This window comes from Oribacterium sp. P6A1 (assembly GCF_000702885.1).
GTDB lineage: Bacteria > Bacillota > Clostridia > Lachnospirales > Lachnospiraceae > Oribacterium.
In genome coordinates this window covers 57,672-107,205 of sequence record NZ_JNKO01000010.1, presented here as the reverse complement: position 1 = coordinate 107,205, position 49,534 = coordinate 57,672, and the positions used below count along the sequence as shown (strand labels likewise).

The window sequence follows — 49,534 nt, the reverse complement described above, 5'->3', positions numbered from 1 at the left end:
AGAAGCAATCATAGACAGGACAAAAGATCAGTGTGACCTTGTATGGCTTGAGAATCTGAATCTTCGCGGAGGTTTTAAGGCAGATATCATGAAATACATTTCCGATAAACATCCGGATCTGGTGCCGTTGTATGACGAAATCTATAACAAAAAGAACCGCAGCTATTTTGAAGCGCTGGAAAAGAAAGCAGAAGAGCTGGCTAAAAAGTATGATTGCAGGTTTGTTGATAATGAAACTCCGTATGAGAGAGTAGAGAAAGGACATCCAACAATCGTAGATTACTTTTACCACGAAGAAGTAAGAGGAACTGCCAATAGTGGAAAGAGAAATGTAATACATAATCCTTGATGGAAGAATAAACCGGAAGTTAATCGCACAACTTTAGATTTATGAGGGAGCAATCAGACTGGTTGCTTCTTTTTTTTGATTACATATTTATTAAAGATATAAGTCAATATCAGTTTGTGATTGTACCAAGGATTGTAGTATGATTATTTGCATATGTAATCGATAAATCGGCAGTTTGTAGGTGAGGATTAGGAGCATTTGTGGTCATCAAAGATAAAAAAGAAAAAGATAAGATTAAAAATAAGTTGTCAGAAACAGATAGGAAATAAGATTTAGAGAGATATTACAGTGAAGATCTCTTTTGAAAAGATATATACAAGCTATTAGGCAAGAGCAGTAAAGACTGCTCAAATAGTAGATGAGCATTTTCATTCAGGGTATGAAGTAGTACAAACTGCTTGAGAATGGAGGAATAAAAATAAGCGGAGAGGCTACTTTGGTGGCTATCTCAGAAATTGTCGTTGATTTTTAACTTTTCAGGATAAATAGGTAAGGGGTTAACAGATGGCATCGAGTAAAGATTATCTGGATTACATATTGGAGCAACTGTCGGAGCTTAATGATATAACTCATCGTACGATGATGGGTGAATATGTCCTTTATTATCGAGGCAAGGTATTTGGCGGTATCTATGATGACCGCTTTCTGGTGAAGCCTACAAAAACTGCTATAGCTATGATGCCTGATGCGGAGCTGGAACTTCCGTATGAAGGAGCAAAAGAAATGATCCTTGTTGATGATGTTGATAACAGGGAGTTTTTGAGGGAACTCGTAGAGGCGATGTATGAGGACTTACCGGCGCCGAAGAAAAAATGACCTCCAGTTTTATAGATGATGACAAATCGTGTTTTGTGAGGAAAAACAATGGTTGAAATTAAAGGTATAAACAAGACGCATATTAAAGAATATGGCGAAATATATGCGAAGGCTTTTTCTGGAGAGCCATGGAACGATCCGTGGAAGGTAGAAGATGCTGTAATTCATGTTGAAGAACTTCTCGAATCAAGACAGTCTTATGGGCTTGAATGCTTGATGGATAATAAAGTAGTCGGGTTTATTCTTGGTACTTCTATGCTTTTTCATTACGGACGGACATTTGAAATTAACGATCTTGCAGTAGATCCGGCTTATCAACGACGAGGTATCGCAAAGCAGTTATTGGAGCGATGCCTTGCTGATATTAAAGATCAAGGTATGGTGTAAGTCCTTTTAGGTATTTGTTTTTGTGGTGAATTCATTATACCTCATTTGAAAGAGACTTATGCCTATTTTTTTGTCTTAAGTATAGAGTTTTCAAGGTACATCACACCTTTTTGGTGTGGGATGTTTGAGTAACTAACTTTAAAGGTGGTCTTTATATTATTTGAAAGGTGGCATATATGAGGAAAGTAGGAGTATCAAAAGAAGAGCTAACACTATCGTACTTTAAGTATTATGAGAAAGAATTAGCAGAGATTCCACAAAAGAAAATAGATATTTTAAATGCCGGAGCTTCTGAGCGATCAATTGTTCCATTAGGGGAGCGAAATTCTTATTTGAGCGGTAAGGACAGTGATTATTGTCAGATTGGTTATGGAACAAACCCGGATGGAATGGGTTTCGTTTGTAATGAGACCTATATGTCCGGAGTTGCTCCTGAAATGCTTGACTGGTGGTTTCCTTGGCATAGTGTAGGTTCTGATTTAAGATATAAAATTTGGGATCCTGAAGATCATTATTTTGCAAGAGCTGATAGAGCTGATTATGTGGTTGACCCTTCAGTTCCGATTAATCAAAAAACATGGAATGTAAGTCATTACATCTTGGAAGATACAGGTTTTGGTCCGGATTTCATTAAACTCAACTTTAAAAGACCAAGAGACTTTGGATATGATGAATCTTTGATCGGAACCGAAAAATGTGCATCTATGGTATGTGCCATTGGAGAAGGGAATTGTGCAGCTGCTATGACTCACAAATGGTATCCACACAAGGATGGTGTAATGCTATGTTCAAGATTTTGGATTGGAGTAAAAATGTCCGAAAGTGGCAAGCTTATAAAAGGTTTGCCTGACGGTATTAGCGTTCCTGAACAGGTTTCAAAGAATCTTTATGCCCATAATATAAAAGAATTTACTAACTTAGCTTCTTTCCTTCCACAATTGTATTACGATAATAAAGATAATTTCTAACCCCCAAAATTGTCAGTAGGGGGTTAAAGAGTTCTCTACTGACACAATGTAAAAAGCAAGTAGAAACATACATGGACAGCATTAAAAAAAGGAATGATTGATGTTCTGGAGGTGTAAAGAAGTTTTTAGAAAGCTTAATGCACTTGCGCATGAACTCTATAACACATATTTTTACTGTAAAAACAAACAAAATTATTATAATATTGTATAGGTGTATATTACTGTTTTGTAGATTTTATTTAAAATGAACAAAACCTTACAGAGCCAGTAATAGCAGGGGGTATGGGTCAAAAAAATTATGTTTAAAATTTTTTGGTTTTATTTTTAAAATTCTTTAGAGCTGCCTGTAATAATTGCAGGCGGCTTTTTTTGAAGATGGAGATCGTTATGACCAATGGTAAAGTAGGTGTGATCACAGGCGGTGCTCACGGGATTGGAAAAGCTGGAATGTGATTGTGAGTGGTACTATCGTGGAACAATGACAAGGGATGGAAATCCACGTCATCCGTCATACATTAAGAGCGGAGATGAGTATAAGTGGTTTCCTGTGTGTGATTATGCGGCTAATTGGAGATATGCGGATGTCTATTTCTGATAATGTTAGGATACGTAAAGCAAATAAATCTGACCTTGATGCAGTGGTGAATATTTATGATGAAATCCATAAGACAGAGGAAGAAGGGATAATATCTGTTGGATGGATCAGGGGAATATATCCTGTAAAAGAAACGGCGGAAGAGGCTTTGAAAAGAGAGGACCTTTTTATTATTGAAAAGGACGGTATTGTGCTTGGCTCAGGTATAATAAATAAAATCCAGGTGGACGTATATAAGAAAACTAAATGGGAGCATGAGGCGGAAGACGATAAAGTATGTGTATTCCACACGCTCGCCATATCTCCCATGGCTGGAAAGCAAGGACTGGGGAAAGAGTTTATAAAGTTCTATGAAAACTATGCATTGGAAAACGGCTGCTCAGAACTTCGGATAGATACTAACGAACGAAATATGGCAGCACGAAAAATGTACAGTAAACTTGGTTATAAAGAGGTTGCCATTGTGCCTACAGTTTTTAATGGTATACCTGATGTTAATCTTGTTCTGCTGGAGAAATACTTAGGGCAAAACGCGTAAGGAAAAAGGATAGTATGAACATTAGAAAAGCTGTAAAAGAAGATCTTAACAGGATAATGGGAATATATGCTTATGCCAGAAAATTTATGTCAGAGCGAGGAAAAGTATTTGGCGGAATCTATGATGACCGTTTCCTGGTGAAGAATACAAAATCAGCAAAATCAATGATGCCGGATGCTGATATGGTACTTCCATACAAAGGTGCAAAGGAAATGATTCTTGTAGATGAGGTTGAAAACAAGGAGTTTCTTCATATATTGGTTGATGCCATGTATCAGGTTATGAGCGAAAAACCTGTACACTGGCTACGGGTATGGACGGTTTTGTCAGATGTACTCCGATTGAATATTACTTACAGAGAGAATCATACATCAGAATCCTGAGGATGAAATTATGAATAATATATACTTGATAGTTATCAATGCAGCAGCATTTCTGATGTATGGCTTTGACTTGTTTAATCATTATAAGCCTTAACGGCCAAGCTGTAGTATTTTTTCAAACGTTCCCTTAATGACTTTGGCTCAAGAACTATGGCATCACGTCCGAAGCGTTTAAAGTATTCCTCAAGCTGCAATTCGGACCAGTCGAAGTAATACAGATCTCCTTCTTTCTTAAGCAGGTCCGGACGGTTTTTTGTAACGACCTTGAACTTTCGGATTCCAAATGAATTCATTTTCACTATGGCCTGTACGGTTTTAGATACAGACTGAGGACTCCTGAGGGCCCTGTCCTGTAATTCTTTGTATAGAGCATCATCAAAAATAAAATCAGCGGATGTGACAAAAATGCTGGTAAGCCTGGATATTCTGAAGGTTCTTGGGATGTGGGCTCTGACGTCGTTGCATATCAGATAATTACATTGTTCTTCCTTCGAAGGAGCAATAAAATATGGCTCAACCGTAAAAGTGGTATTCTTTTCGGATGTTGTGGTTGAAAAGGTAATGATCCTTTTTTCAGAAATAGCGGTTGTAATAGCCTTTTGTATATCTTTAAAAATGATAATCTCTCTATTGCTTCGAGGTATAGACAGATATGAAACAAACATATCTTTTAAGTATCCGGAGAGGGAAGAGTCCTTTAGTAAATTATTCTCGATGATTCCTATAATGTCATAGGATTCTCCGCTTACAGTCAATGTAATGGCTGTGCTCTTTTCTGCTTTTTCAAAATCCCCTTTTAGATAGGTATTAACTATTCTGTCAGCAAGTTTCTCAGAGTCTTTGTCAGATATAGATATTATGTTGGAAATATCCTGACGTATGCTGTTTAGGAGTTTTTCTTTTTCATTCCTGTATTGGTCAAAGTAATTTACTATCAGTATCTTCAGGAAGGCATTCAGATTAACAGAGCCATCTTTCTTATAGAATTCAAAAAGTTCTGCATCATTAGTGAGTCTGGTTTTTATATCTTCGGATAGATATATTTTATATTTTTCAGTCATGGTCCACCTCTTATATGGGGTCGTGATATACCACAATAATAATGTAAATAAGACGTAATAACAAGATTATCAGGGGTTGCAAATAAAGAAAAATCCGAAGGTATCAATCTCCATTATTATGCATTACTATATATACATAAAGACACACACAGCAATTACAGAGCTTAATGGTCAGCACCGGATCACCTGGTCCGGACTGGGTTCAAATCCCGAATATCCGTAAAGGATAGGTGTCTTGATGTGGTGAACTATAAAGGTGCATACAGCAACTATTTATTTAAAGATTATATTTAGAAAAATACAAACCATAAAACCGGAACGGTTCCAAAGCACCTTGTCTTTAAATCAGGAGGTAGAGGATATGTTGAACTTTTTGAAAAAAGAAAACAAGACTTACACAGAGAATGGCGCAATAACATATAGAACAACAAAATCCGACTGCCTGGATCTTTTTGCGACCATAGGTGCACTCAGAACTGCATCGGATGAAGCTATAATAGATAGCTTTATAAAGGCATATGCTGAAGATGCTGATCTTGCCATGAAGACACTGTTCTTTGCAAGAGACATCAGGGGCGGACTTGGGGAGAGAAGAGTTTTCAAGGTAATACTTGCATATCTTGCATCTGCCGAGACTGAATCTGTAAAAAAGAATATTGTAAATGTGGCAGAATATGGCCGCTATGATGATCTTCTTGCACTTATAGATACTCCGATAGAGAACGAAGTGATGTCATATATAGAAAAGACATTACATGAAGATATTGATGCTTTGTCTGAGTATGGATCAGATGCCAATGTTTCTCTTCTTGCAAAGTGGCTTCCATCAGTCAATACCAGCAATAAGGAGACAGTGAGAAAGGCTAAGAAGATAGCAAAATACCTGAGAATGTCTGAGGCCGAGTACAGAAAGGTATTATCTTCGTTAAGAACTCAGATAAAGATCATTGAGAATAACCTGAGGGAAAAAGATTACACCTTTGACTATGAGAAGCAGTCGTCAAAAGCATTGTACAAATATAGAAGAGCATTTCTGAGAAATGACGGGGAAAGATATAAAGCATTTATAACAAAGGCTGAAACTGATCCGGAAGTGTTACATACTTCAGCGCTGACACCGTATGATGTGATAGCTCCGGTTATTTCAAGAAAGACATTAACAGAGGATGAAAGAAGGGCTATGAATGTCACATGGAATGCTCTTGAAAACTATGCAGGGGCTGAAAATTCTCTTGTGGTGGTTGATGGTTCTGCATCGATGTACTGGGGATCTAATCCATTACCGGCAGCCGTAGCACAGTCCCTGGGTGTCTACTTTGCTGAGAAGAATACCGGGGATTTCCATAATCATTTTATAACATTCTCCCGTAATCCAAGACTCATTGAGATCAAGGGCAGGGATATAGTGGAAAAGATCCGTTACTGCATGAGCTTTAATGAGTGCAGCAATACAGACATTGAAAAAACATTTATGTTGATTTTGAGAACAGCTGTAAGCAATAAACTTACACAGGCTGACATGCCGGAGAAACTGTACATCATATCTGATATGGAATTTGACTTCTGTGAGGGAAATACTCATAAAACGAACTTTGAGAATGCAAAGGCAGAATTCAAAAAATACGGGTACAGACTGCCCCAGGTGGTTTTCTGGAATGTAAACAGCCGTAACCGTCAGCAGCCGGTAACGATGAATGATCAGGGGACAGTACTTGTATCAGGATGTAATCCACAGATTTTTTCAATGTTAAAAGACGGTAATCTGGAACCATATAAGTTTATGATGAGTGTCCTTTCATCAGCACGATACGAAAGGATCGTTGCGTAATGAGAACAGGTCCGGAGGACGAAAAAACTTCCGGATCTGAGAGGAAAAAGCATGAATACAATAGAGATAAAAGGAAAAGTAAATACAGCTGTCTGCTATGCAAAGGTAGTGGAGGAAGAGGCGATAGAGCAAATACGAAGAATGTGTGATTTTCCAATGACAGAGGGCTCCAAAATAAGAATCATGCCTGACGTTCATTCCGGAAAAGGCTGTACCATAGGAACCACAATGACTATCGCTGATAAGGTGGTTCCGAATGTTGTGGGCGTAGACATTGGATGCGGAATGTTTACAGTGGATCTTGGCAAACAGGATATAGATCTCGCTAAGTTTGACGAAGCAGCACATTACATTCCTTCCGGCAGGGATGTCTGGGAGGGAAGAACAGAGCGTTTTGACCTTACAGGACTTAAGTGTCATAGAGATCTTAAAGAGACAAAAAGACTTGAGAAATCCCTTGGGACATTAGGCGGTGGTAATCATTTTATAGAGATAGACAGAGCTTCAAACGGAAACAATTACATGGTCATACATTCAGGCTCCAGAAATCTCGGAAAGCAGATCGCAGAGTTATATCAGACTCTGGCAGTTGATCTTGCCAAGGGAATAGGAGATTATCTTTCAGCAAGGGAGGAACTTATAAGAACATACAAAGAGCAGGGAAAAAGATCTGAGATACAGACAGCGCTGAAGGAACTCTATGACAAGAAATATATCGAGCATTCATCATCCATGCCGGAGGATCTTTGCTACTTGTCAGGAAAATATCTGGAGGATTATCTTCATGATATTGAAATCTGCCAGAAGTTTGCAAAAAGAAACCGTGAAAAGATGGCAGAGATAATACTTGACAGGACAGGTCTTTCAGGGGGTGAGTCTTTTCATACCATCCATAATTATATAGATACGGATGAGATGATACTGAGAAAAGGTTCCATCGCTGCACATAAGGGTGAGAAGGTACTTATTCCAATAAACATGCGTGATGGTTCAATACTTGCTGTAGGAAAAGGAAACCCGGAGTGGAACTTTTCTGCGCCCCACGGTGCGGGAAGAATAATGTCCAGGACAGTGGCGAAAAACAATCTTTCCATAGCGGAATATAAAGAAGCCATGAAAGATGTCTACACTACTTCAGTAAATGAGTCCACTATTGATGAGGCACCGATGGCATATAAGTCTTTAACGGACATAATTGATGTCATTGCAGAATCTGTAGATGTTATTGAGGTCATGAAGCCGGTTTATAATTTTAAGGCTTCAACATGAAAACAATTTTGGAATTATTTGCAACCAGACTATGCCCATAATAATACATATAATGCTTATAAAAAACCACCAGACACGGTGTATATAAGCATTATGATCATTAGTGTGTTTTTTTAAAGGGATATTCATTAAATGATAGCCATATCAGTCAATTTCGTTACTATTAACAGTTAAATAATGTTATGAAATAAGGCTCACTTTTGTGGGCTTTATTTTTGTGTGTGGAACAATTAGAATAATTCTATGAAACAAATCAGCAGTTATGACGATATGGGAGAGTATCTTATGAAGAGAACTATACTGACAATTACATTATGCATTGCTTTTACAGCTTTAACTATAGCTTGCGGAAATAATGTACCTAGACAGACGGAGCCGGTTACTACTGAAAAACAGATTGAGAGCTCTTCTGAAGAGCCTTCAACAGATATTTCAGAAACATTACGTAAAATTGAGACAGGTGATCAGGTATTATCAGCTATCAAAAATTACTGTTTTGCCAATAATCCGGAACTTGAGGATATGGTAAAATCCGGTGATTACACTATCTATTGGGAGATAGAATCATCTACAGATAACCAGGTTGTTGTGTTATTCAGGTCGTATACAGGTGCTGAGCTTCGTTACTATATTGATTCTGTTTCTGGAGATACATATGTCACAGAGTTTGTAAAGGGCATAACAGATGGAGAACAGCGCACGGAAGAGACTTTTAATGCGTGGGATTATGTAGATGAAAAGTGATGCGATATGAAGATCAGGAAAGCCGGAAAAGAAGATTTTAACAGGATAATGGTGATATATGCTCATGCAAGAAAATTTATGGCAGAGCACGGGAATCCAAATCAGTGGGGCCTCACTAACTGGCCGCCTGAAGAGCTTATTAAGAATGATATTGAGAATGAACTCAGTTATGTTTGCGTAAACAAATCAGAAACAGTAGTTGGTGTATTCTATTTTGATAAGGGAATCGATATTGAACCAGATTATATAGACATAGAGGACGGTGAGTGGATAGGAGACAATGAATACGGCGTGGTTCACAGGATTGCAGCAGATGGTTCGGAAAAAGGCATTGGCGCATTTTGTATAAACTGGGCTTTTGAGAAATGTGGGCATCTCAGGATAGATACCCATGGAGATAACATTGTGATGCAAAATCTGTTAAAAAAGCTTGGCTTCACCAGGTGTGGAACGATATATGTAAAGGAAGATGATTATCCGAGGATTGCTTTTGAAAAACTTTAAGGGAAAGCTGATGATCTATAGTAAAAAGATAATTCTGAAAAATGGAAAAGAGGCATTGCTTAGGAATGGTGATGAACCGGACGGCAGGGAAGTATATGATATTTACAATAAGACTCATGCCGAAACTGATTTCATGCTTGTTTATCCTGATGAAAACTGTTTTGACCCTGAAAGGGAGGCTAAGTTCCTTTCAGATAAGACAAATAGTCCTAATGAAATAGAGATTGTTGCCATTGTAGATGACAAGATCGTGGGGACTGGGGGTATTGAAGCAATAGGAGGAGCATATAATGCAAGAACCTCAGAATGAGCGGAAATCAGTGATTATGAATTTTTTATCGATGCTGATTTTCGGAACAATTGGGATTTTCAGAAGGCATATTCCGGTTTCATCAGCTTTTTTGTCATTTTCACGAGGACTCCTTGGGGGAATATTTATTCTGATCTTTATGATGCTTTTTCACAGGACTTCCAAAGACATAATAAAGGTTCATACTATAATTGGGCTTGTTGTTACGGGTGCCTTAATGGGAATGAAGTGGATGAAATCAGGAGGATTTCGGGCAAGGATTTTTGTTTTAGAGCATTCCCAGTTAAAAACTGGAATCAGGAGTTATCACCTTGGAAAGCTCCTGCAGTTTTTGGAAAAGAGGACTTTGGAGATGGTGCAAAGGAAACACTTGATGAAATACTAAAGGTGTTTACTGATAGGTAGAGGACTTTTCGATGTTTTGGGATAAGATTTCACCTATATATGATTTATTTGAGAACATTTATAATGGCAAAGTTTACTCAGGAACCGGAAAGAAGGTTTCGGAACTTATCGAGAATTCTGATGAAGTTTTGGAGTGTGCATGCGGGACCGGAGCAATAAGTATTTACATTGCCGGGAAGTGCAGGAAACTGACAGCAACAGATTTTGCTGAAGGAATGCTTCGCCAATACAGACATCGATTATTATGTTATAGACGGACGGATGCCCTGTGCCATAGCTGTGATTACGAAGAGGAACTGGCAGAGGCAAAGCAGGTAAATGCCACCTTATTGAACTTGGACAGACTTCGGAAGTAGCAATTGAAGAGTATCCTGTTATAACAGATGTGAAGGAAATGCTTGAATATGATTTCAAAGATGAAAAGGCAATATAAAATAGGGCACCTGTATTTCCATACTTAGTGAGAGGAGGATTATGGAATTCAAAAAAGGATGCGGCTGGAAAGCCTGCTATGATGAGGAAAGAAATCTCTATACTGCTGAACGTGGTGGTATAGGAGCTTATCATTTATATGAAATTACAAAAGAGATTTATGATCAGCTGGAAAATGGCGCAAATGATGACGATGTTTATAAGTTGATTACTGAAGGAAGGCATCTGTATATGGATGTGGATGATCGATGCGGACCACCTTATACAGTTGTATTTGATCACGATTACGAAAACTTATGTCCATGGGCCAAGGTAATCTCAAGCGGCAGAGTCTGGCCGGATGAATTGACTGATGCTGCGGTAGAGTTATTTGAATCTGAAAAAAATAATCGGGAGCAGCGGCGAAAGAGGAGAGAGAATCACTCATCAGAATCCTGAGGAATGTATTATTGCTGAGCGATAAATTCAAATATATATATAAGCTTTCAGTAGGGGACTTTTTAATGTTTTGGAATGTACTTACAGAGAGAATTACCAGGATTGACATACAAGTTTAGGTATCAGTTGAAGTCAAACAGCTAATAAAAATGGTATTCATACCGTAACATTAAACAAAGACCGATTGAAAACATCAATGAGGATATTTTCATTGTGGCTGCTCATAGTTGAGGATGAATGGCAGATTTTATGCTGAAAATGTCTGATGACGGATAGTATGTGAAAACTATTTTGTGAGGTTGGTTAATATGAAAAAAGTATTGAATGTTGTAGTAACAGTTCTGTCTATTGTGGCGCTGTGTCTGTCTGCTTTCTGTTTTACAAAGGTGATCCGAATGCCTGACCCGGTAAAGAAGGATCTACAGTATGTTCTTTATCTTGGCACTAATGATAAGGATACGGATGAGCCTGTGCTTCCGCCTGATGAGGCAAAGGAGCAACTGAAGAAGATCCTGATTCAACGGTTTGGTGGCTATACCATCACAGATGCCAATGGCGGCTGGATCGGTAATGATGGAACAGAATATCAGGAGTACACCCTTGTTATTTATTTGAGCGACACATCATTAGAAGAAGTCCATTCTCTTTGTGATGAGCTGATCGATGTTTATGATCAGAATACAGTACTGATACAGGCAAATGAAACAACGACGGAATTCTATTCAAAGTAACATAATGGATTGGTTAAAATAGAAAGAACGCTAAAATTTTAAGTTTGTATGACGAATTACTTTTTTAAAAATGAGAATCATTTTATCACCTGCTAAAAAAATGAATATTGATACAGATAAACTGGACTACAAAGATCTTCCGGTTTTTCTGGAACAGACTGAGGAAATCCTTTCTTGGCTCCGTGAGCATTCTCTGTTAGAACTCCAAAAAATCTGGGGCTGTAATGAGAAGTTAGCTGAGCTGAATTATGACCGTATCAGAGATATGGATTTACGCAGTGGCTTAACTCCGGCAATAATTTCATATGATGGTCTGGCATATCAGTACATGGCACCTGCAGTATTTGAAAAGAGCAGTATTGATTATGTACAGGAACATCTCAGGATTCTTTCAGGATTCTATGGTGTTCTTAAACCTTTCGACGGTGTAACACCATACAGGCTTGAGATGCAGGCAAAGATAGGTATTGGTGGACACAAGGATCTGTATGAACTATGGGGACATAGATTGTATGATGATGTATGTGACGGAACCGGTATTATCATTAATCTTGCCTCAAAGGAATATTCAAAGTGTATTGAGAAGTACCTGAAACCGGATGACACATTCATAACTGTAACTTTTGGCGAGACTGTAAATGGAAAGCTTGTGACAAAAGGTACATATGCAAAGATGGCAAGAGGTGAGATGGTAAGGTTCATGGCAGAGAACAGTATAGAAGAACCAAATGATATCAAGAACTTTGATCGTCTTGGATATGTATTTAGGGAGGATCTTTCCGCCAATAAGGAAATGGTATTTGAAAAAATGAAGTAAAAGAAAGATGATTATGAAATTAGTGTAAATACCATATAGAAATAAATTCCATATTGTTTATAATTAAAAAAGAAAAATTAATGTCTTATTTACGAAAGGGATATGAGTATGGAAAATGAAGACGTAAAGGTTGTAGAGCAGCCAAAAGTTGAAGAACCCAAAAATGAAGAGAAACCTGCATCAAAAACAACAGCTAAAAAAAGAGGACCTAAGCCTAAGACAGATGCTACTCCTAAGAAGAGAACTACAAGAGCAAAGAAGGATGCAGTTGTAGAGGCAAAGAAAGAAACTGCCACTGAAAAGAAAGCTACTGCAAAGCGTGGCCCTAAGAAGACTGCAGACAAGAATCCAAAGGCAGCTGTAACAGCAAAGAAGACTGCAACAGTTCCGGACTATAACTTCACAAGAACTGTATTTGAGTTCGATAAGAAGCAGTTCACAGAGGAGACAATTAACAAGAAAGTTCTGGAATACCTTGTTAAGCATCCGTACATTCATGCTGAAAAAATAGAGACATTTGTGAACCTGGAAGAGAAGAGAATTTACTTCACTGTTGACGGATTCGGTAATGCCGATTTCTCAGTGGATCTGTAAAACACATGCATACGAAGCGCTAATCACAGGTTAACGCTTCGTATTTTATTACTTCGAGGATAGACACCAAGATTGGTTTTCGGTAGATATATACTTCTGACTGCAGCTTCATTTATGCATTGATTTTTGATAATGAGCGGTTTATTATATATAAAGTTGTACACAATATAATGTGACTAAATATATTATCAGGAGGTAGTTATGTTAAAAGTATATGGAAGTGGAATGTGTCCTGACTGCATAGAGTTTAAGTACAATCTGGACAGAAACAAGATCGAATATGAAAACATTGATATTACACAGAGTCTCAAAGGTCTTAAAGAGTTTTTAAGATTACGTGATAAGGATGAAGCTTTTAATGCAGCTAAGGAAAAAGGATATATAGGTATTCCTTTGCTCATCACGGATGACGGCAAACTGTCTCTTGATTGGGAAAGTTATTTTACGGAACGAGGTATGTATGTTATTCATCCGGGAGAAACAGGAATGGCATGTACAGTTGATGGGAAAGGATGCTGAGAGAGGTATATATGAAGACATTAGTTACATATTTTAGCGCAGAGGGCACAACAGCAAAAGTGGCAAAGGAATTGGCAGAAAAGATCGAAGCAGATATTTTTGAGATAGTTCCTTCAGAAGCTTATTCAAAAGCAGATATAAGATGGGTGAATCCATTGGCCAGATGCAATCGTGAACAATTAGGTAACAAAGAAGTTCCTGTCAGCGGAAAGATCGATGGATTTGACAAGTATGATACCGTGTACATCGGATTTCCTATCTGGTACGGACAGGCACCAAGAGTAGTTCACACTTTCTGTAAGGGATATGACTGGTCCGGTAAGAACATTCATATATTTGCAACATCCGGTGGAAGTGGTATAGGAAAGACTGCGGAGAAACTTGCTCCATCTGTATCCGGAGGCAATATAGTCGATGCAAAAAGAGTTAACTCTGTTTCAGAAATATGACTCCGGTATTGAGGATGATATGATCATGAAAAATATGAAAATCCTGTATTTGTATGGTGATTCCAATACATACGGTTATAATCCATTGGCCTCTTGCTATGAAGATGGACGGCTGCCGGAAGAGAGTCGCTGGCCAACGATATTGCAGAAGAGTTTAAAAGAATCCATACAAATCCTAGAGGATGGCCAAAATGGCAGATGCCTGCCCGGATATGAGGCAGAGTTTAAACGTTTCCAAAAGGTTTTAGGAAGATTTGATAGGCTTGATTATTTTGCGGTAATGCTTGGCACAAATGATCTGTTGAATCAGTCATCACATGACTCTTTAGAAATCTCAAACCATATGGAATTGCTTCTCCAGGCTGTTAAAGCCATTCATGAAGAGTGCCTATGTATAGTCATTTCTCCTCCTAAGATGGGATTTCCCGCAGGACATCCCATGAACTCTTATCAGGAAGAAAACGTAAAGTTAGGTGCCCTTTACAGCGACGTTGCCGAGAAATATAAAGCAAGGTTTGTTGATGCCGGGAAATGGGATATCGATCTGTTCTCTGACGGAATTCATCTGACGGAAAAGGGAAACAGACAATTTGCCGGGCATATGGTGAGTGCATTAAAGAAAATGAAGATATGATAAAATCTTTTTCAGGTGAGTAATTAAACTTTACTATATGAATAAACGGATAAAAAGTATGGAAGTAGAGTGAGGGATTTTTCCGGAATATAGTAGTTATGGGAATTCTTCTATGGGTTCATATCCGTTATCGGAAAAATCATTCATGATATCCATTTCGGTTTTAAACAGTTCTCCGCTAAATCCTCTCAGGGCATCAAATGGGTTGAAGATCTTTGCCCGTTTTCCAAGATCCATGGAAGGGTGTTTAATGGAAAAACTGTCAGTAGGGTTATGTATAGGTTTTCCCTTATCATAGACACTCTGATATCTGAAAAAGGATCGAGATAAAGAGACATCAATATCGTTATTCATGGTGGTTCCTCCGGTTTCTTAACAGACCGGAGGAACTATGCTTTATGACCTCCGATCTGGTTATTTCGTTCTATTGTGGTAGCTCCGTCTAAAAGGTTCATGCCTTTCAGCATGGCGTTAGATCCGTATTTTGTTCTGACATCGAGAAGTGCTGCATGAATCTGCCGCTCTTTGTTCAAGACTTCATAATCCGTGAAAAGATCCATCTGGTACATCCCTCCATCATTTTTTACATCACATGCGCATACACCCAGCCTTCGGAACAGTATCCTGTGGTCACTCTTTTTTCTGACATCCTGCATAATGAGTTCCGTGACAAGTTTTGAGACATTGGTAGCGGTTCTAAAGTTTACAGTGCCGTTGGAGTGAGCCGGATGAAGTCTTCCGTACCAGTCAACAGAGAGCCTTCCGTCATAATAGGGGAAATATTCCAGACTCTTGTAGTCGTAGCTGATCCACCAGGTGAATTTCGAAGAGACAAGGTTCTTTTTGTACATGTCGCAGCACAGTATATCTATCATTTCCATAAGGACAACACAGGCCTCGTCGTATTTATACGGACGTGGAAGAACCTGCCCGTTGGACAGAGAATGACTGTCGCTTTTATAGTGCTTTATGTCATACATGGTGACAGGCTCTATCCCCCAGGCATGATCGATGAGGATCTCGGCATCGATGCCGAAGTTTTTGTAGAACCATTCTTCATCCCACTGGGAGCGTTCTGCTATATCTCCCATGGTGTACATATGATTTCTTTCAAGTCTTCCGGCTTTGCCCTGACCTATCTGCCAGAAATCTGTCAGAGGTCTGTGATCCCACAGAAGAAATTTATAAGAGTCTTCAGTGAGTTCAGCTATACGAACTCCGTTTTTGTCGGCAGGAGCTTTCTTTGCAACTATATCCATGGCTACCTTTGCAAGATACAGGTTTGTTCCGACCCCGACAGTGGCAGTGATACCGGTGTTCTTAAAGACATCCCTTATTATGGTCATGGCCATGGTATGAGCAGGAGATTTACCTGAGTCTGTCGCATCTTTTTTATAGAAATGCAGGTACGGGGTACAGTCAATAAAGCATTCATCAATGCTGTAAACATGTATGTCTTCAGCTGCGGCATACTTTAGGTAGATACCGTAAATTTTTGCTGAGATCTTTTCGTATTCTGCCATACGTGGTACGGCAGTAGTATAAAGGACACGGGTATGATGAAGCATCTCATATTTCCTGATGGCCTGCTTTGCTTCAAAGAGGCGAGGCCTGCTCGGAACACCTATAGCTTTAAGTGCCGGTGAGACAGCGAGACATATGGTCTGATCTGATCTGCTTTCATCTGCCACCAGTAGATTGGCTTTAAGCGGATCATATCCCCGAGCAACGCATTCCACTGATGCGTAGAAGCTCTTCATATCGATGGCGATATAGATATGTTTCGTTTCCATGACATCAGCTTAATGCATCAGGTAACAGAGCTTAATATATTTTATCAGCGGTATGTTTGCTTCGCCGGGCTTAGTCCGGTTGCTGTAGCAGAGGGTGCCGTCAAAGTCTACGGCAATGATTGAATAGTTCATGTATTTATCTCCGTCAGTACATATGTTCTATATAAAGAAATATAGCATGACCCGACAGAAACATCAACTAAAAATAGAATTAAAATCAATTAAGAAGATTTATATTAATGCTAAATAGAATCTGCATAAATTTAATTAGAATAAATCATTCATTCGCTGCATTTCTCAATTATCATGTCAGATAATGATTTTTGAATTATCTCACCGGGATTTGAACCCGGTGAGATCCATTCGTCTATCATGTTTTCAGGCAGAATGAGAGGCATCCGGTCATGAATCCCGGCAAGTTCAGGGGTCGGTTCTTTTGTGAGTATCACAAATACCGGATATCCGTTTTCTATACGATATAATCCACATAGCCATGTAACGGTAAGCCCTTTAGGCTGGATGGCGAATTTATCACCGGTTTTTACTTTGCCATCGGGACTTTTGAAGTGCTCCCACTCATAGTAGTATGAGGCCGGGATTATACATCTGTGGGATAGCCAGGCTTCTCGAAATGTTGGCTTTTGTCCTGCTGTTTCAACGCGCGCATTAAAAAGAGTTCTTTTATTATCTCTGGCAGTAAAACCCCATTGCATGGGAAATACTGCTCTTGATCCTTTAGAATCAGGAGCAATAACAGGGACTATATCTGTAGGACTGACTTCACCATGGGTTATCAGAGGTCTTGCATGGGTATCGATGAATTTTTGCGTGAGACGTGATCTCGATACGACATCTATAATTCCTTTTATTTCCGGAAGGTCTTTTTCTATTGCATATCTGGTACACATGGCAGTTCCTCGGATTTCTAAAGAAAGTTGAAGAGAGTGATGTGGGAGAATGGTGAGTTGTGTGACACTCACATCGTCAGCATGTCTTATTTAACAGCGAGTCTTCCGAATATCCTGAAGGTGCTGTATTCACTGACAGGTATAGGTTTATACTTTGGGTTTAAGGATACCAGGAATATTCCGGAATTCTTTTTGACAAATTTTTTAAAATAGGTAAGTCCGTCAAGGAAGAACAGTCCCAGATCACCGGACTCGAGAGTGTCTGTCTGCTCTATCCATATAAGCTGTTCATTTTTAAATCCCGGTTCCATGCTGTCACCATCGAGATATACACCGAAGGAAGCTTTCTTTGGGACCGGGTCAAAAATCTCCAGTTCTTCAAAATTCTCATCATCAAGGAAATTACCTGTTCCGGCTGAAGCTGATGTAAGAGCTATCTTCATCTTACGGCCTTCAAGAGGAAGAATCTCAGCACTTCTTTTTCCGTATTTTTCAGAACCTTCCAGGAGTTCGATGTATTCGCATGCTTTTAAGATCCCTTCATCATTCAGGTGTCTGAATGGATCGATGGGATTTTCTCCGATGAATTCTGAGTAGATATCATGGATTTCAAGAATCTGACAGAGAGCCAGAAGCTGGGAAGCGGTGGGGGTGTTCGTTCCTTTTTCCCATGAACTTACGGCAGCATTACCTACATGGATGTCATATTTCAGGAGCTCTTTAGATAAATCTATCTGAGATATCCCTTTCTTTTTTCTGTGTTGTGAGATGACCTGTCCGATATTCATGGTATTATCCTCATTTCTGTTCATATTAACTACAACAGTTTTATGGGTCTGTATTGTATTGAATATATCATGGTTCAATAAAAACATCAATCTATAGTGGAAATTGTGAAAAAATGCCGGAGAAACTGAATGTAAAATAGAATCAGTATGCATTATAATTTGATCACTGAGATGTATATGTATATCGAGTGAAATGTAAAAGATGTGGTATGATAAAAGAAATGCAGAATGTTGCAAATCATAATTTATATAACGTGCGAAGTAATACATGAAGAAAAGAATTAATAGTAGAGAATTTAAAGAATTTAAAGATTCCATACAAAGAGATCTAAACTCAAATGAATATCCCTTTATTGTAACTATTCGAAAAAACAGAATTGTTGCCGGTTGGAAGCTGCAGCAAATCCCGGAAGGATCTGACAGCAGAGGAAACGGTTCTTTTTCTGTGACATATGTACTTGGCAGAGACAAAACGTTTTGTGGTGGAGAGACCTGGCTTTATAGGGATTCTTATAAGCCACCCATGTCCACGGAGACCAGAACTGTTTTTTCGCTCTCTGCAGCGAAGAATTTGCGCTGGAGAAAAAGAGTCGATCATAAGGATTGGGCTAATATCGGATTTGATGAGGACAAGCTTCTTTCTATCATTGAACATTATCTGAAGGATCACGGTTTTGAATATCGTCCGGGGATATGGAATCACAGACTCTTGGACTGGGAAGAAGGACGTCAGTTTCGTTTTGCAGGAATTCTCTTTTTATTAGTAGGCATTTTTTTACTAATGGGATTTTTGAATAGCTCAATGATCAGTGATTTTTTGCGATTGGATGCATTTTTCGCAGGAGCTATCCTTCTTATTTTGTGTGCAATAATGCTTCCGTTGATCCTTATCATAATCGGAGCCCTTTTGTCTCTGATCGGTTTTGGAAAAATGGAATTCTATGACCTGAGACCGGATGTGGGCGTTAAGCTGGTTTTAGGTATCATTATAGCAGGCTGGTTATTGGTATTCGCGCTGGTTTCCCTTTCACGTTAGACAAAATGATTGATTTATTGGCGGATATATACTTTAGACAGGGCTACAGAAATGTCATGGACAGAAATGCTTTGAATACACTATCATTGATAAAAACATTTGATGACTATATCATTGGAACATATAAAAGGGGGATAAATCGATGGATGAACGTTTAAAAAAACAGCTTGATTTTACTTTGGAAATCGATAAGGAAAAGAATATTTTCCGACAGACCAGCCTGTCAGGAAATGGTCGAAAAGAAAATGATGCAGAACATGCCTGGCATATGGCTCTCATGGCATATCTGCTGAAAGAGTACTCTAATGAACCTATTGACATAGCAAAGACCATGATTATGTGCCTTATCCACGATGTTGTGGAAATAGATGCAGGTGATACCTACGCTTATGATGAAGAAGGTCTCAAGACTCAGAAGGAGAGGGAAGATAAGGCTAAGGAACGAATATTTTCTATTCTGCCCGAAGACCAGAAAAAGGAACTTATTTCATTATTTGACGAGTTTGAAGCCTATGAAACACCGGAGTCACGATTTGCTCATGCCATGGATAATCTGCAGCCTCTGCTACTAAATGAAAGTAATGATGGCGGAGATTGGAGAGAACATAAGGCTACAGCTGATAAGGTTTATGGTCGGCAGAGAAAAACAAAGCTTGGTTCAGTAAAGCTTTATGAAGAAGTAACCGATAAAATATTGCAGAAGAATATAAAGAAGGGGAATATTCTATAGATTACGATGAGCGGATTATGACATATGGAAGTCTTCCATATACAAAAAGTACCCCAGCTCGATGATGGTGTACTGCCTTAGGGCAGCATATCATCATCGAGCCGGGGGTTTTTATAAGTTACCTTTGATTTCAAACATAATATCTCCTTTATGAACAATAAAAATTAGTTTTATTTTACTGCGTTGTGCAAATGTGTCAATAAAGGGTTATGTTTAATGCCGCCGTTTGTCTTTATTTTTGCCCTTAAAGTTATCTTCAGGTGATATAATAAATTTGTATTGTTGATTATGTACAGTTTCTGAAGGCCCGGAGAATGATATCAAAGTGAATTTTAATGATGTTTCTTGAAAAAGAAAGGAACGATGACTGATGAAACGATTATTGGTTATTATGCTGGGGATTGTGATCATGTTTGGAATATTGGGATGCGGATCGAATGACGAAGGTGGTGAAAAAACCAAAGGTATTACAGGTACCTGCGGTGAGAATATAACCTGGACTTACGATAAATCAACGAAGACTCTCACTGTTTCGGGCACCGGAGAAATGGTGGCGGAGAAATTCATGTGGTCGGATTTTAAGATCAATAATCTGATCATCGGCGAGGGTATTACCTCCATTGCGAATAATGCCTTTTATTCAAACCATAATCTGAAGGGTAAACTTGTGCTGCCTGATACCCTGAAAACCATAGGAGATTTCGCGTTTTACGGCTGTGAAGAGCTGACCGGCGTGCTTACGATCCCGGATTCGGTGGAGAAAGTGGGAGGCTATGCATTCACACGCTGCAAGGGCTTTACCGGTATAAGACTGTCGAAGTCTTTGAAGGAGATCGGACCGGAAGCATTCTCGGACTTTGAAAATGCGGAAGGTACTCTGGAACTGCCTGAAGGCCTCGAAACCATCGGAAGATGCGCGTTTATAAGTGCCGGGAAAATAAAAGGTGATCTTATCATTCCCGATTCCGTGACTTCTATGGGAGACTGGGCTTTCAGCCAATGCGGTTTTGACGGAAAATTGAAGCTGCCGTCCTCGATTGAAAAGATTGAGTATGCCTGCTTTAACGGTTGTGAGAACTTCAGTGGTGATCTTGTTATTCCCGACAGTGTTAAGGATATCGATTACCATGCGTTCTTAGGCTGCGGCTTTGACGGAACATTAACTCTGCCCAAGGGTCTCGAACATATCGGAAACGGCGGATTATCCTATTGCAGAAAGCTCACCGGAGCTGTGGTGCTTCCGGACAGCCTGAAGCTGATGGAGAACAATGCGTTTGAAGGCGATGAGTGTATCACATCTTTGAAGCTTCCGGCAGGAATCAAATATATCTGCTCCGGCACATTCCGTGGCTGTAAGAGTCTTACAGGGGAACTTGAGCTGCCTGATTCGCTGCTTGTAATCGGCGACCATGCTTTCGGAGCTACAGCATTTACCGGTTCCTTAAAGCTTCCTTCTGGACTTATCTCAATCGGTAATTCAGCATTTATGAGCTGCAAGGGATTTACTTCCATAGCCGGATTCCCTGAAACACTTACACATATCAAGGATGGCGCATTTTCTTCATGTGAGGGGCTTACGGGAGAACTGGTATTCCCGGATGGTCTTAATTATGTTGGGAAATACGCATTTACCGGATGTACCGGCATTACCGGGGTTACCTTCGGAAGCGGCATAAGCAGTATCGGACCAAATGCTTTCGTTAATTGCTCCGGACTTAAGTCTGCTGAGTTTACCGGAGCTGTAGCCGATTACTACGGACAGGATGAGAAAAATCCAAGCTTCCCTGAGGGGTGCAGTGTCAATGCTCCTGCATCAGCTGTTAAGCGTGCGGAAATCTGGAAGAAAAATGCCTCGAAGTCCATACCCGGAAAAGAAAGCAGCTCATCAAACAATGATGGAGCTGCAAGGGAGGAGCCGTATTACTGGACACAGTCTCTTACAGGAGATGATTATGTCGGCGAAGGACGACTTGCTGACGTTGTATTGTATTTTGATGACGATGTGTTAAGTGTGAGAATAAATGGACGCGAACTTCTTACCACAAATTATGAGGCCGACAGGAACGCAGGAATAGAAGAACGCATAGTAAATACAAATGGATTCTTCTGCCGTGATGGCTGGATCGAGTCTCTTTCCTACGATGGCGGTTTTTACAGTGATGATATCCTGACTGCTACTCTGGTCAAAGACGACGGATCAACAGAAATAGTACATTTCCATACAGGTTCTGAAGAAAGCCTGTATATCGGATTTGATGAATAAATGTTGCTTGATATGGAATATAAAATAGCCTGTTAGAGTCTGCATCTGTGTGAAAGAAATACAGTGCGAAAAATACGGGATTATAGATTAGGAGGATGGAGATGGAAGAAAACTTTAATTACGAAGAAGCGATGGCGAAGTTAAATGCTGCAAAGGCTCTTACACCTGAACAACTTGCAAAAAAGCTTGAGGAAGCACAAAGAGTGGCTCAGGAAACATTGGCCAAAATGACACCTGAAGAGCGTAAACGCGCTGAGGAAGAAGCACAGAAAATGATCCGGGAGGATGAACAGAAACGTAAAGCTCTCCTTGAATCAGCTCAACAGGTTTTGGGCACACGTACTCCTAAGTTCTGTCCGTATTGCGGAACTCCAAACAGCGGAAGCAATTTCTGCCCGAATTGCGGCGGAGCACTTAAATAAAAGGAGTGCAGGATGGTTTTATTCGTAAATGCATGTGTACGTGGTGAATCAAGGACAAAACATCTTGCTGAGACTTTGCTTGAAATGATTGCGGATAATTATGAAGAAATCAGATTGGAAGATGTGAAGTTTCCTAAGACAGATGAAGCATTTCTTAAAAACAGGGATAATCTGATGGCGGAAGAGAGATTTGATGATGAATCATTCGCTATGGCAAGACAATTTGCAGCTGCTGATACTATAGTTATAGCTGCTCCTTACTGGGATCTGTCTTTTCCGGCATCCCTTAAACAGTACATAGAGCATATCAATGTTCTGGGGGTTACATTTGAGTATACAACTGAAGGAGTTCCCAAAGGACTTTGCAAAGCAGATAAACTATATTACATCATGACTGCCGGGGGCAATTATGTTCCTGAGGAGTTCGGATTTGGATATATTAAGGCTCTTGCACAGAATTTCTACGGTATCAGTGAGGTGGAACTGATAAAAGCAACCGGACTTGATATATACGGAGCTGATGTTAATAACATTTTGAGCGCTGAAATAAAAAGAATACAAAATTTGATAAAGCGGTAAGAATTAAATTCCTGATGCCTGAAGACTTATGAATCACTAAAAAATATACGATAAAAATATATGTATGCATAAATCTCACAGGAGGTGTGCTCTTGGATAAGTATAGATATAGTGAAGAAGAGTTGGCATTTCTGGAAAGCAGCGATGTGCCCTTCGCCGTTTATCAGTTCATAAACAAAAGAGTGATTACCATAGCTTTATCCAAAGGTTTTATAGAACTTTTTGGCTATAAGGATATGAAAAAAACTGAAGTATATGAACTGATGGATAATAATATGTATAAAGATACACATCCTGATGATCTTTCGTCTTTGGGGGATGCAGCCTATCGGTTTGCCACTGAGGGCGGAGTATATGATGTTATCTACCGCAGCAAAAGGGACGGTGAGTACAGGATCATCCATTCTTACGGCAGACATATTGAAAAAGAGAATGGTGTAAGGCTTGCCTTTGTCTGGTATACAGATCAGGGGGCCTATGTGGATGATGGAAAAAATGAAAAAGACGGTCTGCTGAATGCATTAAAGAATCAGCTGACTGAAAGAAGTATCAACATAAAGATCGGTCATGACTATCTGACCGGTCTTCCTTCCATGTCATATTTCTTTGAGCTTGCGGAAGCCGGATGCAGAGAGATGCGTAAAAACGGTAGAACTCCGGTTATTCTATTCATGGATTTCAACGGATTAAAGGTTTATAACCAGAAGTATGGTATCGAAGAAGGTGACAAGTATTTAAAATCCTTTGCAAATAAGGTTATCGAGCTGTTCAGTCATGAAAACTGCAGCAGGTTCAGTGCCGATCATTTCTGTGTATATACCGATGATGAAAATGCTGAAAATTCAGCAGAAAAACTGATAAAATCAAAATTCGGATTGGATAATGAAAACGGCATGACCCTTCGGATAGGTATCTACTATTACGAAGATGAGAGTATAAGCATAAGCGGAGCATGCGACAGAGCGAAAATAGCCTGTGATTCAGGAAGAAAGAATTATATTTCCAATATCTATATATTCAACCCTAAGATGATGACTGAAATTGAAGAAAGACAGTATGTGGCTGAAAATATTGACAAGGCCATTTCAGAAGATTGGATTAAAGTTTTTTATCAGCCTATCATAAGAACCGCAAACGGAAAAGTATGTCATGAAGAAGCTCTTGCGAGATGGATAGATCCAAAGAAGGGATTTTTCAGCCCTGCAGCCTTCATACCTGCTCTGGAGGAATCAAATACCATCTATAAGCTGGATCTTTATGTGGTAGATGTTGTTCTTAAGAAAATGAAAGAGCAGGCAGAAAGCGGTCTCTATGTGGTTCCCATATCGGTCAATTTATCCCGTTCAGACTTTTATACCTGCGATATCGTTGAAGAAATCAGAAAGCGAGTGGATGCATCAGGGATTGCGCGTGACAGGCTTGTCATAGAGATAACGGAAAGCATCGTGGCGGATGACATCGATTATATGATCAATGAAATAAAGCGTTTTAAAGATCTGGGCTTCGATGTTTGGATGGATGATTACGGCAGCGGATATTCATCTCCTGTGATACTGCATAAGATACCTTTTGATCTCATTAAGATAGATATGCTTTTTGTTCGTCAGCTTGATGATGGTGAGAGGGCGAAGATCATTCTGACGGAGATAGTAAGGATGGCTATGTCACTTGGTATGAATACTGTTGCTGAGGGAGTTGAAACAACAGAACAGGCCGAATTCCTTAAGGATATAGGGTGTACCATGCTTCAGGGCTACTATTTCTGTAAGCCTGTTTCACTTGCGGAAATCATTGACAGAAATGCAAAAGGTATTCAGATCGGATTTGAAAATCCTCTTGAGACTGATTATTATTCCAAGCTCGGAAAAGTCAATTTCTATAACCTTTCTGTCACCAATACCGATGACGATAAGCTTAGAAACTATTTTGATACATGGCCTATGATCATGATGGAATGTAAAGATCAGTTTGCCTCGGTTGTAAGAGCCAATGTTGTTTTTAAAAAGTTTTTCAAAGAGAATTTTCCGGATACTTACGGGAAATTGAAATTTGATACTTCTAAACTTATGGACAGGCCCGGAGCTTATTCCATGAAGGCTGTTCTGAAGGTCGCCGCAGATGGTAAAAGAGTGATAATTGATGACATATCAATTGACGGTAAAATGATTCAATTGTTTATATGGAGGGTTGCTGTAAATCCTGTAAACGGTGTTGCTGCAGTCATGATAGCCGTACTTTCAACGTCGGATGTGATTATAAACCCTGTTGCAGATCAGTCATGCAAAGAACTGTACAGAATTAACGGAAAGCGAGCAAAACTTCATCAGGACAATACACGTTTCAGACAGGAAACAGATGCAAACAAAAAGATTACCGAACTGAAGGAATCGGTGGCGGCTCTTTTGAAAAACATGCCGGCCATGACATTTTCAAAGGATGTAACCACAGGTGTATATCTGGCATGTAATCAGGCTTTTGCAGATTATGCACATAAAGCTACTCCGGAGGAGGTTGTAGGATTAACAGACTATGAAATTTTTGATGAGAATACAGCGAGGCATTTTGTAGAAGATGATAAAAAAGCATTATCAATGGACAAACCCTATATATTCTTTGAAGATGTGCCGGATGCTGCAGGAAACCCTCAAAACTTTCAGACTACAAAACTTAAGTTTGTTGATAACACAGGAAGACAATGTCTTTTAGGTATGTGTCAGGACGTTACCGATGCCATGCGTATCAAGCGTGAGTATCTGGAACGACTTGCACAGTTCCAGAACAAGGCTCAGATAGATGCGCTTACCGGTATAAAGAATAAGAATGCATATCAGGAAAAGGAATCTATAATGAATCACATGATCATAGATAAAAGGCAGCCTGATTTTGCAATTACCATACTGGATATGAATGATCTCAAAAAGATCAATGATACCAAGGGCCATCGTGTAGGAGATGAGTGCATTTGTGAGGCATGCAATATCATTTGCAGGACATTCAGGAATAGTGAGGTCTTTCGTGTCGGAGGCGATGAGTTTGTTGCTGTTTCCCAGGGAAAGGACTATGAAGATATTGAACGGCTGCTTGCCGTAATAGCGGCTCACAATGAAGAGGCATTGTTTAATGATGGAATAGTCATAGCCTGCGGTATGTCAAGGTTTAAAAATGATAAAGACTTTTGTGTTGCAGATGTCTTCAATCGTGCAGACAGAAGAATGTACAAGAATAAAAATGAATTGAAGAATAGTAATGATACATTAGTGTAGATCAGCTGTATGGATATCTGTTACGTCGGTTTTCGGGTAATGAACAGAAATAATAATAAATCGGATTTCCAAAGTTAAGAGGGGTCCGGAGTTATTACAGGTAACAGTAGGAATAGAGGGGGGTACTATGTCGATTCAGGCTGCATTTATGGTTCCGCATCCTCCGCTTATCATTCCGGAGATCGGAAAAGGCGGAGAAAAAAGCATTCAGGATACTATAGATTCTTATGAAAAAGTGGCGATGGAGATAGCCGAACTGAAACCTGAGACTATCATCATTACAAGCCCACACAGCATCATGTATTCCGATTACTTTCATATCTCACCCGGGGCCGGGGCAAAAGGTGATTTTTCAAGGTTCAGAGCCCCGGAAGTTTCATTTGATGAGATTTATGATGAGGAGCTTAGAGACAAAATATGTGAACTTGCAGGGGAAGAGGATTTTCCTGCAGGTGTGCTGGGTGAAAAAGATCCGACCCTTGATCATGGAACCATGGTTCCCCTCTGGTTTATACGAAATAAATATAAGGGCGCAAAAATAATCCGCATCGGTCTTTCGGGACTTGGATTGCCTGAACATTATCGTTTGGGAATGCTGATACAAAAAGCTGTTGATGAGAGTAAACGAAGAGTGGTTTTTATCGCAAGCGGTGATCTGTCACATAAACTTCAGGAACATGGCCCATACGGATTTGCAAAGGAAGGTCCGGTTTATGATGAGAGAATCATGGACGTGGCAAAAAGTGCTTCCTTTCAGGAAATGTTTGAATTTAATGAAGATTTCTGCCGTAAAGCAGCTGAATGCGGACACCGTTCTTTTGTGATCATGGCAGGCGCTTTAGATGGAATAAAGGTAAGATCCGAAGTTTTTTCTCATCAGGATGTTACTGGTGTCGGTTATGGTATAGCTTCTTTTTATCCGGAAGGAACCGATTCTTCCAGACATTTTCTTGATATGTATATGGAAAACCTCAGGGAAGGTCTTAAAAACAAGGCTGAAAAGTCTGATGAATACGTCCGTCTTGCCAGAGCATCTCTTGAAAGCTATATCATGTACCGTAAAAAAATAGAAGTTCCCGGTGATCTTCCGGATGAAATGCTGTCAAAAACAGCAGGTGCTTTTGTTTCGATTCATAAGGACGGAAGACTGAGAGGGTGTATAGGTACCATACTCCCCACTACATCATCCGTTGCAGAGGAAATAATTCAGAATGCCATAAGTGCTTCAACCCGGGATCCGAGATTTAATGCGATCACGCCGGAAGAACTTCCCTATCTTGATATAAATGTTGATGTTCTTGGTGAACCTGAAGACATATCAGGTCCTGAAGAACTGGATGTGAAAAGATATGGCGTTATAGTAAGCTCCGGCAGAAAAAGAGGATTACTGCTTCCGGATCTTGAGGGTGTTGATACTGTAGAGCAGCAGATAGAAATAGCAAGACAAAAGGGCGGAATTCAGGAGGAAGAGCCCGTTAAACTTCAGCGTTTTGAAGTTGTGAGACATGTATAGTCAGTTTGATGTAGATGGTGATACTGATGGAGTGTCAAAAGTATCTGCCGCCTACGGGTGATGAGTGGTCTGTTTTTGAGATTAAACGAAGATATGGCAAAGTGTAATGTATGTTTTCGGAAATGTGAAATAGAAGAAGGCAGGTATGGATTTTGCGGTGTAAGGACCTGCAGGGAAGGTAAAGTGATTCCGGATAATTATGGAATGCTTACTTCTGTTGCGCTGGATCCGATTGAGAAGAAACCTCTGAGAAGATTCATGCCGGGAAGTCTGATTTTGTCCGTGGGGAGTTACGGCTGTAATCTTCGCTGTCCCTTTTGTCAGAACTACAGTATATCATGGTCTGAAGAGGTTAATGATAGTAAAAAGAGGGCCGGATATGTGGCTCCGGAGACATTGGCACAGATAGCAGAAGAACAGAAGAAAAACGGAAACATAGGGGTGGCTTTTACATACAATGAGCCGCTGATATCCTATGAATATGTTCTTGATACTGCAAAGTTCCTTGTAAAAAAAGGTCTGAAAACCGTCCTGGTAACAAATGGTATGGCAGATGCAGAGGCAGTAAAAGATCTGTTTCCCTATGTTGATGCCATGAATATAGATTTAAAGGGCTTTTCAGACAGGTACTACAGGGATGTTCTGAAGGGTGACCGCAGGATGGTCATGGATTTTATATCTGAGAGCGTGAAATACAGTCATGTGGAGCTGACCACGCTGATCATTCCGGGTGAAAATGATACTGAGGAAGAGATGTCTGAGATCAGCGGTTGGATAAGTTCGCTGGATCCGTCCGTTCCGCTTCATATTTCAAGATTTTTTCCTCGTTTTCATATGACGGACAGAGAGGCAACACCGGTGGATAAAATATACAGGTTAAAGGCTGTTGCCGAAAAAAATCTTCGTTTTGTATATACAGGCAACTGCTGAATGTATTGAGAATATTAAATTAATCGATAACAGTGCTCCTTTTAATCGAGGATAGAATATATTTTTTTGCCAAGAAACAAAAAAATGACGAAAATTAAGCGAAACTATATACATTATTTCAGAGCTGGGTTAGAATTCCTTGGTTAGTTTTTGAAAGGGGATTTTATATGAATATCTGGCATGCGCTTAGTTATATCATACATTATGCCAATGTCTGGTGCATGATAGCCATAGTTGATTCGATTTTTGTTATCACAAGCACAAGACAAAATCACATCATGGATAAGGAAGTAAAGAAAGCAACCTACAGGACAGGAGCACTTATCATATTTGCAGCACTGGTGAATATGGCAGTGTTTTATTCCTATGGAATTCCGGAACTAAGATATGTGGTGCTTTTTGGTTACTCCATAGTTTATACAGTACCAATGATTGTACCGATTGCATACAGTGATGCTGTGGATCCGGATTATTTAAAATCAAAAAACGGCAGGGCAGTTAGTTTTATCACATTGATTTATGTGATAAGTATGATCCTGAATCTGATATTTCCCATATATTTTTCCGTAAATGCTGATGGAGAGTATTCAGAAGAGATACTATGGTATATACGTCCTGTCATTATGTCCTATAGCTACTTTTCAGCCTTTGCCGAGATAATAAAGAAAAAGTACATTCTTTCCATGGGAGAGATAAAAACGGTTAATCATATTATCGTGCTTTTTATAATAGGCGTTGTATATACAGATATCTTTTACATTGGCGAGATTATTGAGATGATCATGGCAGCAGGTTTTTCTTTCATAACCAGTATGTTCAACAATCTGGAGATGAAAACGGATCCGGTTACCAGGCTTGCCAACAGAATCCTGTACACGGAAGATGCCTTTAAATATCAGGATACTTCGGATCTTATTGTAGTGAGTATGGATGTCAACGAGCTTAAAAAAGTTAATGATAACTGCGGACACGCTGCGGGGGATGAATATCTTAAAGCATCTGCCCTTACCTACAATAAGCATCTTCAGGCCTATGGCAAGCTTTATCGCACCGGAGGTGATGAGTTTGTATTTCTGGGTAAAAATTTAGAAGCGGTAACAAAGGTTATAAAAAAACTTGTCGATCAACCCATGACAGATCCTGAGTTTGGAGATTTTAAACTGTCAACGGCTTTCGGTATCGTTGAAAAACAGAAAGATGAATCTGTATTTGATGCTGTTGACAGGGCTGACAAGGAGATGTATGAATGCAAGAGAAGGATGAAGGAGATGGCTTTATAGCTTATGTCCTGTTGTATGCATAAGAAAGGACGGACAAAAGTCCGTCCTTTTAAAATGGTGAAATCATCCTATATGTCTGTCTATGTATTTATTTATGGTTTCTTTTATCTTTTTGAACTTCTCTTTTGTATCTTCCACGTCACTTTGGAAATCAAGCATCTGATCCAGATATCCCTGATTACGCACTTCCATAAAGCTCTGCTTATAAACCAGCCCATACACAAATCCTATATGACCGATGATATAGTCAGCAGGAGTCTTTGAGTGATTTCTGTCAACATTATGTTCTGAAGTAATGTCTTCATATACATCCTGAGATATGACTGAAGCTCTGAAATCATCTTCCGGGATATCGTATATTTCTGATCTCGGAGTGATGCAGTTGACTTTGATAATGTCTATCTTATCCGCATCCCTGAGAAGATTTACAAAAAGAAGTTCTCTTTCCGAAAGATCATCCGGCAGTATGTAAACATTATGAAGACGTATGACTTTTTCCAAAAGTTCATCTTCCGAAGAGTCTTCGGTGAACATACGGATGTTTCCGTCTGTAAACAGAATTTCCGCGCTGAGAGCAGCGTGATCACAGGAAATTTTATCCTGAAAGGTATGATATCTTCTTAACTGCTCAAAACGGCCTATATCGTGAAGCATACCGGAAAGCCAGGCTATGTCGCGATCTTCCTTTGACAGGTTAAGGGAATCGGATATTTTATCACAGATTTCTGCCACTCTGTAGGTGTGATCTATCTTTAGTTTTACTTTTATATCCAAAACATCATAAGCTGAAGTGTATCGGTCAAAAGCGGATAGTACCATTTCTCTGTTAATTAACATTGTTTTCCTCCGGGATCAGGCACGAGTCTGATTTATATGAGATCGTATCTGAAAGGCCAATTGATTTTGAAATAATTAATACGTTATGTTGTATCACAGTTTATGTGAAAATCAATATTAGTCAAGAGGAAAAACTTAAAGCTTATATTTAAGAGAAGTTCATATTCAAGTCTCAGTCTTTTATGGCAAACATAGTGACATCACTTTTTCCGTCACTGCCTTCAAACGGTACATTACCTTTAGGATCTTTGTAAAGACTGTAGCCTTCACGGATGGCTGTAGAGATACGGTAATCACTATCCACTGTGATTCTGAAAGACTCTTCATCATCTGTATCAGGATCATAAATTACAGTTAAGGTTTTAGGATTTTTTGGAGGATCATTTTTGAAACTGTAAACAAGTTCACACATGTTATCGTAAACTTCAGGCGGTTCAACATCATAGAATATCTTTTCTGTCATTAAATCATAAGTTTCTTCACCGACTACGATCTCAATTACAATGGCTGTTACTTCAAGTGTGTCCTTATCAATGGTATAAGTATATCTGGCGTCGCCACCCTTCAATTCCGCAGGCAGATTAATGACTTCAGTAGCTTTTTCGACGGGAGATAAGGTGATAAGAGTCAGTGTTCCATCATCGTTATCCTGAATAGAATCAATAGTTTCACCGGCTTCTTCAATATAAACGAAAGGAACAAAGCAGTCAGGATGAGCATACTTAGATATAAGGACGTCTTTTTTCTCATCATCAGACATAACGTACCAGCCAACTGTCATTAACTTATCATCTTCAGGGTCAAGGTAATAATCTGTTTCACCATTAAATATCGAACTCTGAAGGTTGTGAGATACGCCATCTTCATCAAGAAAATCCGATTCAAAACAGGTTACTCCGTTTTCAGAATAAACTTTAAAACCATAGAGTCCATATGCCTTAACAGCCATGTTAGAATTATCCTCTGAAACTTTCACTTCGGATGCCCAGTTCTTATGATTTGAAAAGATTTTATCAAGACTGTTGGCTTCAGACAGGTCCTCCAGGGTAAGCTTTGGAGTTCCCTCGTCTGCTTCTTCGGTTTCTGCTTTAGTGTCCTGATTTGCTGAATCCATAGTTGTTTCCTGAACCTTGATAGTTACATCCGGTACCTCCATAGTACCACAGCCGCTCATGATGGCGGCGGATGTAAGCATTGAGACAACAAGTACACTTAAAATCCGCTTTCTCATAATCCAACTCCTTTCCGGGATATGGTCCCACAAAAAATTACATCTGAATCGAAGAAAAACACTTAAGAAATTAAATGGTTTTTTATGAAACACAGGCAGTTTTCACAGATTGCCCTATATTTAATCGACAAAACCAGGTTTCTTTATAAGTTGTTCAGATGATTTAATAAAACACTATAATCCGTCGAATATCAATATAGACACGGTGTATTGTCAGTGTATACATGTGGTAGTTATGGACTATGATAATGAGAAGGACAAATACACTGTTCCCAAGGTGGACGATGAGGTGAAGGAATGAAAAAAACGCAGGTCATTGCCATCAACATTGTGATAATGGCGTTGATACTCTTCTTTATAATTCAATATACCAATACAAAAATGAACGAAAGCAACAAGAGTGCTATTGAAGCTTTTGAGAAAATGACAGTCTCCGCAGAACAGATAGTCACTAACTATCTTTTGGATGAGCAGCATCTTTGCGATATATGGTCAAATTACATCAATCGATCCGCAGAAGCCGGATCACCCATGACTGCAGAGGAAGCAATTTCTTTCATAAGAAAAGCCAAGATATCGCCCGATATATACGGTCATCTGATATATCCTGATGATCCTTTAAAAAACGGCATATCAACTCACCGGGGATTGACAGATACCGCTGATTATTCGGTTTCATATCGTAATATCAATCTGTTTGAAAATCTTAACAACATAAGTACCGAAGACGGTGTTGTAAGTCTGACAAGGGCATATACGAATCCACAGAATGGGATACAGTCAATTGCTTTCATGAATTTTGTGTCTGTTCTGGATGAAACCACAGGAGAATTAAAAAAGGCTCTTTTGATGAGGGTTGAGCCGGTAAGCACCCTTAAAGATAAGCTTGTCTTTTTTAACGGTGAGTATGAAAGCGTGGAGATTTCCCTCATTAACAGTGATGGTGACTATCTGGTTCACGGCAAATCTCTGAAAAATTCCAATTTCTACGAGTATTATAAGTCCTATAACCATGCGGACAGCATCGGATATAAGAAGATGGTAGACGAGGTAACATCGGAATTGGGAACCATGAAGATGTTCAATTCAAAAGGAGAGGAATGTATAATTTCTCATATACCTTTGAAATCACTTAATACATGGTTTCTTTTGGCATACATACCTTCACGGGAGCTTGCAGCGAGTACCGTGGTTGACTGGCTGTTACTGGGGATGGTAACACTTGGTTTACTGATATTGCTTGTATTCAATTACCTGATACTCATGATTTACAACAGGAAGCTGTCAGAGGCAGCGGAGGCGGCCAACCAGGCTAATGAGGCAAAATCCCATTTCCTGTCGACTATGTCTCATGATATCCGTACACCTATGAATGCTATTCTGGGACTTAATGAAATGGTTCTGCGGGACAGCCACGAAAAGGAAATTATCGTATATTCCGAAAGTATCCGGACTGCCGGAAAAACCTTGTTGGGACTTATCAATGAAATACTTGATTTTTCAAAGATAGAAGCCGGAAAAATGGATATCATCAATGTCGATTACAGTTTTGTTTCAATGCTTAATGACCTTGTGAACATGGTACAAAGCAAGGCAGAGGATAAGGGTCTTGTATTAAATCTTGATGTGGACAGAGATATCCCCATGGTACTAAACGGAGACGAAATCCGTATAAAACAGGTTATTACCAATATTCTTTCAAATGCTGTTAAATATACAAAAGAGGGATCCATCACCTTCAGGGCGGGCTTTGAAAAAGCAGAAGAAGATTCCGGTTCCATAAAGCTCATAATAAGTGTAAGAGATACGGGTATAGGCATTAAGCCTGAGGACATGAAGCGCCTGTTTATGGCTTTTGAGCGTATCGAAGAAAACAAAAACAGAAATATAGAAGGAACCGGTCTCGGAATGAGCATTGCACAGAGCTTTCTAAACATGATGGGCAGCCATATAGAGGTGGAAAGCGAATACGGAAAGGGGTCTGTTTTCTCCTTTAAGCTTGTGCAGGGAGTAAAGGATTGGACTCCAATAGGTGATTACGAGGAAACCTTCAGAAAGCATGTTTCGGAAAGAAAAAAATATCAGGAGACATTTACGGCACCTGAAGCGAGGCTTTTGGTGGTTGATGATACCCAGGTCAATCTTTCTGTTTTCGAAAACCTTCTTAAGCGAACAAAAGTTCAGATAGATACAGCAATCAGCGGAGATGAGGCTATAGTACTTTACAGGGTCAGACATTATGATGTTATATTCCTGGATCATATGATGCCTGATAAGGACGGTATTGACACTCTGAAGGAAATGAAAGAAATCACGGATACACCGAATACCGGTACGCCTGTGGTATGTTTTACAGCCAATGCCATCTCAGGTATGCGGGAAATGTATATTAATGCAGGCTTTGATGATTACATTACCAAGCCGGTTGATCCCTTCAGACTTGAGGCTATACTGTTAAAGTATATTCCGAAGGAAAAGATTGCTCCTGTATCAAAGAATGACGGGGAGGAGGATAACAATATCCCGGATTTCATTTTCGGTATAGAGACACTTGATGTTGATACGGGTTTGAAACATTGTGGAAACCGCGAAGCATATTTGGGTACTTTGGAGATGTATGTTGACGCTGCGCCAAAGAATACAGATGACATCGAGAAATACTGGGCTTCGGGAGATATAAAGAACACTACTGTAAAAATACATGCACTGAAGAGTACTTCACGTCTGATAGGAGCAGCAAAACTCGGAGATTTTGCCGCAAGACTTGAAAAAGCAGGAGAAGCCGGTGATACGGATACTCTTGAAAGGGAGATAGGAGAACTTCTTGATCAATACAGGAAACTGATCAAGAAACTTGAGCCTTTAAGTGATATAAAAAAAGAGGTTGAGGATGAACGGCCTGTAATATCAGAGGAGGATATGAAAAAGGCCTACACCGATATCAGAGAGTTTTGTGCCTCATTTGATTATGACAGTGTGGGAAATATCGTGGAATCTCTTGAAGGATACAGATTTCCCGGAGATGAGGCTGAAAGGTTTGATGCCCTCAAAAAGGCGGTGGACAATTTTGATTACGATCTGATACCGGAATTGTTATCAGATTGATTGTAACTGGTATAAACAAAGAGTTATATATGAGGAGGCAACATGATGGTCAAAACAAAGGGACCGGTTCCGGGGATATTGATATCGATAGCTGCTTTTGCAATGGTATTGGGCTTTTCCGCCTGCGGACAAAAGGAGGAGAACAGTACGGAATTTAAGCCCGGATTGTCAACTGAAACAACATGTTCCATTAAGGTTGCGGGGAGTTATTCCAATTTTGAATCCCTTGAGAGTGAATTTGAACGTTTCTATGAATACTATCCAAATGTAAGTCTGAATTATGTTTTTCTGGATGATTATGAAAATACTATAGCCAAGGCCCTGCGGAGTGATGAAGCACCAGATATCTTTGTTACGGCATCATGGATGCTGGATGACGATAAAATGAGTCCGATTTTGGATAATGCCGAGATTCTCTCGGATCCTGCCTTGAAGATAGATCTGAACTGCATTCGTAAAGGAGCCCGGTGGACTCTTGAAAACGGAGATGTAATCATGCTTCCGATATTCACAAGATCATACGGAATGCTTGTGAATATGGATATTTTTGAGAAGAACGGTCTTAAGGTTCCGAACAATTACAGTGAGCTGGTGGATGTTTGTGATAAGCTTAAAGCGGCAGGATATGAAACACCTGTTATGGGAGCAAATGGTACTACGGTTGCAGGCATGTACTATGCTTTCGCTTTTCCGATGTTTTGTAATAATGTAATCCGAAATCCGGAATCGGTGGTTCAGCTTAATGCTATGGAAAAGTCCGCCGGAGAAATGATGCGCCCTGCTCTTCTTAGATTAAAGACTTTTGTGGACTCCGGTTATCTGAATCCCGACCGTTGTTCAGAGGAGATAGAAGATGATTATAATGCTGTCATCATGCGCTTTTTCGAAGGAGATGTTCCCATGATGCTGGGAAGCGGCGATATGGTTTCGGGTACCATGAAACGTGAGAGTAAATCGGAAAAGTTTATGAATAGTCCATTTAAATATAAATTCTATGTGGTTCCTCTGGGGGATGATGGAGGATATTTTCTGGATGCGGTAAACCTGTTCTTCAGTGTAAATAAAAACAGCAGCAATCTGGATATGACCAATGAATTCATCAGATTCCTTATGAGAGAAAAAGAACTGGGAAATATGGCAGCCATAAAGCGTCTTATTACTCCCACCAATGATTTTTCTTTAGATGAAGTGTATTCTTCTCTTGAAGGATTTCCTGAAGATAAGGCTTTCAGTTATCAGGAGACCGGTCTTAATGATGCTGTGAACAAAGAGTTTCGTGCAGCTGCCTATAAGGTTGCAAACGGTATCATGACTGTGGATGAGGCGATAGGTGCATACGGTAGTTTATGGGATAAATAATGTTCCAAAGAAAGGATACTGAATGGAAGAACGCGTAGTGATTGTAGATGATGATGCGATCATATTGAGGAATGCCAAAACAGTTCTTTCGGAAGCCGGTTTTAAGGTTACATGTCTTAAAAGCGGCCGGCTTTTACTTGATTACGTTTCGAAGAATACCATCGACATGCTTCTTTTGGATATAAAAATGCCTGATCTCGACGGTTTTGAGACCATGAAACTTCTTCGGATATGGGAAAAAGAGAACGCAAAGAAAGAGACACCGGTTATTTTCTTTACCGCCAATGACGATTGTCTTTCTGAGACTACAGGACTGTCCATGGGGGCTATGGATTTCATCCGAAAGCCTTTTGTAGCTGAGGTTCTGACGCTTCGGGTGAGACATCTTTTGGAACTTATCAGACTCCAGCGGGATCTGCATGCGGAAGTTGAACGTAAGACTAAAGAGATAGAAGCCCTGTCCCTTCATATCGTACAGACTCTTGCAGAAGCCATCGATGCCAAAGATGCATATACAAAGGGACATTCCAGCAGGGTTGCGGAGTATTCCAGAGAAATAGCAAAAAGAGCCGGTTATTCATCCGAAAGGCAGGAAGAAATCTATATGATGGGTCTTCTTCATGATGTTGGTAAGATAGGAGTGCCTAACGCCGTCATAAATAAACCGGGAAAACTAACGGATGAGGAATATGAGAAGATAAAAACACATCCGGGAAGAGGCGCAAGGATTCTTCAGAATATTGAGGAAATGCCCAAACTTTCAATCGGAGCCAGGTGGCATCATGAACGCTTCGACGGCAGAGGATATCCTGACGGCTTATCGGGAGAGGATATACCTGAAGAGGCAAGAATCATTGCGGTTGCAGATGCGTATGATGCCATGACAAGCAATAGAAGCTACAGGGGCATCATTCCTCAGGACGTAGTAAGGAATGAAATTGAAAAAGGCTCAGGAACGCAGTTTGATCCGGGATTTGCTGCAATAATGCTTGAAATAATTAAAGAAGATGTTGATTACAAACTGCACGAGTCTTAAACAGGGATAACTTGGAGGATAAAATGGTTAAGGGAAATGTACTCGTAATAGGTAATTCCGGAGTGGGAAAATCCACATTGATTAATGCGGTACTGGGAAAAGATGCTGCAAAGAAAGCCGTTACCGGAAGAGGTATAAAGGGTACAACCCTTGAACTGGAAATATATGAAAATGATGGAATATCCTTTCGCCTCATAGATACGATCGGGTTTGAGCCGGGATTTTTCAAAGAACGAAAAGCAATCAATGCAGTCAGAAAATGGTCAAAAGATTCAACAAGGGCCGGAAAAGAAGATACACGTGTAAATGTGATATGGTTTTGCGTTGATGGTACCTCATCAAAGCTTTTTCCCAAAGCCATAGATTCCATGATGAATGCCACAAGTATCTGGAAAAATGTCCCTATAGTTGTAGTTATAACCAAATCATATTCAGAACCGGAACGGGAAGACAATAAACAGATGATAAGGGATGCCTTTGCTGTAAGAAAGAAGTATGCAGACAGGCTTAATGACATAATCCCTGTAGTTGCCGAGCCTTATACATTGAGAGAAGGAATCTATGCTCCGCCGGAAGGGATAACCGAACTCATTGAGCTTACAAACAGGCTTTTACCTGAGGGATTTAAAGCGGCAGAGCAGGATGTAAAGAATTATAACCTTATCCGTAAGAGGGCTTTGTCCCAGACAGTCATAAGTGTTGCAACATTAGCAGGAATTACTGTAGGAGGAGTGACACTTCCTTTTGCTGATGCCATGATACTTACGCCTACAGAAACACTGGAGATAGAATCCATAGCCAAAATATGGGATATAAAGAAAAATGAACAGTCAAAGGCTCTTTTGGATACAATTGTTGATGTCGGTACAGTAGGCGCGGCAGGCAAACTTCTCGCCGGAAGTTTAAAGACTATTCCGGTGATAAATGTCGGTGCTGCAGTGGTAAATGCTTTTATAGCAGGCAGCATCGTTTTTGCTCTGGGTGAAGGCGCTTCATATATATTTGAACAGATATATATGGGTAAAAAATCCTTATCCGATACAGAGTGGGTAAGAAAGATTCTGGAAGAGAAACTGACAAAATCTTTCCTGGAAGGTCTTACAAAGGCACTGAAGAATCTTCCGGAAAATGCAGATAAAAAGCAGATTCTGGAAATGATATTAAAAGTTTTCGGCTGAATTATAGTATTCATGACGAAGCTTCAGGTCTTTCCGGATGGATTCTGAGAGAGACTTTTACCTTAACGGACGTCACGTAAGGATCAACGGTGTCGAAAAACATCAGGATACTGCAGAGATTTACAATGCGGTAAAAGATGAAGATATTAACCGTGACTTTGAACTTATTGATGAGATAGGTGCCAATGCTGTGCGCCTTTCACATTATCAGCATCCGCAGCATATAATCTGTAAACGATAATTTGTTTAATGCAGATAATAGTAAAAATAAGGGTGTGAATTCCGGGGAAATAGATCAGAAAGCGCTGAATACAGAGCTTAATAATATTCCTGTGGAATATTAACTGATTTTTTAATTATGAAAATAATTCATTGAATAAAGAAGTTTCTTCATAGATATAGCCCGGGACTATTTCTTGTATGTGTTTTGTGTTATATGGTAAAATAATCCTGTTGTGTAGTAACATTAGGAGGATATTTTTTATGAAGAAAATTACAAGAAGAGACTTTATGAAGGGCTCTATGGCTACAGCAGTCCTTGGTATTGCCGGTATGGCTACAGCCTGTCAGAGCAATGACATTCCTGAGGCAACTCAGGGTTCAACAGAAGGTGCTAAAGAAGCAGAGACTACTGCCACTGCAACTGCAGAGGAGAAATCTGCGAAAGAAATCGTACCTGATTCAACAGTTGACACAGAGGCTGTTGTTATAGGATGTGGTGCAGCTGGCATCCATGCAGCACTTGTTCTTTCTCAGGCAGGAAAGAAGACTATCCTTCTTGAGAAGGGAAGCGGATGCGGAGTATCAAACGGATGCCTTGCCGGTGGACCTGCTCTTGCTGAAACACGTGTACAGGAAGCAGAGGGAGAGACTGTAAGCGTAGAGACTCTCTATGAGTGTGAATATGGTTTCAGCCGTGGAACAGTTAATGCAAATCTCATCAGAAAGTGTGCCGCAGCAGGTGAGAGAGTTGTTTCAAACTTTATGGATAACGGTGTAAACATGGGTCTTCGTAAGGATGCTTACGGTATGGGATTCCGTGCACGTCACAATTTCAATGATAAGGACGGAAACCAGGTTCGCGGAGCTGCACGTTTTGAGCCGCTTATCGCAAAGTTTGAGTCAGATGGCGGACAGTTCATTCCTGACAGCGAAGCAATCAAGCTTGTTAAGGACGGAGATACTGTTACAGGTGTTATCGTTCATGACACAAATGAAGATAAGTACATTCAGTACAATGCCAAGGCTGTTCTCGTTGCAACCGGCGGTTATGCGGGAAACAAGGAGAGACTTAAGGAAATCTACGGTGATATCACAGTATGGCCTCTTTGCAATACTCTTTCAACAGGCCAGGGTTATGACATGGTCATCGAGGCAGGCGGAATCGCTGACAGAAACTGGGCGCTTTGCTGCAATGAGTTCGGTGGAGCAAACCACAAGATTCCTGTAGAAGGACCGGCTATGAGAAGTGCCAATGCCGCACTTGAGCCTGCTATCTATGGCGGACTTATGGTAAACCGTAATGGAAACCGTTTCATGAATGAGCAGTATCTTTCTGACAGACCTCTTGCTCTCGGCGGTGAGATAAGCCTTCGTGAGGGTCTCTACTATGCAGTACTTGATCAGGAAATGTTTGATGCTGTAAGTTCTGTAGGAATCCTTGAGTATTATGGCAATCCTAAGGAATGGTATGTTGGACAGACCGGATTTACAGGCAAGGTTCTTGAGAAGCTTCCTGAGGACATTGATGCTGCAATAGAGCAGGGATGGGCTGTTAAGGGCTCTCTTAAGGAGTGTGCAGAGTTCTTCGGCATGAAGAATCTTGAATCAACAGTTGAAGCCTACAATGCACTTTGTGATGCCGGAGAAGATACTGAATTCTACAAGTCTTCATATCTCCTTCATAAGCTTCAGGGTGATACATTCTATGTTTTTGAGTATGAGCCATCCATCTGGTCCACATTTGGCGGTGCCAAGACAGATGAGTACTGTCGAGCACTTGCAGCTGATCAGAGTGTTATCAAGGGACTCTATGTTGCCGGTGTTGATAACGGCAGCGCATACTGCAGCCCATACTATGAGAATGAAGGTGCATCTCTCGGAATTGCTTACTGTTCAGGCATTGTTGCAGCAGATTGCATGATTGAATATCTTAATGCATAATAAGCTGTCACATATAGCTTGATATACAGTGTTATGTAAATTAGAATAGGGATTATTGTAATTAAAACGCCGGTTATTTGAACCTTTACGGGTTAAAGATAGCCGGCGATTTTCTGCAGAAAAATCATACCTATGTTACAGATTTTGGCAGCTTTTGATGGAGACGAGACATTATGACAAAAACAGAACAGCAGTACAAAAGAATGACAGAGACACCTATCCCGAGACTTATTACATTGTTGGCGATACCCACCATGATATCCATGCTGATAACCAATATTTATAATGTGGTGGATACAGCTTTCGTGGGAACTCTCGGAACATCTGCCAGTGGTGCTGTTGGTGTGGTATTCGGTTTTATGGCCATCATTCAGGCTTTCGGATTTTTGTTCGGACAGGGAGGCGGAAGCATTATCTCCCGTATGCTTGGGGACAGGCAGCCGGAGAGAGCATCTGAAACTGCGTCAACTGCATTTTTCTGTTCCCTTTTTATGGGATTTGTTATAACAGTGTTTGGTTTCTTTACACTGGATTCGCTTGTAAGGTGGCTGGGCAGCACCGAAACCATAGCCCCCTTTGCAAAAACATATATCGCTTACATACTTTTTGCGGCGCCTTTCATGACCACCAGCTTCACCATGAACAGTATCCTTCGATATGAGGGAAAGGCGTCCCTGGGTATGATAGGTCTCTTAGTGGGAAGTATACTTAACATCGGCGGAGACTATTTTTTTATGATGATACTCAATATGGGTATCGCAGGAGCCGGTCTTTCCACCTGCATAGGACAGATCATAAGCTGGGGCATACTTCTGTCAATGTTTCTAAAGGGACGTACAACTTCGAGAATATCTTTTAGACATCTTTCTTCAGAAAAACTGATGATATGTGTTAATACGGTTCTGCTTCGTGAAATTGTTCTCACAGGAATACCCAGTCTTTTACGCCAGATACTTAACAGCGTCACAACAATTCTTCTTAATGTTCTTTCATCAGCTTACGGTGATGAAGTGGTTGCTGCAATGAGTATCGTAAACCGTATCGTATTTTTCGTATTTTCCATGGCTCTTGGTGTGGGACAGGGCTTTCAGCCGGTTTGTTCTTTTAACTATGGTGCCCGGAAATTTGATCGTGTAAGAAAAGCCATCTGGTTCACTGCAGCTCTTGGAATGATTTTTATTCTTGTTGCCATAGCAGCTACACTTCAGTTCCCGGATGAGATCATTCGTATATTCCGTGATGATCCTGCTGTTATAAAGGTGGCTCACAGAGCACTGGTTCTTCAGATGCTGCTTCTTCCGACACTGCCCCTTTCAGTAGTTACGGAGATGACCTACCAGTGTACCGGAAAGAAGGGCGGAGCAGCGCTTCTTTCATCCCTTCGAAGCGGATTTATCTTTATGCCGGCTTTATATATTCTTGCACATACAAGAGGCGTTGCCGGAATACAGGAAGCACAGCCGGTGGCGTATGGACTTTCCTTCTTTATTTCTCTTCTGTTTTTTGTGATGTATATGAAGAAACTGCCGAGGGAAACGGAGGAAAAAACAGAATAAAGACAAAATATAGGCAGAATAAAGGAGAGCATGAGCTATGTCAGGAAAAATATATGCTATAGGCGTGGGTCCCTTCTGCTGCCCATAAGAATGCTTATCTGGTTGAAAATTATGGAATGCCTGATGAGAGAGTTTATCCGGATTTAGATTCCATTCCGGATGAAACTGGATATTTTTCTGTGATGATAGTTAAATAATTTGAAAAGAAAAAGTAATGTAAATATTGGCGGGAATTAATGTTTATATGTAACAATACTGGAGAAAATATTTTTTAGGATAGGAGATAGGATAGGTATGAAGACATTAAACAAAAGAAGCGTTGTAATATTTGGAATACTTATTTTTTTACTGTTTCTTTTAATTCAGTTCATCGTGGGAGTAATAGGCGGTATAGCGACTGTTATACCTGTGGCGATTTCAACGGGTTATAACTTTGATTATGTAGAGTTGGTGAAAGAGGTTCAGCCTGTAATACTGTTTGCATCTGAACTGGTATGTATGGCAGTTTTTGGAATCTGGTACTTTTTAAAATATGTGATAGCTAAAGATCAGGCGGAAGATTTGCAGGAAGAACATGAAAAACCATTTAATGTGAAATCCATGGGATTCATCGTATGTTTGACTATAGTTACATTTTGTATAGCATTACTGATAAGCCACTTTGTAACTGCTCTTTCACCGGCATCTTTAAATTTATTCAATTCAATGATGAATACGGCCATGGGGGATGAAAATATCATTGGATATCTTACCATTATGCTGTTAGCTCCCATTGCCGAAGAACTTGCATACAGAGGAATTCTGTTACGGAAATCAAAAACTGTTTGCGGAATTAAGGGGTGCATTATATTGAATACCTTGCTTTTTGCAGCCATGCATATGAATCCTCTTCAGAGCCTCTATGCAATCCCCGTCGGTATGACCCTTACCTATTTGGCATACAGGTACAATACGGTAGGCGTTTCTATATTGGCTCATGTTCTGAATAATTCCATAAGTGTTTTGCTTCCCATGGTTTTGAACAGGGATTTATATAATATCGAGATAATTATAGCTCTGGTTCTGTTCATGGTTCCCACAGTTCTTTTGAGCGGTGATACAAGAATTCTGAAGCTTACAACTAGAGAGGCATATTAATTGGCGGGTTTCCAGAGTTCTCGGCAGCAGATGCTTTACGGCACCTGCTGTTTTTTTCGATAAGCCTCTTAAACGCATATCATGGTCTCATGAATATTAAAAAACATAATTCCTAATAAAGAAAACTTCATCGTTATAACTAATACAAGTTATTATTATTGATAAGACTGCCGATATAACTTTCAGCGATATGAACGTGAAAACTATATTTTAAAGCTTGAACGAATATTGAATTGAGGAGAACTAAAATGAAATACGGAAAATCGACAGTACGTAAAAAGGGCAGTATAAGCAGAAGACTGGCGGCGATAGTTTCTATCGTGCTTTTGGGAGTCTTTGCAGCCATGACCGTTGCCATCATCGTTTTTGTCGGCGGCTCCATGCTGAAGGCGACAGATAAGACCATGTATGCAATGGCAGACAAAGGTGCGGCAAAAGTCAAGTCAATTGTTGATGTTGCCAATGATATCGATGAAAACATACAGACTGTTATGAAACGTATGTATGCAGCAGAAGACAGTATGGAATCCGGCATCGCGGCAACATGGACAGTGGAAGGGGCTGTAAAGGAACAGCCGCAGCCTACCAACGGTACCTTTTTCAGCCGTGTTACAGGTGAACAGATCAGCGGAAGCAGATATGCGGCAGAAACCGTTATGATAAATTCCATGATACACGCAATCTCAACATATGATTATATAGTTGGTGTTGGTGTTCTCATGGAACCTGGGGCTTATTCCAGGGACATGATACAGTTTGCCCCTTATATCACAAGAGAAGACAATGAGAATGGAGTGGTCAGGAATCTGGAATATGATAGCTATGCAGATGCTGATTACTACGCTCCTGCAAAAGAATCTCTTGAGAACGGCACTTCATCAGCATATGAGTTTAATGAATTAAAGGTTGTATCATTTTACTATCCAATTGTATCCGATGGTAATTTCAAGGGAACTGTTGTCATTACCATTGATACGGCTTCCTTCGGTATAATAGTGGACAAACATCCGCCTTTCGATAATATGATCTACAATGTATTCAGCGGAAGCGGTGATTTCCTCCTCAGCAGTAATCTGGCTATTATAGGAACCAGTTTCAAGGATGTCATCGGAGATGAGACCTTTGCTGATTTCACTAATGGTGTAAAGACTGAAGACAGATTCAAGTTCACAAGTATGTCTCAAAAGAACGGAAAAGTAATCCGTTATTTCTCACCGATTGAGGTTGGCGGCGGATACTGGTGGACCCAGTGTGCACTTCAGCAGAATGATTATTATGCCCCCAATTATGAGATTGTTGTTTTCATCGTTATTTTTGCAATCATAGCGCTTGTTGTACTCAGTCTTGTTGTAGTAAGTCTTCTTACAAAAACCCTTGCACCTCTTAATAGGATCGGAGATGCGGCACAGAAGGTTGCAGTCGGTAATTTTGATATAGATGTATCCTACAAGGGCAATGATGAGATAGGAGTACTTGCGGATTCTATTCATCAGTTTATCGAGAGACTTCGTAAGATTATTGAAGATCTGTCCGAGAATCTGACACAGCTTGCCGCAGGAAACTTTAATACTGATTCCAATCGTCACAGAGAGCTCTATGTAGGAGCATATGCACCGCTTAAAAACGCTGTAAACAGTATCAGTTCAGAACTATCTGCTACCATGCGGGAAATCAAGAGTTCCGCAAATCTGGTATCAGGTGAAGCTGAGCAGGTTGCTTCAGGTTCTCAGGCACTGGCACAAGGATCTACAGAGCAGGCTTCATCCGTTGAGGATCTTTCTAAGACGATGGGAGAGATATCAAAAAAGGTACTTGGCACCACAGACCTCACCAAGGAGGCTGCGCTTATCAGCCAGGGTTCCAATGAGGCAGTCCGTACTTCCAATGATAAGATGCGGGAAATGTCAGAATCCATGACAGAAATAACCGAGAAGGCAAATGAGATCGGAAAGATCATAAAGACCATTGATGACATTGCATTCCAGACCAACATTCTTGCGCTTAATGCAGCTATTGAGGCGGCAAGAGCAGGAACTGCCGGAAAGGGATTTGCGGTTGTTGCTGACGAGGTAGGTAATCTTGCGAAGAAGTCACAGGATGCTGCCGGCAATACTGCGAAGCTTATTGAAGATACCATTGAGGCTGTACATAAGGGAGCAGGAATCACAGATGAGACAGCAATTGCTCTTGGAAAGGTATCGGACAGCTTTACAAGAATCGATGAGCTGATCAGCAAGATTTCTGAAGCTTCCCAACAGCAGAATGCAGGCATTCAGCAGGTAACAGACGGAATCGATCAGATTTCCTCTGTTGTACAAACAAACTCTGCAACTGCAGAGGAGAGTGCAGCAGCCAGTCAGGAGCTTTCCACTCAGGCGGAAAAGCTGGATGGTCTTGTTACAAAATTCCAGTTAAAAGAATAATGATATATCCAAATGAATAAACGAAGATCAGGTCAGGCTTTATAGCCTGACCTGATTTATTCGCTGTCCATCATTGTATGAATGGCAGAATATGTACGTATCCCTGACAAAATGGTATTATTAATTCAGTGCTGATTTTTATGTTTATTATATCATGGATGACATAGGAAGGAAGCTGCAGGAAGGGAAAGCAAGGAACTATGGACATCAATTGGAAAAGGGTTATTTTTATGAAACGAACATTAAATGGGTCTTAGTTCTACAAGGAGAGAAGTGTATGAAAAATGTTGTTTTAGGAAGAACGGGAATTGAAGTGCCGCAGAACGGTTTTGGAGCATTACCGATTCAGAGAGTATCCATTGAAGAAGCCATCAGGATTCTCAGAAAGGCTTATGAAGGAGGCATTCGCTTTTTTGATACGGCAAGAGCTTACAGTGACAGTGAAGTGAAACTTGGAGAGTCCTTCGGAACAGGATATGTGGACCGGAAAGATATATTCATTGCCTCAAAAACCAAGGCGACTACGCCGGAGGAATTTTGGAAGGATCTGGATACGACACTTACAAATCTTAAAACGGACTATCTCGATATCTATCAGTTCCATATGATGAATACCTGCTACAGACCGGGAGACGGAAGCGGCATGTATGAATGTATGGAGGAGGCAAGACAAAAGGGCAAGATACGTTTTATTTCCGGTACTGCTCATAAGTATGGAATTGCCAGGGAACTTATCGAATCGGAACTGTATGATACGGTTCAGTACCCCATGAGCTATCTTGCTTCTGAAAAGGAAATAGAACTCATAGAGCTTGCCAATGAGCACAACATAGGATTCATCTGCATGAAAGGCCTCGCCGGAGGACTTATAACGAATTCAAAGGCAGCCATGGCTTTCATATCACAATTTGATGGTGCGGTACCGATTTGGGGAATCCAGAGAGAGTCTGAGCTTGATGAGTGGCTTTCATATATGAATGAGACACCTGTCATGAACGACGATATCTTTCAGTTTATCAAAGCCGAGCGTGATGAACTTATGGGAGAATTCTGCCGTGGATGCGGCTACTGTATGCCATGTACGGTTGGTATAGAGATTAATAACTGTAACAGAATGTCGTTAATGCTCAGACGAGCTCCAAGTAAGAGCTGGCTCAGTGATCATTGGCAGAAAGAAATGGAGAAGATCGAGGACTGTGTGAATTGCGGAGTATGTATGACGAAGTGTCCTTATGAGCTTCAAATTCCAACGCTTTTAAAGAAAAATTTGGAGGATTATCGTGAGGTGCTTAAAGGGAACAGAACGGTTTGACAGAGCCTGAACATTGTAGGGAGAATACATGCTGGAACTATTTTTGACTTTTGCGAAGATCGGGTGTTTTACCTTCGGAGGGGGATACGCCATGATCTCTCTTATTGAGGACATTTGCGTTACAAAAAAGAAATGGATAACTCATGATGAGATGATGAATATGACAGTTATAGCTGAATCAACTCCGGGCCCTATAGCCATAAACTGCGCAACCTTTGTGGGATATAAGATGAAAGGTCTGAAGGGTGCGTTTGCGGCAACTATAGGTGTCATACTTCCGTCATTTCTGATTATCTATGTGATTTCCTGCTTTCTGGGTAATTTTATGGAAATAAAAGTAGTGGCAGATGCTTTTCGCGGAATCAAGCTTGCGGTTGGACTTTTGATATTTAATGCAGGTCTCGGCATGCTTTCCAATATGAAAAAGAAGCTTTTTCCGCGTATCATTTTTTGTACATCCATGCTTCTGATGCTTTGTTCTGAATTCCTGGGATTTAAGATTTCTACTGTTGTCATGATGATGACGGCGGGAGTCATTGGACTGATATATAATTATGTTTCGGAAATGAGGAAACACTGATTCTGATTGTAACCGATGAAAGTTAAATAACTTTTGACATATACAGAAAAGGGAGAGACATTTGATATATCTTCAATTATTTTTAGGGTTTTTACAGATAGGAATATTCGCTTTTGGCGGGGCATATGGTGCTATACCTCTGATAAGGGATGTGGTTATGACCTACGGGTGGCTGAGTGAAGATCAGCTCACTTACATGATAGCTGTCAGCGAAAGCACCCCGGGCCCCATCATGGTAAATATGGCAACTTACATTGGAAGCAGTCAGGCGGGAGTCCTTGGAGCTGTCATAGCAACAACGGCCGTTGCTATTCCATCATTTGTCATCATTCTGATCGTATCAACCATACTGAAGAATATTACGGATAACCCTGAATTTCAGGCGGTGCTCAGGGGCATCAAGCCATGCATCGTAGGAATCATCCTATCTACCGGACTTTATATGATTATAAACAACTGCAGGATGGATGGTGGCCTGAATCGTGTAAATATAGTGATAACCATCATACTTATAATGTTTATTCTTTTGCATAAACGCTTCCTGAAAAGAAAAGCATCACCGATACATCTGATAATTTTTGCTGCAGTGCTGGGAGTGGCATTTGGCAGAATATAAATAATTACAAGACAGTGCGCTGGAAGGAGAAATCTTTTGGGAAAATACAGATTTGTTATTGTCGGAACAGGATGGAGAGCTATGTACTATGTGAGGATTGCAAAAGCGCTTCCTGATGTTTTTGAACTATGTACCATGCTCTCAAGGAGTGAAGAAAAAGCCAAAAGGATACGTGATGAATACGGCATATCCTGCACGACTTCAGAAGAGGAATGTCTTTCCCATAAGCCGGATTTTGTGGTGGTTTCTGTAGCAAAGACTGCAGGTGCGGAAACAGCTATGCATTGGCTTGATAAAGGCTGTACGGTACTTCTGGAAACACCGGCAGGAATTGACAAAGAAACACTTTTGGAACTAAGCAAAAGAGATGAACAGGGACAAAAGCTTGTGGTGGCGGAACAGTATATCCGATATCCGCAGTACAGTGCCCTTCTTAAGCTTGTGAAAAAGGGAATCATAGGAGAAGTCAATTATCTCAATATTTCACTGGCCCATGAATATCATGGAGCGAGTATCATGAGGGCGTTGCTTGGAATTAATGCTGACACCGGATTCTCGGTTTATTCCAGGACATACACTTTCCCAACGACAGAAACATTAACAAGATACGAAGAGATAGTGGATGGAAGAGTATCCGGGAAAAACCGCACTGTGGCTTTATTTGAGTTTGAAAATGGAAAAACCGCAGTATACGAGTTTGATTCCGAACAGTATCGTTCTCCTAT

General features: G+C 40.2%; 49 protein-coding genes and 1 pseudogene (1 of these 50 running past the window's edge). 43 read left to right on the top strand and 7 right to left on the bottom strand.

Annotation, left to right across the window (positions count from 1 at the left end; genetic code table 11):
- From T515_RS09015 to T515_RS17600, 7 genes and pseudogenes are all read left to right on the top strand, one after another.
- A pseudogene (locus T515_RS09015) lies at positions 1-349 on the top strand (radical SAM mobile pair protein B); the annotation flags it as partial.
- 504 nt (positions 350-853) lie between these two features.
- On the top strand, positions 854-1,165 hold the full coding sequence (locus tag T515_RS09010) for a TfoX/Sxy family protein (protein WP_036609997.1): 312 nt from the start codon (positions 854-856) through the stop codon (positions 1,163-1,165).
- A gap of 48 nt (positions 1,166-1,213) precedes the next feature.
- Positions 1,214-1,552 carry a GNAT family N-acetyltransferase gene (locus T515_RS09005; RefSeq protein WP_081832751.1) on the top strand — a complete coding sequence of 113 codons (339 nt, stop codon included), beginning with the start codon at positions 1,214-1,216 and terminating at the stop codon, positions 1,550-1,552.
- A gap of 176 nt (positions 1,553-1,728) precedes the next feature.
- The gene (locus T515_RS09000; protein ID WP_036609995.1) at positions 1,729-2,520 is read left to right on the top strand and encodes a DAPG hydrolase family protein; all 792 of its coding nucleotides are present in this window, start codon (positions 1,729-1,731) and stop codon (positions 2,518-2,520) included.
- Between the two features lie 433 nt (positions 2,521-2,953).
- Positions 2,954-3,115: a hypothetical protein gene (locus tag T515_RS17370; RefSeq protein ID WP_155988340.1), complete on the top strand. Its 162-nt coding sequence runs from the start codon at positions 2,954-2,956 to the stop codon at positions 3,113-3,115.
- Positions 3,102-3,653, top strand: a complete 552-nt coding sequence (locus T515_RS08995) for a GNAT family N-acetyltransferase (protein ID WP_036609993.1) — start codon at positions 3,102-3,104, stop codon at positions 3,651-3,653. The genes T515_RS17370 and T515_RS08995 overlap by 14 nt, the downstream gene beginning before the upstream one ends.
- A gap of 14 nt (positions 3,654-3,667) precedes the next feature.
- Positions 3,668-4,036, top strand: a complete 369-nt coding sequence (locus tag T515_RS17600) for a hypothetical protein (protein ID WP_442950149.1) — start codon at positions 3,668-3,670, stop codon at positions 4,034-4,036.
- Between the two features lie 74 nt (positions 4,037-4,110).
- Here T515_RS17600 and T515_RS08985 read toward each other — a convergent pair whose 3' ends face one another.
- Positions 4,111-5,097: a WYL domain-containing protein gene (locus T515_RS08985; protein ID WP_036609990.1), complete on the bottom strand. Its 987-nt coding sequence runs from the start codon at positions 5,095-5,097 to the stop codon at positions 4,111-4,113.
- 361 nt (positions 5,098-5,458) lie between these two features.
- Here T515_RS08985 and T515_RS08980 point away from each other — a divergent pair, with 361 nt between their 5' ends.
- From T515_RS08980 to T515_RS08915, 14 genes are all read left to right on the top strand, one after another.
- Positions 5,459-6,925: a DUF2828 family protein gene (locus T515_RS08980; protein WP_036609988.1), complete on the top strand. Its 1,467-nt coding sequence runs from the start codon at positions 5,459-5,461 to the stop codon at positions 6,923-6,925.
- Positions 6,926-6,976: 51 nt separating this feature from the next.
- Positions 6,977-8,194, top strand: coding sequence for an RNA-splicing ligase RtcB (locus tag T515_RS08975; protein ID WP_036609985.1), 1,218 nt, complete (start codon positions 6,977-6,979; stop codon positions 8,192-8,194).
- A gap of 285 nt (positions 8,195-8,479) precedes the next feature.
- Entirely contained in the window at positions 8,480-8,938 is a 459-nt protein-coding gene (locus T515_RS08970; protein ID WP_036609984.1) for a hypothetical protein, read from the top strand.
- Between the two features lie 6 nt (positions 8,939-8,944).
- Positions 8,945-9,442: a GNAT family N-acetyltransferase gene (locus T515_RS08965; RefSeq protein WP_036609981.1), complete on the top strand. Its 498-nt coding sequence runs from the start codon at positions 8,945-8,947 to the stop codon at positions 9,440-9,442.
- Between the two features lie 10 nt (positions 9,443-9,452).
- Positions 9,453-9,752, top strand: a complete 300-nt coding sequence (locus tag T515_RS08960; RefSeq protein WP_197026416.1) for a hypothetical protein — start codon at positions 9,453-9,455, stop codon at positions 9,750-9,752.
- Positions 9,733-10,137, top strand: a complete 405-nt coding sequence (locus T515_RS08955) for a hypothetical protein (RefSeq protein ID WP_036609980.1) — start codon at positions 9,733-9,735, stop codon at positions 10,135-10,137. Before T515_RS08960 ends, T515_RS08955 begins: the two co-directional genes overlap by 20 nt.
- A gap of 31 nt (positions 10,138-10,168) precedes the next feature.
- Positions 10,169-10,513: a class I SAM-dependent methyltransferase gene (locus tag T515_RS08950; protein ID WP_051671591.1), complete on the top strand. Its 345-nt coding sequence runs from the start codon at positions 10,169-10,171 to the stop codon at positions 10,511-10,513.
- A gap of 118 nt (positions 10,514-10,631) precedes the next feature.
- Entirely contained in the window at positions 10,632-11,027 is a 396-nt protein-coding gene (locus tag T515_RS08945; protein ID WP_036609978.1) for a hypothetical protein, read from the top strand.
- A 308-nt stretch (positions 11,028-11,335) separates the two neighbouring features.
- Positions 11,336-11,758, top strand: coding sequence for a hypothetical protein (locus tag T515_RS08940; protein WP_036609976.1), 423 nt, complete (start codon positions 11,336-11,338; stop codon positions 11,756-11,758).
- Positions 11,759-11,828: 70 nt separating this feature from the next.
- Entirely contained in the window at positions 11,829-12,575 is a 747-nt protein-coding gene (gene yaaA, locus T515_RS08935; RefSeq protein WP_036609974.1) for a peroxide stress protein YaaA, read from the top strand.
- A 108-nt stretch (positions 12,576-12,683) separates the two neighbouring features.
- Complete coding sequence (locus tag T515_RS08930; RefSeq protein WP_036609972.1) at positions 12,684-13,169, top strand: DUF6465 family protein; 486 nt, start codon at positions 12,684-12,686, stop codon at positions 13,167-13,169.
- A gap of 201 nt (positions 13,170-13,370) precedes the next feature.
- Positions 13,371-13,688 (top strand): glutaredoxin, encoded by a 318-nt coding sequence (locus T515_RS08925; protein ID WP_036609969.1) that lies wholly within the window; start codon positions 13,371-13,373, stop codon positions 13,686-13,688.
- 11 nt (positions 13,689-13,699) lie between these two features.
- A complete protein-coding gene (locus tag T515_RS08920) occupies positions 13,700-14,137 on the top strand; it encodes a flavodoxin (RefSeq protein WP_036610050.1) in 438 nt (145 codons plus the stop codon).
- A gap of 25 nt (positions 14,138-14,162) precedes the next feature.
- Positions 14,163-14,771 carry a GDSL-type esterase/lipase family protein gene (locus T515_RS08915; RefSeq protein ID WP_197026415.1) on the top strand — a complete coding sequence of 203 codons (609 nt, stop codon included), beginning with the start codon at positions 14,163-14,165 and terminating at the stop codon, positions 14,769-14,771.
- Between the two features lie 96 nt (positions 14,772-14,867).
- Here T515_RS08915 and T515_RS08910 read toward each other — a convergent pair whose 3' ends face one another.
- The 4 genes from T515_RS08910 to T515_RS08895 all read right to left on the bottom strand — a co-directional run bounded on the left by T515_RS08910 (position 14,868) and on the right by T515_RS08895 (position 18,260).
- Positions 14,868-15,125: a hypothetical protein gene (locus T515_RS08910; protein WP_036609967.1), complete on the bottom strand. Its 258-nt coding sequence runs from the start codon at positions 15,123-15,125 to the stop codon at positions 14,868-14,870.
- A 35-nt stretch (positions 15,126-15,160) separates the two neighbouring features.
- On the bottom strand, positions 15,161-16,564 hold the full coding sequence (locus T515_RS08905) for a Y-family DNA polymerase (protein WP_036609966.1): 1,404 nt from the start codon (positions 16,562-16,564) through the stop codon (positions 15,161-15,163).
- A 281-nt stretch (positions 16,565-16,845) separates the two neighbouring features.
- Positions 16,846-17,472: an SOS response-associated peptidase gene (locus tag T515_RS08900; protein WP_036609965.1), complete on the bottom strand. Its 627-nt coding sequence runs from the start codon at positions 17,470-17,472 to the stop codon at positions 16,846-16,848.
- Between the two features lie 86 nt (positions 17,473-17,558).
- Positions 17,559-18,260 (bottom strand): XRE family transcriptional regulator, encoded by a 702-nt coding sequence (locus tag T515_RS08895; RefSeq protein WP_036609964.1) that lies wholly within the window; start codon positions 18,258-18,260, stop codon positions 17,559-17,561.
- A gap of 268 nt (positions 18,261-18,528) precedes the next feature.
- Here T515_RS08895 and T515_RS08890 point away from each other — a divergent pair, with 268 nt between their 5' ends.
- The 9 genes from T515_RS08890 to T515_RS16615 all read left to right on the top strand — a co-directional run bounded on the left by T515_RS08890 (position 18,529) and on the right by T515_RS16615 (position 30,276).
- Positions 18,529-19,296, top strand: coding sequence for a hypothetical protein (locus T515_RS08890; RefSeq protein ID WP_036609962.1), 768 nt, complete (start codon positions 18,529-18,531; stop codon positions 19,294-19,296).
- 142 nt (positions 19,297-19,438) lie between these two features.
- Complete coding sequence (locus tag T515_RS08885) at positions 19,439-20,026, top strand: HD domain-containing protein (RefSeq protein WP_036609961.1); 588 nt, start codon at positions 19,439-19,441, stop codon at positions 20,024-20,026.
- Between the two features lie 370 nt (positions 20,027-20,396).
- Positions 20,397-22,289, top strand: coding sequence for a leucine-rich repeat domain-containing protein (locus T515_RS08880; protein ID WP_081832750.1), 1,893 nt, complete (start codon positions 20,397-20,399; stop codon positions 22,287-22,289).
- A gap of 101 nt (positions 22,290-22,390) precedes the next feature.
- Positions 22,391-22,711 (top strand): zinc ribbon domain-containing protein, encoded by a 321-nt coding sequence (locus T515_RS08875; protein ID WP_036609957.1) that lies wholly within the window; start codon positions 22,391-22,393, stop codon positions 22,709-22,711.
- Between the two features lie 12 nt (positions 22,712-22,723).
- Positions 22,724-23,290: an NAD(P)H-dependent oxidoreductase gene (locus T515_RS08870; RefSeq protein WP_036609955.1), complete on the top strand. Its 567-nt coding sequence runs from the start codon at positions 22,724-22,726 to the stop codon at positions 23,288-23,290.
- 92 nt (positions 23,291-23,382) lie between these two features.
- Entirely contained in the window at positions 23,383-26,553 is a 3,171-nt protein-coding gene (locus tag T515_RS08865) for an EAL domain-containing protein (protein WP_036609953.1), read from the top strand.
- A 127-nt stretch (positions 26,554-26,680) separates the two neighbouring features.
- Complete coding sequence (gene amrA / locus T515_RS08860) at positions 26,681-28,066, top strand: AmmeMemoRadiSam system protein A (RefSeq protein WP_036609951.1); 1,386 nt, start codon at positions 26,681-26,683, stop codon at positions 28,064-28,066.
- Positions 28,067-28,126: 60 nt separating this feature from the next.
- Entirely contained in the window at positions 28,127-28,996 is an 870-nt protein-coding gene (gene amrS, locus T515_RS08855; protein WP_442950148.1) for an AmmeMemoRadiSam system radical SAM enzyme, read from the top strand.
- A 167-nt stretch (positions 28,997-29,163) separates the two neighbouring features.
- Entirely contained in the window at positions 29,164-30,276 is a 1,113-nt protein-coding gene (locus T515_RS16615) for a GGDEF domain-containing protein (protein WP_051671589.1), read from the top strand.
- A 63-nt stretch (positions 30,277-30,339) separates the two neighbouring features.
- Here T515_RS16615 and T515_RS08845 read toward each other — a convergent pair whose 3' ends face one another.
- Together T515_RS08845 and T515_RS08840 are read right to left on the bottom strand one after the other, a co-directional pair.
- Positions 30,340-31,113, bottom strand: coding sequence for an HD domain-containing protein (locus T515_RS08845; protein ID WP_036609947.1), 774 nt, complete (start codon positions 31,111-31,113; stop codon positions 30,340-30,342).
- A 172-nt stretch (positions 31,114-31,285) separates the two neighbouring features.
- The gene (locus tag T515_RS08840; protein ID WP_036609945.1) at positions 31,286-32,344 is read right to left on the bottom strand and encodes a hypothetical protein; all 1,059 of its coding nucleotides are present in this window, start codon (positions 32,342-32,344) and stop codon (positions 31,286-31,288) included.
- Positions 32,345-32,641: 297 nt separating this feature from the next.
- On the opposite strand from T515_RS08840, the gene T515_RS16610 reads away from it, so the two are divergent.
- The 13 genes from T515_RS16610 to T515_RS08775 all read left to right on the top strand — a co-directional run.
- The gene (locus T515_RS16610; RefSeq protein ID WP_051671588.1) at positions 32,642-35,449 is read left to right on the top strand and encodes an ATP-binding protein; all 2,808 of its coding nucleotides are present in this window, start codon (positions 32,642-32,644) and stop codon (positions 35,447-35,449) included.
- 42 nt (positions 35,450-35,491) lie between these two features.
- The gene (locus T515_RS08830; protein WP_036609943.1) at positions 35,492-36,808 is read left to right on the top strand and encodes an ABC transporter substrate-binding protein; all 1,317 of its coding nucleotides are present in this window, start codon (positions 35,492-35,494) and stop codon (positions 36,806-36,808) included.
- A 22-nt stretch (positions 36,809-36,830) separates the two neighbouring features.
- Positions 36,831-37,844: an HD domain-containing phosphohydrolase gene (locus T515_RS08825; protein ID WP_036609940.1), complete on the top strand. Its 1,014-nt coding sequence runs from the start codon at positions 36,831-36,833 to the stop codon at positions 37,842-37,844.
- 11 nt (positions 37,845-37,855) lie between these two features.
- A complete protein-coding gene (locus tag T515_RS08820; protein WP_278245414.1) occupies positions 37,856-39,022 on the top strand; it encodes a GTPase in 1,167 nt (388 codons plus the stop codon).
- A gap of 37 nt (positions 39,023-39,059) precedes the next feature.
- A complete protein-coding gene (locus T515_RS08815; RefSeq protein WP_036609935.1) occupies positions 39,060-39,263 on the top strand; it encodes a glycoside hydrolase family 2 TIM barrel-domain containing protein in 204 nt (67 codons plus the stop codon).
- A gap of 242 nt (positions 39,264-39,505) precedes the next feature.
- Positions 39,506-41,185: an FAD-dependent oxidoreductase gene (locus tag T515_RS08810; protein WP_051671587.1), complete on the top strand. Its 1,680-nt coding sequence runs from the start codon at positions 39,506-39,508 to the stop codon at positions 41,183-41,185.
- Between the two features lie 173 nt (positions 41,186-41,358).
- Positions 41,359-42,741, top strand: coding sequence for an MATE family efflux transporter (locus T515_RS08805; protein ID WP_036609934.1), 1,383 nt, complete (start codon positions 41,359-41,361; stop codon positions 42,739-42,741).
- Positions 42,742-43,035: 294 nt separating this feature from the next.
- Complete coding sequence (locus T515_RS08800; protein WP_036609932.1) at positions 43,036-43,878, top strand: CPBP family intramembrane glutamic endopeptidase; 843 nt, start codon at positions 43,036-43,038, stop codon at positions 43,876-43,878.
- Between the two features lie 248 nt (positions 43,879-44,126).
- A complete protein-coding gene (locus T515_RS08795) occupies positions 44,127-46,301 on the top strand; it encodes a methyl-accepting chemotaxis protein (protein WP_036609930.1) in 2,175 nt (724 codons plus the stop codon).
- Between the two features lie 277 nt (positions 46,302-46,578).
- Positions 46,579-47,613: an aldo/keto reductase gene (locus T515_RS08790; RefSeq protein ID WP_036609928.1), complete on the top strand. Its 1,035-nt coding sequence runs from the start codon at positions 46,579-46,581 to the stop codon at positions 47,611-47,613.
- Between the two features lie 28 nt (positions 47,614-47,641).
- The gene (locus T515_RS08785) at positions 47,642-48,193 is read left to right on the top strand and encodes a chromate transporter (RefSeq protein WP_036609926.1); all 552 of its coding nucleotides are present in this window, start codon (positions 47,642-47,644) and stop codon (positions 48,191-48,193) included.
- A gap of 61 nt (positions 48,194-48,254) precedes the next feature.
- Entirely contained in the window at positions 48,255-48,809 is a 555-nt protein-coding gene (locus tag T515_RS08780; protein ID WP_036609922.1) for a chromate transporter, read from the top strand.
- Positions 48,810-48,845: 36 nt separating this feature from the next.
- Positions 48,846-49,534, top strand: partial view of a Gfo/Idh/MocA family protein gene (locus tag T515_RS08775; RefSeq protein WP_036609919.1) — the 5' portion only. The gene runs 391 nt beyond the window's last position; the window shows 689 of its 1,080 coding nt (coding positions 1-689); the start codon lies at positions 48,846-48,848; its stop codon lies beyond the right edge, outside the window.

Bases quoted from the DNA above. Each gene is read 5' to 3' on its own strand.
- T515_RS09010 (WP_036609997.1), top strand. From the start codon at position 854: ATGGCATCGAGTAAAGATTATCTGGATTACATATTGGAGCAACTGTCG.
- T515_RS09005 (WP_081832751.1), top strand. From the start codon at position 1,214: ATGGTTGAAATTAAAGGTATAAACAAGACGCATATTAAAGAATATGGC.
- T515_RS09000 (WP_036609995.1), top strand. From the start codon at position 1,729: ATGAGGAAAGTAGGAGTATCAAAAGAAGAGCTAACACTATCGTACTTT.
- T515_RS08995 (WP_036609993.1), top strand. From the start codon at position 3,102: ATGTCTATTTCTGATAATGTTAGGATACGTAAAGCAAATAAATCTGAC.
- T515_RS17600 (WP_442950149.1), top strand. From the start codon at position 3,668: ATGAACATTAGAAAAGCTGTAAAAGAAGATCTTAACAGGATAATGGGA.
- T515_RS08985 (WP_036609990.1), bottom strand. From the start codon at position 5,097: ATGACTGAAAAATATAAAATATATCTATCCGAAGATATAAAAACCAGA.
- T515_RS08980 (WP_036609988.1), top strand. From the start codon at position 5,459: ATGTTGAACTTTTTGAAAAAAGAAAACAAGACTTACACAGAGAATGGC.
- T515_RS08975 (WP_036609985.1), top strand. From the start codon at position 6,977: ATGAATACAATAGAGATAAAAGGAAAAGTAAATACAGCTGTCTGCTAT.
- T515_RS08970 (WP_036609984.1), top strand. From the start codon at position 8,480: ATGAAGAGAACTATACTGACAATTACATTATGCATTGCTTTTACAGCT.
- T515_RS08965 (WP_036609981.1), top strand. From the start codon at position 8,945: ATGAAGATCAGGAAAGCCGGAAAAGAAGATTTTAACAGGATAATGGTG.
- T515_RS08960 (WP_197026416.1), top strand. From the start codon at position 9,453: ATGATCTATAGTAAAAAGATAATTCTGAAAAATGGAAAAGAGGCATTG.
- T515_RS08955 (WP_036609980.1), top strand. From the start codon at position 9,733: ATGCAAGAACCTCAGAATGAGCGGAAATCAGTGATTATGAATTTTTTA.
- T515_RS08950 (WP_051671591.1), top strand. From the start codon at position 10,169: ATGTTTTGGGATAAGATTTCACCTATATATGATTTATTTGAGAACATT.
- T515_RS08945 (WP_036609978.1), top strand. From the start codon at position 10,632: ATGGAATTCAAAAAAGGATGCGGCTGGAAAGCCTGCTATGATGAGGAA.
- T515_RS08940 (WP_036609976.1), top strand. From the start codon at position 11,336: ATGAAAAAAGTATTGAATGTTGTAGTAACAGTTCTGTCTATTGTGGCG.
- yaaA (WP_036609974.1), top strand. From the start codon at position 11,829: ATGAGAATCATTTTATCACCTGCTAAAAAAATGAATATTGATACAGAT.
- T515_RS08930 (WP_036609972.1), top strand. From the start codon at position 12,684: ATGGAAAATGAAGACGTAAAGGTTGTAGAGCAGCCAAAAGTTGAAGAA.
- T515_RS08925 (WP_036609969.1), top strand. From the start codon at position 13,371: ATGTTAAAAGTATATGGAAGTGGAATGTGTCCTGACTGCATAGAGTTT.
- T515_RS08920 (WP_036610050.1), top strand. From the start codon at position 13,700: ATGAAGACATTAGTTACATATTTTAGCGCAGAGGGCACAACAGCAAAA.
- T515_RS08915 (WP_197026415.1), top strand. From the start codon at position 14,163: ATGAAAAATATGAAAATCCTGTATTTGTATGGTGATTCCAATACATAC.
- T515_RS08910 (WP_036609967.1), bottom strand. From the start codon at position 15,125: ATGAATAACGATATTGATGTCTCTTTATCTCGATCCTTTTTCAGATAT.
- T515_RS08905 (WP_036609966.1), bottom strand. From the start codon at position 16,564: ATGGAAACGAAACATATCTATATCGCCATCGATATGAAGAGCTTCTAC.
- T515_RS08900 (WP_036609965.1), bottom strand. From the start codon at position 17,472: ATGTGTACCAGATATGCAATAGAAAAAGACCTTCCGGAAATAAAAGGA.
- T515_RS08895 (WP_036609964.1), bottom strand. From the start codon at position 18,260: ATGAATATCGGACAGGTCATCTCACAACACAGAAAAAAGAAAGGGATA.
- T515_RS08890 (WP_036609962.1), top strand. From the start codon at position 18,529: ATGAAGAAAAGAATTAATAGTAGAGAATTTAAAGAATTTAAAGATTCC.
- T515_RS08885 (WP_036609961.1), top strand. From the start codon at position 19,439: ATGGATGAACGTTTAAAAAAACAGCTTGATTTTACTTTGGAAATCGAT.
- T515_RS08880 (WP_081832750.1), top strand. From the start codon at position 20,397: ATGAAACGATTATTGGTTATTATGCTGGGGATTGTGATCATGTTTGGA.
- T515_RS08875 (WP_036609957.1), top strand. From the start codon at position 22,391: ATGGAAGAAAACTTTAATTACGAAGAAGCGATGGCGAAGTTAAATGCT.
- T515_RS08870 (WP_036609955.1), top strand. From the start codon at position 22,724: ATGGTTTTATTCGTAAATGCATGTGTACGTGGTGAATCAAGGACAAAA.
- amrA (WP_036609951.1), top strand. From the start codon at position 26,681: ATGTCGATTCAGGCTGCATTTATGGTTCCGCATCCTCCGCTTATCATT.
- amrS (WP_442950148.1), top strand. From the start codon at position 28,127: ATGAGTGGTCTGTTTTTGAGATTAAACGAAGATATGGCAAAGTGTAAT.
- T515_RS16615 (WP_051671589.1), top strand. From the start codon at position 29,164: ATGAATATCTGGCATGCGCTTAGTTATATCATACATTATGCCAATGTC.
- T515_RS08845 (WP_036609947.1), bottom strand. From the start codon at position 31,113: ATGTTAATTAACAGAGAAATGGTACTATCCGCTTTTGACCGATACACT.
- T515_RS08840 (WP_036609945.1), bottom strand. From the start codon at position 32,344: ATGAGAAAGCGGATTTTAAGTGTACTTGTTGTCTCAATGCTTACATCC.
- T515_RS16610 (WP_051671588.1), top strand. From the start codon at position 32,642: ATGAAAAAAACGCAGGTCATTGCCATCAACATTGTGATAATGGCGTTG.
- T515_RS08830 (WP_036609943.1), top strand. From the start codon at position 35,492: ATGATGGTCAAAACAAAGGGACCGGTTCCGGGGATATTGATATCGATA.
- T515_RS08825 (WP_036609940.1), top strand. From the start codon at position 36,831: ATGGAAGAACGCGTAGTGATTGTAGATGATGATGCGATCATATTGAGG.
- T515_RS08815 (WP_036609935.1), top strand. From the start codon at position 39,060: ATGGATTCTGAGAGAGACTTTTACCTTAACGGACGTCACGTAAGGATC.
- T515_RS08810 (WP_051671587.1), top strand. From the start codon at position 39,506: ATGAAGAAAATTACAAGAAGAGACTTTATGAAGGGCTCTATGGCTACA.
- T515_RS08805 (WP_036609934.1), top strand. From the start codon at position 41,359: ATGACAAAAACAGAACAGCAGTACAAAAGAATGACAGAGACACCTATC.
- T515_RS08800 (WP_036609932.1), top strand. From the start codon at position 43,036: ATGAAGACATTAAACAAAAGAAGCGTTGTAATATTTGGAATACTTATT.
- T515_RS08795 (WP_036609930.1), top strand. From the start codon at position 44,127: ATGAAATACGGAAAATCGACAGTACGTAAAAAGGGCAGTATAAGCAGA.
- T515_RS08790 (WP_036609928.1), top strand. From the start codon at position 46,579: ATGAAAAATGTTGTTTTAGGAAGAACGGGAATTGAAGTGCCGCAGAAC.
- T515_RS08785 (WP_036609926.1), top strand. From the start codon at position 47,642: ATGCTGGAACTATTTTTGACTTTTGCGAAGATCGGGTGTTTTACCTTC.